Annotated in this window: 49 protein-coding genes, 1 pseudogene and 1 riboswitch (2 of these 51 running past the window's edge); of the genes and pseudogenes, 26 read left to right on the forward strand and 24 right to left on the reverse strand. The window is 67.7% G+C overall.

Translation table 11 applies throughout. The features are described 5' to 3' along the window. Positions 1-263, reverse strand: partial view of a glycolate oxidase subunit GlcE gene (gene glcE, locus T336_RS0110175; protein ID WP_026432454.1) — the beginning only. Its footprint begins 850 nt before the window's first position; the window shows 263 of its 1,113 coding nt (coding positions 1-263); the start codon lies at positions 261-263; the stop codon falls past the left edge of the window. Between the two features lie 259 nt (positions 264-522). On the opposite strand from glcE, the gene T336_RS24980 reads away from it, so the two are divergent. From T336_RS24980 to T336_RS0110200, 7 genes are all read left to right on the forward strand, one after another. Further along, positions 523-3,270: a type VI secretion system Vgr family protein gene (locus T336_RS24980; protein WP_035225643.1), complete on the forward strand. Its 2,748-nt coding sequence runs from the start codon at positions 523-525 to the stop codon at positions 3,268-3,270. Between the two features lie 44 nt (positions 3,271-3,314). Beyond that, positions 3,315-3,656: a PAAR domain-containing protein gene (locus T336_RS0110185; RefSeq protein ID WP_020424978.1), complete on the forward strand. Its 342-nt coding sequence runs from the start codon at positions 3,315-3,317 to the stop codon at positions 3,654-3,656. 74 nt (positions 3,657-3,730) lie between these two features. Further along, positions 3,731-4,708, forward strand: coding sequence for a pesticin C-terminus-like muramidase (locus tag T336_RS26035; protein WP_084151399.1), 978 nt, complete (start codon positions 3,731-3,733; stop codon positions 4,706-4,708). A 14-nt stretch (positions 4,709-4,722) separates the two neighbouring features. Next, entirely contained in the window at positions 4,723-5,445 is a 723-nt protein-coding gene (locus tag T336_RS26600) for a hypothetical protein (protein ID WP_156957831.1), read from the forward strand. Between the two features lie 31 nt (positions 5,446-5,476). After that, complete coding sequence (locus tag T336_RS24985) at positions 5,477-6,205, forward strand: hypothetical protein (RefSeq protein WP_035225646.1); 729 nt, start codon at positions 5,477-5,479, stop codon at positions 6,203-6,205. 17 nt (positions 6,206-6,222) lie between these two features. Further along, positions 6,223-6,825 carry a DUF4123 domain-containing protein gene (locus tag T336_RS0110195; protein ID WP_026432455.1) on the forward strand — a complete coding sequence of 201 codons (603 nt, stop codon included), beginning with the start codon at positions 6,223-6,225 and terminating at the stop codon, positions 6,823-6,825. Beyond that, a complete protein-coding gene (locus tag T336_RS0110200) occupies positions 6,822-7,199 on the forward strand; it encodes a hypothetical protein (RefSeq protein ID WP_026432456.1) in 378 nt (125 codons plus the stop codon). The genes T336_RS0110195 and T336_RS0110200 overlap by 4 nt, the downstream gene beginning before the upstream one ends. 22 nt (positions 7,200-7,221) lie before the next feature. Here T336_RS0110200 and T336_RS0110205 read toward each other — a convergent pair whose 3' ends face one another. The 4 genes from T336_RS0110205 to T336_RS0110220 form a co-directional block, all read right to left on the reverse strand. Continuing rightward, positions 7,222-8,205, reverse strand: a complete 984-nt coding sequence (locus T336_RS0110205) for an SMP-30/gluconolactonase/LRE family protein (protein ID WP_026432457.1) — start codon at positions 8,203-8,205, stop codon at positions 7,222-7,224. Positions 8,206-8,634: 429 nt separating this feature from the next. Further along, positions 8,635-10,071 carry an ammonium transporter gene (locus T336_RS0110210; protein ID WP_013592797.1) on the reverse strand — a complete coding sequence of 479 codons (1,437 nt, stop codon included), beginning with the start codon at positions 10,069-10,071 and terminating at the stop codon, positions 8,635-8,637. A 52-nt stretch (positions 10,072-10,123) separates the two neighbouring features. Then, a complete protein-coding gene (glnK, locus tag T336_RS0110215) occupies positions 10,124-10,462 on the reverse strand; it encodes a P-II family nitrogen regulator (RefSeq protein ID WP_011793419.1) in 339 nt (112 codons plus the stop codon). A 52-nt stretch (positions 10,463-10,514) separates the two neighbouring features. After that, complete coding sequence (locus T336_RS0110220; protein WP_026432458.1) at positions 10,515-11,240, reverse strand: TorF family putative porin; 726 nt, start codon at positions 11,238-11,240, stop codon at positions 10,515-10,517. A gap of 243 nt (positions 11,241-11,483) precedes the next feature. Between T336_RS0110220 and T336_RS0110225 the strand changes: the two genes are divergently transcribed. Further along, complete coding sequence (locus T336_RS0110225; protein ID WP_026432459.1) at positions 11,484-13,037, forward strand: YifB family Mg chelatase-like AAA ATPase; 1,554 nt, start codon at positions 11,484-11,486, stop codon at positions 13,035-13,037. Between the two features lie 29 nt (positions 13,038-13,066). Here T336_RS0110225 and T336_RS0110230 read toward each other — a convergent pair whose 3' ends face one another. Then, positions 13,067-14,446, reverse strand: a complete 1,380-nt coding sequence (locus T336_RS0110230) for a sigma-54-dependent transcriptional regulator (RefSeq protein ID WP_026432460.1) — start codon at positions 14,444-14,446, stop codon at positions 13,067-13,069. A 30-nt stretch (positions 14,447-14,476) separates the two neighbouring features. Next, entirely contained in the window at positions 14,477-16,297 is a 1,821-nt protein-coding gene (locus tag T336_RS0110235; protein WP_026432461.1) for a sensor histidine kinase, read from the reverse strand. 302 nt (positions 16,298-16,599) lie between these two features. Between T336_RS0110235 and T336_RS0110240 the strand changes: the two genes are divergently transcribed. Then, on the forward strand, positions 16,600-17,586 hold the full coding sequence (locus tag T336_RS0110240) for a tripartite tricarboxylate transporter substrate binding protein BugE (protein ID WP_026432462.1): 987 nt from the start codon (positions 16,600-16,602) through the stop codon (positions 17,584-17,586). A gap of 181 nt (positions 17,587-17,767) precedes the next feature. Here the strand turns inward: T336_RS0110240 and T336_RS0110245 are convergent, their stop codons facing one another. After that, a complete protein-coding gene (locus T336_RS0110245; RefSeq protein ID WP_026432463.1) occupies positions 17,768-18,565 on the reverse strand; it encodes an SDR family NAD(P)-dependent oxidoreductase in 798 nt (265 codons plus the stop codon). 116 nt (positions 18,566-18,681) lie between these two features. On the opposite strand from T336_RS0110245, the gene T336_RS24990 reads away from it, so the two are divergent. Together T336_RS24990 and T336_RS0110255 are read left to right on the forward strand one after the other, a co-directional pair. Next, positions 18,682-19,686 (forward strand): LysR family transcriptional regulator, encoded by a 1,005-nt coding sequence (locus tag T336_RS24990; RefSeq protein ID WP_035225649.1) that lies wholly within the window; start codon positions 18,682-18,684, stop codon positions 19,684-19,686. Between the two features lie 153 nt (positions 19,687-19,839). After that, positions 19,840-20,613, forward strand: coding sequence for a ferredoxin--NADP reductase (locus T336_RS0110255; RefSeq protein WP_026432464.1), 774 nt, complete (start codon positions 19,840-19,842; stop codon positions 20,611-20,613). Between the two features lie 86 nt (positions 20,614-20,699). On the opposite strand, the gene T336_RS0110260 is transcribed toward T336_RS0110255, so the two are convergent. Then, positions 20,700-21,506 carry an outer membrane lipoprotein gene (locus T336_RS0110260; RefSeq protein WP_019700135.1) on the reverse strand — a complete coding sequence of 269 codons (807 nt, stop codon included), beginning with the start codon at positions 21,504-21,506 and terminating at the stop codon, positions 20,700-20,702. 172 nt (positions 21,507-21,678) lie between these two features. On the opposite strand from T336_RS0110260, the gene T336_RS24995 reads away from it, so the two are divergent. Continuing rightward, positions 21,679-22,611 (forward strand): DUF72 domain-containing protein, encoded by a 933-nt coding sequence (locus T336_RS24995; protein ID WP_051647115.1) that lies wholly within the window; start codon positions 21,679-21,681, stop codon positions 22,609-22,611. A gap of 20 nt (positions 22,612-22,631) precedes the next feature. Here T336_RS24995 and T336_RS0110270 read toward each other — a convergent pair whose 3' ends face one another. Beyond that, positions 22,632-23,606, reverse strand: coding sequence for a YihY/virulence factor BrkB family protein (locus T336_RS0110270; RefSeq protein ID WP_035225652.1), 975 nt, complete (start codon positions 23,604-23,606; stop codon positions 22,632-22,634). 224 nt (positions 23,607-23,830) lie between these two features. Between T336_RS0110270 and T336_RS0110275 the strand changes: the two genes are divergently transcribed. After that, positions 23,831-25,318, forward strand: a complete 1,488-nt coding sequence (locus tag T336_RS0110275) for a diguanylate cyclase (RefSeq protein WP_026432466.1) — start codon at positions 23,831-23,833, stop codon at positions 25,316-25,318. An 18-nt stretch (positions 25,319-25,336) separates the two neighbouring features. Here T336_RS0110275 and T336_RS0110280 read toward each other — a convergent pair whose 3' ends face one another. The 4 genes from T336_RS0110280 to T336_RS0110295 all read right to left on the reverse strand — a co-directional run bounded on the left by T336_RS0110280 (position 25,337) and on the right by T336_RS0110295 (position 31,757). Then, complete coding sequence (locus tag T336_RS0110280; RefSeq protein ID WP_026432467.1) at positions 25,337-27,610, reverse strand: phosphocholine-specific phospholipase C; 2,274 nt, start codon at positions 27,608-27,610, stop codon at positions 25,337-25,339. Positions 27,611-27,711: 101 nt separating this feature from the next. Continuing rightward, positions 27,712-27,888, reverse strand: coding sequence for a hypothetical protein (locus T336_RS27120; RefSeq protein ID WP_019700131.1), 177 nt, complete (start codon positions 27,886-27,888; stop codon positions 27,712-27,714). Between the two features lie 166 nt (positions 27,889-28,054). Next, complete coding sequence (metH, locus tag T336_RS25000) at positions 28,055-30,766, reverse strand: methionine synthase (protein WP_244883913.1); 2,712 nt, start codon at positions 30,764-30,766, stop codon at positions 28,055-28,057. 56 nt (positions 30,767-30,822) lie between these two features. Beyond that, positions 30,823-30,937, reverse strand: a riboswitch (S-adenosyl-L-homocysteine riboswitch). A 52-nt stretch (positions 30,938-30,989) separates the two neighbouring features. Next, on the reverse strand, positions 30,990-31,757 hold the full coding sequence (locus tag T336_RS0110295; RefSeq protein ID WP_026432468.1) for a hypothetical protein: 768 nt from the start codon (positions 31,755-31,757) through the stop codon (positions 30,990-30,992). A gap of 246 nt (positions 31,758-32,003) precedes the next feature. On the opposite strand from T336_RS0110295, the gene T336_RS0110300 reads away from it, so the two are divergent. From T336_RS0110300 to T336_RS0110335, 8 genes are all read left to right on the forward strand, one after another. Beyond that, positions 32,004-32,771 carry a FadR/GntR family transcriptional regulator gene (locus T336_RS0110300; RefSeq protein WP_026432469.1) on the forward strand — a complete coding sequence of 256 codons (768 nt, stop codon included), beginning with the start codon at positions 32,004-32,006 and terminating at the stop codon, positions 32,769-32,771. Further along, entirely contained in the window at positions 32,768-33,592 is an 825-nt protein-coding gene (locus T336_RS0110305; RefSeq protein ID WP_026432470.1) for a transporter substrate-binding domain-containing protein, read from the forward strand. Before T336_RS0110300 ends, T336_RS0110305 begins: the two co-directional genes overlap by 4 nt. Before the next feature lie 61 nt (positions 33,593-33,653). Then, positions 33,654-34,373, forward strand: coding sequence for an amino acid ABC transporter permease (locus T336_RS0110310; RefSeq protein WP_026432471.1), 720 nt, complete (start codon positions 33,654-33,656; stop codon positions 34,371-34,373). Next, on the forward strand, positions 34,370-35,023 hold the full coding sequence (locus tag T336_RS0110315; RefSeq protein WP_026432472.1) for an amino acid ABC transporter permease: 654 nt from the start codon (positions 34,370-34,372) through the stop codon (positions 35,021-35,023). Before T336_RS0110310 ends, T336_RS0110315 begins: the two co-directional genes overlap by 4 nt. After that, positions 35,010-35,747 (forward strand): amino acid ABC transporter ATP-binding protein, encoded by a 738-nt coding sequence (locus T336_RS0110320; protein WP_026432473.1) that lies wholly within the window; start codon positions 35,010-35,012, stop codon positions 35,745-35,747. Before T336_RS0110315 ends, T336_RS0110320 begins: the two co-directional genes overlap by 14 nt. Continuing rightward, positions 35,744-36,259, forward strand: coding sequence for an ureidoglycolate lyase (locus tag T336_RS0110325; protein WP_026432474.1), 516 nt, complete (start codon positions 35,744-35,746; stop codon positions 36,257-36,259). Before T336_RS0110320 ends, T336_RS0110325 begins: the two co-directional genes overlap by 4 nt. 96 nt (positions 36,260-36,355) lie before the next feature. Further along, the gene (locus T336_RS0110330) at positions 36,356-37,675 is read left to right on the forward strand and encodes an OmpP1/FadL family transporter (RefSeq protein ID WP_084151401.1); all 1,320 of its coding nucleotides are present in this window, start codon (positions 36,356-36,358) and stop codon (positions 37,673-37,675) included. Positions 37,676-37,941: 266 nt separating this feature from the next. After that, entirely contained in the window at positions 37,942-39,471 is a 1,530-nt protein-coding gene (locus tag T336_RS0110335; RefSeq protein WP_026432476.1) for a class I adenylate-forming enzyme family protein, read from the forward strand. A 26-nt stretch (positions 39,472-39,497) separates the two neighbouring features. On the opposite strand, the gene T336_RS0110340 is transcribed toward T336_RS0110335, so the two are convergent. Next, positions 39,498-40,907 carry an aminotransferase class V-fold PLP-dependent enzyme gene (locus tag T336_RS0110340; protein WP_026432477.1) on the reverse strand — a complete coding sequence of 470 codons (1,410 nt, stop codon included), beginning with the start codon at positions 40,905-40,907 and terminating at the stop codon, positions 39,498-39,500. Then, complete coding sequence (locus T336_RS0110345) at positions 40,907-41,824, reverse strand: amino acid ABC transporter substrate-binding protein (protein WP_026432478.1); 918 nt, start codon at positions 41,822-41,824, stop codon at positions 40,907-40,909. The genes T336_RS0110340 and T336_RS0110345 overlap by 1 nt, the downstream gene beginning before the upstream one ends. A 164-nt stretch (positions 41,825-41,988) precedes the next feature. Here T336_RS0110345 and T336_RS0110350 point away from each other — a divergent pair, with 164 nt between their 5' ends. Further along, a complete protein-coding gene (locus tag T336_RS0110350; protein ID WP_026432479.1) occupies positions 41,989-42,915 on the forward strand; it encodes a LysR family transcriptional regulator in 927 nt (308 codons plus the stop codon). A gap of 154 nt (positions 42,916-43,069) precedes the next feature. Here the strand turns inward: T336_RS0110350 and T336_RS26605 are convergent, their stop codons facing one another. From T336_RS26605 to T336_RS25010, 3 genes and pseudogenes are all read right to left on the reverse strand, one after another. Beyond that, complete coding sequence (locus T336_RS26605) at positions 43,070-43,720, reverse strand: UCP028583 family protein (protein ID WP_156957832.1); 651 nt, start codon at positions 43,718-43,720, stop codon at positions 43,070-43,072. Positions 43,721-44,089: 369 nt separating this feature from the next. Then, positions 44,090-45,481 carry an ATP-binding protein gene (locus tag T336_RS25005; protein ID WP_035225658.1) on the reverse strand — a complete coding sequence of 464 codons (1,392 nt, stop codon included), beginning with the start codon at positions 45,479-45,481 and terminating at the stop codon, positions 44,090-44,092. A gap of 720 nt (positions 45,482-46,201) precedes the next feature. Then, a pseudogene (locus tag T336_RS25010) lies at positions 46,202-47,572 on the reverse strand (aminotransferase-like domain-containing protein). 215 nt (positions 47,573-47,787) lie between these two features. Between T336_RS25010 and T336_RS0110375 the strand changes: the two are divergent. Further along, a complete protein-coding gene (locus T336_RS0110375) occupies positions 47,788-48,579 on the forward strand; it encodes a class I SAM-dependent methyltransferase (protein WP_026432483.1) in 792 nt (263 codons plus the stop codon). Positions 48,580-48,674: 95 nt separating this feature from the next. Here T336_RS0110375 and T336_RS0110380 read toward each other — a convergent pair whose 3' ends face one another. Then, the gene (locus T336_RS0110380) at positions 48,675-50,060 is read right to left on the reverse strand and encodes an MFS transporter (RefSeq protein ID WP_026432484.1); all 1,386 of its coding nucleotides are present in this window, start codon (positions 50,058-50,060) and stop codon (positions 48,675-48,677) included. Between the two features lie 113 nt (positions 50,061-50,173). On the opposite strand from T336_RS0110380, the gene T336_RS25015 reads away from it, so the two are divergent. Beyond that, entirely contained in the window at positions 50,174-51,145 is a 972-nt protein-coding gene (locus tag T336_RS25015; protein ID WP_035225661.1) for a LysR family transcriptional regulator, read from the forward strand. Here T336_RS25015 and T336_RS0110390 read toward each other — a convergent pair. After that, positions 51,075-52,442, reverse strand: coding sequence for an aminotransferase-like domain-containing protein (locus T336_RS0110390; protein ID WP_026432485.1), 1,368 nt, complete (start codon positions 52,440-52,442; stop codon positions 51,075-51,077). The genes T336_RS25015 and T336_RS0110390 overlap by 71 nt on opposite strands. Positions 52,443-52,593: 151 nt before the next feature. Here T336_RS0110390 and T336_RS0110395 point away from each other — a divergent pair, with 151 nt between their 5' ends. After that, a complete protein-coding gene (locus T336_RS0110395; RefSeq protein ID WP_026432486.1) occupies positions 52,594-52,827 on the forward strand; it encodes a hypothetical protein in 234 nt (77 codons plus the stop codon). A 118-nt stretch (positions 52,828-52,945) separates the two neighbouring features. On the opposite strand, the gene T336_RS0110400 is transcribed toward T336_RS0110395, so the two are convergent. The 3 genes from T336_RS0110400 to T336_RS0110410 all read right to left on the reverse strand — a co-directional run bounded on the left by T336_RS0110400 (position 52,946) and on the right by T336_RS0110410 (position 56,125). Next, complete coding sequence (locus T336_RS0110400) at positions 52,946-53,677, reverse strand: papain-like cysteine protease family protein (protein WP_026432487.1); 732 nt, start codon at positions 53,675-53,677, stop codon at positions 52,946-52,948. A 128-nt stretch (positions 53,678-53,805) separates the two neighbouring features. Next, on the reverse strand, positions 53,806-54,849 hold the full coding sequence (locus T336_RS0110405) for a tripartite tricarboxylate transporter substrate binding protein (protein WP_051647116.1): 1,044 nt from the start codon (positions 54,847-54,849) through the stop codon (positions 53,806-53,808). 64 nt (positions 54,850-54,913) lie between these two features. Continuing rightward, a complete protein-coding gene (locus tag T336_RS0110410) occupies positions 54,914-56,125 on the reverse strand; it encodes a muconate/chloromuconate family cycloisomerase (RefSeq protein WP_026432489.1) in 1,212 nt (403 codons plus the stop codon). A gap of 124 nt (positions 56,126-56,249) precedes the next feature. On the opposite strand from T336_RS0110410, the gene cynR reads away from it, so the two are divergent. Next, positions 56,250-56,697, forward strand: the beginning of a protein-coding gene (gene cynR, locus T336_RS0110415; RefSeq protein WP_026432490.1) for a transcriptional regulator CynR. Its footprint extends 491 nt past the window's final position; only the first 448 of its 939 coding nucleotides appear in the window; its start codon is at positions 56,250-56,252; the stop codon falls past the right edge of the window.

Below are 56,697 nucleotides of genomic sequence, written 5' to 3' on the forward strand. Positions count from 1 at the left end.
GGCGGCTCGAACGGCAGGCACTGCCCGCGGCCGGCCAGCAGTGCCTCCAGCTCGGCGAGCGGCGTGCCGGCGCGCACCGTCACCACCAGTTCGCTCGGCTCATAGTCCACCACGCCCGTGCAGGCACGCGTGTCGAGCACTTCGCCGTCCAGCGGCATGCCGCCATGGAAATCCTTGGTGCCCCCCCCGCGGATGCGCAAGGGGCGGCCTTCGCGCGCACTGTCGCGCACGCGTTCGATGATCTGGCGGAGGGCGGAATCCATGGCTGCATCGTAGCGGCAGCCCCGGGGCGGAGCGCCCGGTGCCCGCGTGAATTTTTTGAACGCGGCGCGTGAAGCCTGGAGGGGCACGAAAACGCCCCCGCCGGCACCCTCGCATAACGGTTCATTTGCACCGCCATAGCGCCCGACATTCGGACACAAAACAAATTTTGGGAAGCCCTTCCCTGCCTTGCAAGCGCTTCCTATCATCGCGCCCGTTTTGAACTCTACCGTTCGGCCGCAAGGGCTGAAACCGACCACAATGACACGCCGCGTCACCATCCGGACGCCCCTGGGAGAGCAGTTGCATTTCCGGCAGCTGCGGGGCAGCGAGGAGTTGAGCCAGCTTTTCTCCTTCGACATCGACCTGCGCTCGGAGAGCCGGGACATCGATCCCAAGGCATTGCTCGGTAAAACGGCGACGGTGGAGATCGAGACGCAGGGCGGCGGGCGCCGCTACCTCGATGGCCTGGTCACCCGATTCGGCATGCAGGGGCAGGACCACCGCTTCTGTTCGTACCACCTGCGCCTGCAACCCTGGCTGTGGGTGGCCACGCGGCGCCAGGATTTCAGAATCTTCCAGTTCAAGACCGTCCCGCAGATCGTGCAGGACGTGCTGGGCCGCTACGGCTACCCGATGCAACTGAAGCTCACGCGCGCCTATCGTGCCTGGGACTACTGCGTGCAATACGGCGAGAGCGACTTCGACTTCGTCTCGCGATTGCTGGAGCATGAGGGCGCGTATTACTACTTCCAGCACGCGAGCGGCCAGCATACGCTGGTGATCGCCGACGACATCGTGGGTTGCCACGAACCCTTGCCGGGCGCGGCAACCATTCCGTTCTACCCGCCGGAGAAGTCGGCCACGGCCGACCGTGAGAATATCCATGCCTGGGTGCTCAGCGAGGAAATCAAGTCGGGCAGGTACTACAACGACGACTACGACTTCAAGAAGCCCCGGTCGGACCTCTCCAACATGCGCCAGCAGCCCCCGGGCCATGCGCATGATGCGTACGAGATCTACGAATGGCCGGGCGGCTACGTGCAGCATGGCGACGGCGAGCAATACGCCCGTGTTCGCCTGCAGGAAGGGCTGACGGGCCACAGCACCGTCAGGGGCGAGTCCCGCCACCGCAGCATCGCACCCGGCTACACCTTCACGCTGGAGAACTACCCGCGCGGTGACCAAAACCGGCAGTACCTCATCACCGGGGTGACGTACCACCTGCACGAGAACCCGGGCACGTCCTCGGTCAACAGCGCCAAGCCGGGAGAAGCGCTCAAGAACAGCGAAGAGCAGGGGTCGTTCCAGAAGTTCAGCCTCACGGCCCAGCCCACGAGCCTGCCGTACACCCCCGCCAGAAAAACTCCAAAACCCCGCACGACAGGCCCGCAGACCGCCGTGGTCGTGGGCCCGGCGGGCGAGGAAATCTGGACGGACGAATACGGCCGCATCAAGGTGCAGTTCCACTGGGACCGGCTGGGGGCGATGGACGAGCATTCCAGTTGCTGGGTGCGCGTGGCGACCAGTTGGGCAGGCTCGGGCTTCGGGGCCGTATCCATCCCCCGCATAGGCCACGAAGTGGTGATCGATTTCGTGAACGGCGATCCTGACCATCCGATCGCCATAGGCAGCGTCTACAACGCGGCGAACATGCCGCCCTGGGCGCTACCGGGCAACGCCACGCAGTCGGGCATCAAGACACGATCGAGCAAGGGCGGCGCGACCGGCGACGGCATGAAGAGCGGAGCCGGCGACGCCAACGCGATCCGCTTCGAGGACAGGAAGGGCGCGGAGCAGCTATGGCTGCATGCGCAGAAGGACCAGCTCATCGAGGTCGAGAACGATGAAGCGCACTGGGTCGGCAATGACCGGGCCAAGACGATCGACCGGGACGAGACCACCATCGTTCATCGCGACCGGACAGAAACCGTAGACCGCAACGAAAAGATCACGGTGCATGGCTGGCGGACGGAAGAAGTCGATGGCGACGAGACCATCACCATCCACTCCAACCGCACTGAAACGGTGGACCTGGACGAATCCATCACCATCCACCGCAACCGCCGCGAACGGGTCGATCTGGACGAAACGGTATCGATCGGCGTGGACCGCTCGGAAGACGTGGGCCGCAACGAACTGGTCTCGATCGGCGCCAACCGGGCCAAGACCATCGGCAACAACGAGAAGGACCGGATCGGCAGGAACTGGTCCCTGCGCGTGGGCAAGACCAAGACCGAGACCATCGGCCGGATGTCGCTGCAGAACGTGGGCATGGCGCGCATGGACAACGTCGGCCTGGGCTACAGCCTCAACGTGGGCGTGGCGATGAACACCCTGGTCGGCCTGCAGCAGAGCACCCAGGTGGGCAGAACCAAGCGCCTCAACGTGGGCGACACCTACACCCAGGACATCGGCAAGGCCTGGAACCTGCAGGTCGGCCGCACCCAGACGGTGAACGTGGGCGAGCGCCAGGAAACCCGCGCCGGCAAGGTGCTCGTCGCCCAGGCCGGCGAGCACCTGGAACTGGCCTGCGGCGCGGCGAAGATCGTCCTGCGCAGCGACGGCGGCATCTACCTGCAGGGCACGCACATCGAAATGCAGGCCAGCGCCGCGATCAACGCGGACGCGGGGCTCATCGACCTCAACTGCGGCAGCAGCCAGCCCGCGCCAGAAACGCCTCCGCCCGCCAGCGACGCGCCCGGCGACGCGGCGCAGCAGGCCGCCGACGCCGCGGAAGGCCAGGCGGAGTCCGCCGCGAGCGCCGCCATGGGCGGCGGCGCATCGGGCCTGCAAAGCGCCCTCGGTGCGCTCCAGCAGGCCAAGGGGTTGCTCGACACCGCCAAGGCCCTGAAGAACGGCGACCTCGGCGCGATCGCCGGGTTGGCCGGAGGCATCGCCGGCCTGGGCGGGCCCGGTGGCATCGGCAGCAGCGTGGGCAGCGCCCCTGCCGGTTCTGCCGGCCCTGCGGCCATGGGCAAGACGCCGGGCTGGAGCGCCAAGCCCTGACCGCCCCCGCACCAGATAACGAGAGAAAAAGCGATCGACCTGCCATGGCCCAACCCGCTGCCCGCATGCACGACGACGTCGCCCACCAGCGCGGCGCCGGCCCCATCCTGGAAGGCGCCCCCACGGTCCGCATCGGGGGCCAACCCGCTGCCCGCATGGGCGACCGGGTGCGCCACAACAAGGGCATCGAACCCATCACCCAAGGCGAGCCCTCCGTGCGGCTGGCCGGGCGCCCCGCCGCCCGCGTCGGCGATGAAGTCGCCTGCCACGGCCTGATCGCCCAGGGCTGCCCTACGGTGCGCATCGGCCGCGACAAGGACGAAGCCTGCATGCAGGCCGCCGCCGACGAGGGCGCGGCCTTCGTCGTGCCGGCGCATGGCTCGTGACGTGAAGCCGTCGCGCCACCCAGGCCGCCCGCCCCCCATTCCATCGATACCGACACCGAAAGACCCCGAAACCCATGGCCCTCAAGGAAGAAGACCTTCCCGACTACGACAAGGACGCCCTCTCGCGCGAACGCGCGCTGCGCAAGACTGCCGAGGAATGCCGGCAGGAACAGGAGAAAGCCAAGGCGGAATTGCCCGGGTTGAAAAAGGAACGGCAGAAACTGGACCGCAAGGCGGAGGGGTATGCGGAAGAGGCGCGGAGGCTGGATCAGGAGATCAAGGAGAAGGAGGGGAAACTGAAGCGGAAATGCCTCACGGGAAATATTCCCTGCCTGCCAGCAGATAAAACAAAACCAGGGGCCCTGAACCTGGAGATTGGAAAAATCATCAATGCGTCTCTGGGAACGAAAATAGATCTGGCGCAAATTGCCAAATGGGAAGACGTTTACCTTAAAGCCTACGTACCGTGGTGGCCGGTCAACGAACCTGATGGCGGACCCTCGATGACAAAAAGAGACGGGAACACCAGACTGCAAGGGAAAATGAAAAACGGAGAAGCAAACAACTCCGGCGTGACTATTGCCAAAGGGATAGATTTAGGAGGCCAGAATTACGATGCGTACAAAAAGGAATTAAGGAAATTTAACAAGAGAAATGAAATTATAACAGAAGAAGAGTTTGAAAAATTGTCCGAAAAAATAAAACCATATTTTGGCAAGATAGGTGGAGAAGCATGCGCATTTGCTCGAAAAAATCCTTTGGAAATCACACAAAAAGAGGCCGATCTACTGAATCTACGCGCCGGCGAAGAAGCCACCAAAAAAGCAATATTCCTCTTCCAGCAAGACAACCCCAAAGACTCTCCAAAATTTATAGAATTAACAACCGAGCAACAGACCGCTTTACTTTCCAACGTATACCAAAGCTGGAGTATCCATCCAAAAATGAAACAGGCAATTTTGGAAGGTGATCGGGAAAAAATACCTAGTAGCAGGCGAGAGCGTGACTACTTACATGCATCCATGCCTGCAAAAAATTCCGGCGATCAATAAATTAGACATATCTCATGGAACAAAACCCCTACCCAAAAAGACTATTCATGATTTCCCTCTTGTCGCTTATCGGCTTGAAAAACGCATTTCCCAGTGAGTCCAACATCGCCCAACCCTCACGCAAGCGATTTAAGAGGCCAGTCATGGAAATCTCTGGCTGGTGGCAAGTTGTCAGGCACGAGGCTGAAATGAACCGGACTCTACCCGCCGATTGGCCCGGAATATACAAACACAACAAAGCTTATCTTCCAATTGGAAAAATAATACACATACAGCCCACTGGAGTATCTACCATGATCCTCAAGGGACCAGACGGCATGCCCAACGGCCCATCGGGCGAAGGCTTTATCTATACGATATTTCCACCATTCGGCGATGACTACTGCGCCATAAGAGAAGACGGCGAAGGGTGGAAACAGTTTTGCGACATATACAGGGAAAGGGGCGTGCCTGCCCAACAAAGAATGATAATTCTTGATATAGATTTCAGCTATCAACTGGCAAGAAGATGGCCCAAAGTGGAACCTTATATATTTGATGTCTCGCCCGAAGCCATCATGCCAACCGCGCTGGATTCCATATCGATTTCTCGCGACAAAAAAGAAATATATCTAATGCTATTCAGCCAGGAAAACAGGCCAGAAAAGGGAGAGAAACGATATGAAAGCCTCGAATACGCCACGGTGCTCAGAAAAATCCCTGCGCCATCCGGACTGACCCTACCAAAGTCCGATTGATTATTGCAATATCACTAACAAGGGGAAGCCAATGCACTTCAGCTCCAACGACAACCTTGCAATTTCCTGTGGGAAAGCCATTTCGCTCATTGGATTCCTCGCAATGCAAACCGCTCACGCCGAGCCCAGCCTGCCAAAAACAACCAAAGAACCAAGACAAGTCACCTCCTGCGGCATCAGTTTCAACCTTCCCCGCCATCTGAAAATCACATCACCCAGAAGAACCGTCAACACGGATGGCATAGAAGAATGTGAATTCCAAGTGGAATATGCCAAACGCCCTACCTACGAGGGATTCTGCAGAAAGGGAGACATCCGCTACCCGGACTCGGAGAAAAATGAATGCGAGTGGCGTCCCATGGACGGGCCAGCCAGTAAGATTCTGGTGGCCAAGACAAACTTCAACAAAGACAGGAAGGCGGTCGGGGCCTTCACCTATAAAGAAAACAAGTGGGAAATCGCTGAAGGCGATTACTACTACTCAGATGAAGTGCAACTCGGAAACCATTATGGCCATATGTCTCTTGCTGCCGCCGCGAATTCCAGGGGTTTTTGGCAGAGATGGGGTGAATCCGTGGGGTATCAGCTCATCGAATACTGCTGCACCATTGGCACGGAACTGGTCTTGCTCCAACTCGCCAGCGACATCGCCGTGTACATGGCACCTCCCCCCAGCGACACGGAAAACGGCGATGAATGCGAAATCTTCTGCCGCAGCGTGCGTCCGGCAGAGCCCCGGCAGCGCACTGCTGCCCGCTGACCGAAACACCCCCAGCCATGGCCCCTCCCAGTCTCCCCCGCTTCATCGCCCACCTGCGCAGCGATGCCGCCAACCTTTACGCCCTGATCGACTCCGCCCGCGACCATTCCCTGGTGCCACAGATGCGGCAGGCGAACATCGAACACCACTGCCTGTTTTCCGGCGTGAAGGCGCTCACGCTGGCGCGCGTGGCACCTTACCTGGTGCCGATGGCCGCGCTGGCGCCGCACCTGGAGCGGCTCGTGCCCCATGCCTGGGGCGGGGCCTGGAGCATGGTCGTGCGCGGCACGGGCGGCGTGGAGGCCACGCGCCTCCAGCTCAAGAAAAGCAGCCTGGTGCGGCTGCCGGACGGTCGGTCGGCGTATTTCCGCTTCTATGACGCGCGGGTGTTCGACCGCTTCATGCGCATCGGCACCGAGGGGCAGCTGCGCTGGATGCTGGGCGACCGGCTGGACGGGCTGACCTGGGTGAGCGGCGGGGACGCGGCACGCACACGCACCGTCCGCCATGGCCCCGCGCGCAAGGGGCTGTGGGGCCTGGTGCCGGCCACGGTCCCTTTGCGGGTGACGGAGCACCATTGGGCCGACAGGGCCGGCACGCGGGAAGGAGCCCGCCCATGACGGTGATGGCGTTCACCCCGGAGCAGATGGAGCATGCCAGCCTGGAAGAGGCGCAGCGCTGGATCGTGCAGGTGGCGCGGCGCTGGTTCCGGCTGGAGGCGCAGGAGTTTCCGGACGAGGAAGCCCTCACGCCCGAACAGGTCACCGCCTGTCTCTACATGGTGCACCGGGCCGGGCGCCTGGCCGGACTGGAGGACGGCGCGGCCCTGATCCTCACCGGGTTCGACGCGCTGCGCGCCATGCACTGCGGCATCGACGGCAACCTGGGCGAGATGATCGACTTCTGCGTGCGCATGGCCCGCGGAGGCAACATGGCCCTGGCGCATGCCAGCGTCGAGCGCGCACTGGCCCTGGCCCGGCCGGGGCCTCCGTAAGGCCAAGTTCCCCGGAGCGCCGTCAATCCATTCCCGCCGGCAGCGCCGCTTCCTCGTACCATGCCACCGGCTGGCCCGGCGCCGGCGCCGGCCGGCCCGCACGCAGCAGGAAGCCGGTCCACGGCAGCCGGGTGACTTCCTCCTCGGGGCGCCCTTTGCGGGCCGAGGTGGCGAACAGTTCGCGCCCACCCACCCCGCCCAGGCAGGGCATGGTGGGGCACGCCACGGGCACCGGCACCTCGGCCACGATCTCGCCGGACGGGGCCAGCCGCAGCAGCCGGCCGCCTTCGTACATGGCCGTCCAGTAGTGGCCCTCGGCATCCACCACGGCCCCGTCGGGCCGGCCGGCGTAGCCGGGATCACCGGGGCGCCACTGCGCGGGCTTGGGTGGGAAGGAATGGAACACGCGCGGGCTGCCCTGGGGTTCGCCGTGCGCGTCGCACTCCCAGGCGCTCACCGTGTGGGCCGGGGTATCGGCCCAGTAGAGCCAGCGGCCGTCCGGCGACCAGGCCAGGCCGTTGGCGGTCATCACCCCATCCAGCATGCGGCGCACCACGGGCGCGCTGGCGCTGCCGCGGCCGTCGATGCAGTAGAGCGCGCCCACCGCCTGCCGCGGCTGCCCGGCCGGCGGCTCGTGCAGGGTCCCCACCCAGAAACGGCCGAGGGCGTCGCACTTTCCGTCGTTGGCACGCTGCGTGGCCGTGTCGTAGGGCAGCGTGGCCACCGGCACCAGGACGCCACCCCATTCGCGCGCCCGGTAGATGCCGTCGCGCAGTGCGATCACCAGGCCGCTGGCCACGCCCGCGGTGCGCGCGGGGGCGATGCAGCCCGGCTCGCTGGGCATGGCCCACCGGTCGATGCGGCCGGTGTCGGGCTCCCAGCGGGCCAGCGCGCAGCCGGCGATATCGACCCAGTAGAGGCGGGTTTCCAGCGGATGCCAGAACGGCGACTCGCCTAGCGCGTCGGGCTCCAGGCTGCCCGTGCGCCAGTCCATGTCCAGGTGCATGCGGTGTCCTCTTTCGTCAGGGGAGCCCTTCGGCGGCGCGACCGCCGCAGCCGCCTTCCCGGGCCCCGGCACCGATTATTCGGCCATGGCGCCGCACGGCCAAAAAAAAGCCCGCCTTGCGGGCGGGCCGAATGTCCAAAAGGAGCAACTCGATCGTTCGTTGTCGTCCGGCCCGGGTGACGCCACCAGTCGCCGCCCCGGTCCAGATACCTGGCACCGTACCCTTTTTCAGCATCCAAAGGAACGGCGCACAAACCCTGATTCACTCTCCTCGCGGCCTGGTCGGTCAGATGGCCGCGGAGCAGGCCACGCCAGCAGACGCCGTGGAACCGGCTTTGCCGGGCCACCGGCGGCGTCCCCCTGCCCGCCGCGCTCGCGCGGCGAGAGCGGGGGGAGGCGGCGCAGCCGCCCAGGGGGGTGTCGCCGGCTCTAGCGGTTGTAGGCAGTTTCACCATGCGAGGTGATGTCCAGGCCCTCGCGCTCGGCTTCCTCGCTGACGCGCAGGCCCACCAGCAGATCGGCGATCTTGTAGGAGATGAAGGCCACCACGCCGGACCAGACCAGCGTGATCACCACGCTCTTGACCTGGATCCACACCTGTCCGCCCATCGAGAACGTGTCGGGCGTCAGGCCGCCCGTGCCGCCCAGGCCCTGGGAGGCGAACACGCCCGTCAGGATGGCGCCGAGGATACCGCCCACGCCATGCACGCCGAACACGTCGAACGCGTCGTCGGCGCCCAGCATCTTCTTGAGGCCACCCACGCCCCAGAGGCAGACCACGCCGGCGATCAGGCCGAGCACGATGGCGCCCATCGGGCCCACGAAGCCGGCGGCCGGCGTGACGGCCACGAGGCCGGCCACGGCTCCCGAAGCGGCGCCCAGCATGGAGGCCTTGCCCTTGTGCAGGGATTCGCCGGCCAGCCAGCTCAGGGTCGCAGCGCCCGTGGCGAGCACGGTGTTCACGAAGGCCAGGCCCGCGGCGCCGTTGGCGGCACCAGCGGAGCCGGCGTTGAAGCCGAACCAGCCCACCCACAGCAGCGAGGCGCCCACCATGGTCAGCGTCAGGCTGTGGGGCGTGAGTGCCTCCTTGCCGAAGCCGATGCGCTTGCCCACCATGTAGGCGCCCACCAGGCCTGCGATACCGGCGTTGATGTGCACCACGGTGCCGCCGGCGAAGTCCAGCGCGCCGTCCTTGCCCAGCAGGCCGCCGCCCCACACCATGTGGGCCATCGGGATGTAGCTGAACGTGAACCACAGCACCGAGAAGATCAGCACGGCGGAGAACTTGATGCGCTCGGCAAACGAGCCCACGATCAGCGCGACGGTGATCGCGGCGAAGGTGGCCTGGAACGACACGAACACGTACTCGGGAATCGTCGGCAGCATGGCCGAGAGGGTGTCCGGCGCGATGCCCTTGAGGAAGATCTTGTCGAACGTGCCGAAGAACGTGCCTTCGCCGCCGAACGCCAGGCTGTAGCCGTAGATGGCCCAGAGCACGGAGATCAGCGAGAAGATCACGAACACCTGCACCAGGACCGACAGCATGTTCTTGGAGCGGGCGAGGCCGCCGTAGAACAGTGCCAGGCCCGGGATGGTCATGAGGATCACCAGCAGGGTGGAGGTCAGCATCCAGGCGGTGTCGCCGGAGTCGAGCTTCGGGGCGGGGGCCGCGGGAGCGGCTTCGGAGGCCGCGGCGGCAGCCGGCGCGGCAGCGGGTGCTGCAGCAGCGGCCGGTGCGGGGGCGGCGTCGGGAGCCGATGCGGTGACGGCGGCCGGCTCGGAGGCGGCGGGGGCCTGTGCCAGCGCGGCGGAGCCGGCAGCCAGCAGGCCCATTCCCAGCAGGAAGGAAGCAAGCAGTTTTTTCATGGTTGTGTCTCTCGGAATGCGTTGATCCGTTGGCTGTGCGCTCGGGCCGCCGTCAGAGGGCTTCCTTGCCGGTCTCGCCGGTGCGGATGCGGACGACCTGCTCCAGGTGTCCCACGAAGATCTTCCCGTCACCGATCTTGCCGGTGCGGGCGGCGCCCTCGATCGCCTCGATGACCCGCTCCACGAGATCGTCCGCGACGGCGGCCTCGATCTTCACCTTGGGCAGGAAGTCCACCACGTACTCGGCGCCACGGTAGAGCTCGGTATGGCCCTTCTGGCGCCCGAAGCCCTTGACCTCGGTCACCGTGATGCCCTGCACGCCGATGTCCGAGAGGGCCTCGCGCACCTCGTCGAGCTTGAAGGGTTTGATGATGGCTGTCACCATTTTCATGTTCGGATCTCCGTAGTGGGGGCCTCGAGACCCCCGTTGTGGGTATGGTCGGTCAAAGGGTTTTCGTGAGCGTGACGATGAGCCGATTCTTGTTCACCGGCCCGAAGAAGTTCTTCTTGTTGGCGCCGGCCACCGCGGCCGACAGCGAGAGGCCGGAACCGAAATCGTAGGCACCGCCCACGCTGTAGTCCACATAGTTGGGCACGCCCAGGTCCTTGATGTCGCTGGCGAAGCGCGTGTAGCCCACGGCCGCCTTGAAGGTGGTGTTCGGGGCGACTTCCTGCGCGAAGGCGACGTTCAGGTAGCCGGTATTGCGGCCGCGGTTGCCGGAGGTCTTGGCGCCGGCCCAGCCGAAATAGTCCTTGGAGACCGTGTGCGAGTACTTGGCCGTCACCGGGCCATAGGTGGCGGCACCATAGAGCTCGGTCGTGTTGCCGTTGGTGTTGCCGGGATACACGTAGGTCAGGGCCCCCACATCCAGGTCCATGCCCCCGGCTTTGAATTTATAGCCGCCATAAAAATCCATTTCGATGGAATTGCCGGGCAGCCAGTCCACGCTGGAGTTCCAGTTGCCCAGGTAGAAGCCGCTCTCGCCGAACGTGTAGTCGAAGCCGCCCTGGATGGCGGGCTTGACGGCCTTGACCTTGCTCGTGTCCTGGTCCTGTCCACGGAACTTGTAGTTGGTGGTCAGGCTCACATTGCCGGTCAGCTGGGCGCTGGCCCAGACGGGGGCGGCGGCCAGGAGGGCGATGCTCAGTGACTTCAGGACGCGGGTCATGGGGGCTCCTTCGGAATAAGCCAATGGTGGATCGGGGTTCGACAGACGCAAAGCATGGACCGTGCCATGCCACGCCGCTGCGTCGCTCCAGGCGCTCCGAATGGGTGCGCCCCGGCGTCCCCTGCGTCGTGGATGGTTACAACCCTGACGGTTTTGCATCACGACGCACCCGAATGGTGCGTACCATGCGCCCCCGACGCGCCGGCACCCGGCAGCGCACCCAAGTGGGGAGGGGGAAAGTTCATGAGTCTTGCCTTGGTGCAGAGCCGCGCGCTGCTGGGCCTGCAGGCCGCGGCCGTCACGGTGGAAGTGCATCTGGCCAATGGCCTGCCCAGCTTCACGCTCGTGGGCCTCGCGGACGTGGAAGTGAAGGAGGCGCGCGAGCGCGTGCGCTCGGCGCTGCAGAACGCGGGGCTGGAATTCCCCCACAACAAGAAGATCACCGTCAACCTGGCTCCCGCCGACCTGCCCAAGGACTCCGGCCGCTTCGACCTGCCGATCGCCCTGGGCATCCTGGCCGCCAGCGGCCAGATCGACGGCACGCTGCTGGCCGGCCATGAGTTCGCGGGCGAACTGTCGCTGTCCGGCGAACTCCGCCCGGTGCGGGGCGCGCTCGCCACCAGTCTCGCCCTGCGGTCCGCCGGCGGCCGCGCCCGCATGGTGCTGCCGCCCGGCAGCGCCGAAGAGGCGGCCCTGGTGCCCGGCACCGAGGTGTACCGGGCCCGGCACCTGCTGGACGTGGTGGCGCGGTTCCTTCCGCCCCAGGCCGCAGCCAATGCAGGGACCGGGCCCGAAAGCGCCACCGAAGACGGCTGGTGCCGGGTGGAGGGCATGCCGCCGATGGCCGCAGCGCCCGCCGACGACCTCGCCGACGTGAAGGGCCAGGCCGCCGCCCGGCGTGCGCTGGAGATCGCCGCCGCAGGCGGCCATGGCCTGCTCATGGTGGGCCCGCCGGGCTCGGGCAAGTCGATGCTGGCGCACCGGTTCGCGGGCCTGCTGCCGGCGATGTCGGTGGACGAGGCGCTGGAAAGCGCCGCGGTGGCCAGCCTGGCCGGGCGCTTCACGCCGACCGCATGGGGAGCCCGGCCGACGGCTGCGCCCCACCACTCCTGCAGTGCGGTGGCCCTGGTGGGAGGCGGTTCGCCCCCGCGCCCCGGAGAAATCTCGATCGCCCACCACGGCGTGCTCTTCCTGGACGAATTCCCCGAATACGCCCGCAGCGCCCTGGAAGCGCTGCGCGAGCCGCTGGAGACGGGCCGCATCACGATCGCCCGGGCCGCACGCCGCGCGGATTTCCCGGCGCGCTTCCAGCTCGTCGCTGCAATGAACCCCTGCCCCTGCGGCTACCTGGGCTCCGGCCAGCGCGCCTGCCGCTGCACGCCCGACCAGGTCGACCGCTACCAGGCCAAGCTGAGCGGCCCGCTGCTGGACCGCATCGACCTGCATGTGGAGGTGCCCGCCCTCCCCGCGGACCAGTTGCTGGCCGCCGCGCCCGGCGAACCGTCGGCCAGCGTGCGCGAGCGCGTCGCCGCCGCGCGCGAGCGCGCCCTGGCCCGCCAGGGCAAGCCCAACCAGGCCCTGCAGGGGCGCGAGATCGATGTGCAGGCCGGCCTGCAGGACGATGCCGCCCGGTTCCTGCAGTCCGCCGCCGCCCGGCTGGGATGGTCGGCGCGCAGCACCCACCGCACGCTCAAGGTGGCCCGCACCATCGCCGACCTGGCGGGCGAGGCTTCCGTCGGGCCCGCGCACGTGGCCGAAGCGGTGCAGTACCGGCGCGTGCTGCGCCAGGCCGCGTGACCGGCAGCCCCGGCCCTCGCGGCTGCGGCCTACCGTTCGCCGTCGCGCGGCGCGATGCCCGCGCTGCCGGGCGCCAGCCCGTGGCGCTGCAGCTTGTCGTACACCGTCTTGCGGGGCATCTGGAGCAGTTCGGCGGCACGGGCCACATTGCCCTGCGTCAAGGCCAGGGTGTCGCGCAGCAGCTTGCGCTCGAAGGCCTCCACCCGGGCCGCGAGCGATGGCGCGGATTCGCCCCCCGCGTCGAGCGGCTGCACGGGCAGGCCCAGGCACAGGCGCTCGGCGGCGTTGCGCAGCTCGCGCACGTTGCCGGGCCAGTCGTGGGCCAGCCAGCCCGCGAGGTCGCGGTCGCTCCAGGCGGGCACCGGGCGGCCGTGCCTCAGTGCCGCCTGCGCGAGGAAGTGGGCCATGAGCAGCGGGATGTCCTGCGGCCGGTCGCGCAGCGGCGGAATGTCGATGGCGACCACGTGCAGGCGGTAATACAGGTCGGCGCGGAACTGCCCGCGCTCGGCGAGCTGCTTCAGGTCCGCCTTGGCGGCGGCCACGAAGCGCGCGGTGACAGGCACCGGCTGGTTGCTGCCCAGGCGTTCGATCTCGCGCTCCTGCAGCACGCGCAGCAGGCGCAGTTGCAGCGAGGGCGGCATGGACTCGATCTCGTCGAGCAGCAGCGTGCCCCCGTTGGCATATTCGATCTTGCCGATGCGCCTTCGCGTGGCGCCCGTGAACGCGCCCGGCTCGTGGCCGAAGAGTTCGCTCTCGATGATGGCTTCGGGCAGCGCTCCGCAGTTGATGGCAACGAACGGGCCGGTGCGGCCGCTGGCCGCGTGCAGGGCGCGGGCCACCACTTCCTTGCCCGCCCCGGTCTCGCCGTGGAGCAGCACGTCCACGTCCAGCGGGGCGAGCGCCGACACCAGCCGGCGCACCTCCGCCATGCCGGCGGACTGGCCCACCAGCCCGGCGAGCGCGTCGGCCCCGCCACGCGCGCGCAGCCGCTGCAGTTCGCCGGACAGGGCGCGCCGCTCCAGCGCCCGGCGCACGGTGAGCAGCAGGCGCTCGGACGAGAACGGCTTTTCGATGAAGTCATAGGCGCCGTCGCGCATGGCTTCCACCGCCATCGCCACGTCGCCGTGGCCGGTGACCAGCACCACGGGCAGGTCGGCATCCCGGTGGCGCAGCAGGCGCAGCAGTTCCATGCCGTCCAGGCCCGGCATGCGGATGTCGGTCACCACGACGGCAGGCGGGTCCTGCCCGAAGGCGTCGAGCGCGGCCTGCCCCTGGGGAAACACGCGCACCGGGATATGGGCCAGTTCGAGGGCCTGGCCGTAGGCGCGGCGCACCATGGCGTCGTCCTCGATCAGATAGACGGGGCGGATGGCCCCGGCTGGTGCGGCCGGAAGGGGCGCGTCGGTCATCGGCTAAAAAGTCCTTGGAACGGAAGGGATTCAGGCGTCGGGCCGGGCGAGCGCAAGGGTGACGGTGAACCCGGCGCCGCCGCCCTCGGGAACGTCTTCCACGGTGAGGGCGCCGCCCATGCCTTCCACGATGATGCGCGAAACCGCGAGCCCCAGCCCGAGGCCCTCGCCCGCCTTGGTCGTGAAGAATGGCTCGAAGAGCCTGCCGCGGGCCTCGGGCGCGATGCCGCCCCCCGTATCGGACACGCGCAGGCGCACCCATCCGTCTCCGGCGGCCGGTGCGAAGCGCACTTCGCGCACCGGACGGTCCTGCACCGCGTCGAGGCCGTTGCGCAGCAGGTTCACCAGCACCTGCTCCAGCCGCGTGGGGTCCGCCATCACGCACAGCCCGGGATCGAACGGCTGCACGTCGATGCGCGCCTGCACCGCCGTGCAGCGCTGCGCCAGCAGCAGCAGCGCATGGTCCAGCGCATCGCGCACGCGGCAGGGCTGCAGCACGGGCGCTTCCTTGCGCACGAAACTCTTGAGCTGGCGAACGATCCGGCCCATGCGGGCGGCGAGCTGGCCGATGAGCTGCAGGTTCTCGGCCACGTCTTCGCGGCGGCCCTGGCGGTCGAGCGCGAGGGCGTTGTCCGAGAGCGTCTGGAGCGCGGCCAGGGGCTGGTTGAGTTCATGGCCCATGCCGGCCGCCATCTGGCCGAGCACCGCCAGCTTGCCCGCCTGCACGGCCGCATCGCGCGTGCCGCGCAGGATCTGCTCCGCCTGCTGCAGATCGCTCACCCGTTCCTGCAGCGCCGTGTTGGCGGCGGTCAGGTCGGCAGTACGCTGCGCGATCTGCGATGCGAGCATGTCGTGTGCGGCCTGCAGCCGGGCGGCGCTGGCGCGGCGCTCCGCCTGGCCTTGCTGGTCCAGCCGCTGGTAGAAGAGCATGCCCAGCAGCAGCGCCGCGCACAACCCGCCGGCCAGCCCCGCCACCAGGGCTTCCTGCCGCACCGGATACTGGTCCGCCAGCAGCAGCATCTGCCAGCCCCGCGGCCCGACGCCGCGTGCCGCCACGCTGAAGTCGCGCTCCAGTCCTCCGCGCCGCAGGTGCACCGGTGCACTGCCGGCCGGCCAGGCACGCAGGCCATGGTCGATGGGCCCCAGGGCATGGCCGCCATATTGCTGGGCATCCTGCAGCCGGGCCAGCGCCTGGGGCCCGAGCGGTGCAAGCGTGCGGTAGCGCCACTGCGCCTCGGTGCTGACGAACACGACGCCATCGCGATCGGCCAGCAGGACGGTGTCGCCGCCTGCGGCCAGCGAGGCCTCGAAGGCATCGAGCGAAACCTTCACGGCCACGACGCCCCGGGCGGGCGCGGTGGCCGGCAGGGGCGCGGCGATGAAATAGCCGGGCTTGCCGGTGGTCGCGCCCACACCGTAGAAGCGCCCGGTCTGCCCCTGCATCGCCGCCTCGAAGTACGGGCGGAACCGGTAGTTCTGCCCCACGAAGCTGCTCGGCAGGCGCCAGTTGCTGGACGCCACCGTGTGGCCGCCTGCGTCCATCAGGTAGGCCGCTTCCACGTCGGCCAGGCCGGCCGCCTGCATCAGGAAGGCATTGGCGGCTGCCTGGGCCTGGCTGGAATGGTCCAGCGCGCGCCCCAGGCCACTGTCCAGGGCCAGCAGGGCAGGCAGCGCCTCGTTGCGATGCAGCAGGGATTCCAGGCTCTGGGCCGCGAAATCGAGCCGCTGCGCCGCCGCTTGCCGCTGCCGCGAAAGCTGTGCATCGAGCGTGGCGCGGTACACCAGCGCGCCGACGCACACGCAGGCCAGCACCGCGAGGCCAGGGATCAGGAGGGAACGGTCGGGTTTCAAGCGGAAGACGGCGGTTGGGCACGCATTGTGGTGGGTGGCAGCAGACGGCTTCCCAGGGCTACCCCCGTTGACAAGGCACCGCGTGCGGAAACCCGCACAACCCGGCGAGCCACGTGCGGAAAACCGCCGCGCAGTCCCTGCGCAGGCGGCCTCCGGCGAGGCCGCCACCAACGCGCATCCCCAGCACGGGCGTGCCCTGGCGACCCATCCGCACCGGCCGGCCACGGCATGGCACGCAAGCTGCAAAAGACATTCCGCAACCGGCAGACCCACAACATCCAACCTCCCAGGAGACATCCGAAATGAAGCATTCCACATCCCCCCTGCGCCGCGCCCTGCTCGCCGCCACGGCGCTGGCCGCCTGCGCCACGGCCCCCGCGATGGCCCAGGACTATCCCTCCAAGCCCGTGCGCCTCATCGTTCCGTTCGCCCCCGGCGGCACGACCGACATCGTGGCGCGCGTGGTATCGCAATCGCTGGGCACGACGCTGGGCCAGCCGGTGGTGGTGGACAACAAGGCCGGTGCGGGCGGCGTCGTCGGCGCGACGGAAATCGCCCGCGCTGCGCCGGACGGCTACACGCTCGGCGTGGCGACGGTGTCGTCGGTCGCCTCCGCGCCCGCCATCAACCCCGCGGTGAAATACAACCCGCTGACCGACTTCACGTCGATCGTCAACATGGCCGCCACGCCCAACGTGCTGGCCGTGCACCCGAGCTTTCCGGCCAAGGATTTCAAGGCGTTCATGGCCGAGGTGAAGGCCCATCCGGGCAAGTACTCCTTCGCCACCTCGGGCACGGGCGGCATCGGCCACCTGCAGATGGAGCTGTTCAAGTCGCTGTCCGGCCTGGGCCTGGAGCACATCGGCTACAAGGGCGCGGGCCCCGCCCTCAACGACGCGGTGGCCGGCCAGGTGCCGATGATCTTCGACAACCTGCCCTCCGCCCTGCCGTTCATCAAGGAGAAGCGCCTCATCGCGATCGCGGTGGCGGCGCCCCAGCGCCTGCCTTCGATGCCCGACGTGCCCACCTTCAAGGAAGTCGGCTTCGAGCCCGTGAACCGGATGGCGTTCTACGGCATCCATGGCCCGAAAAACTTGCCGCGCGAAGTGGTGGACAAGATCTCCCAGGCCGTCAAGAAGACCCTGGAAGACCCGGCCGTGCGCCAGCGCATCGAGGACACGGGCTCGCTCGTGGTCGGCAACACGCCGGAGGAATTCACGGCCCAGACCAAGGCCGAGTACGAGCTCTACAAGGGCGTGGTGGCCAAGCAGCAGCTGAAGCTGAACTGAGTACCGCAACGGCCCGTCGGCGGGACGGCGGGCTTCACCGGCCGGTCCTGGCCGAGGCGCACGCAGCGACCCACAGGCAGCGCGCCACAGTGGGGCGGCGAATTCGTCCATGCGTTGCTGTGCTCGGAATGGACGGCCCGGACCGGTGAGCGGTGCGCCAGCGCCGTGGCAAAGGCTCGTTTCAGACGAACATGCCGCCCGACGCCTCGATGCGCTGGGCGTTCACCCAGCCCGTGCCCGGCTGCAGCAGCGCCGCGATCACACCACCGATGTCGTCCGGCAGGCCTACGCGGCCCAGCGCCGTCTGCCCGGCGATGAAGGCATTGAGCTGCGCGTTGTCGCGCACCGCACCGCCCCCGAAATCCGTCTCGATCGCGCCGGGCGCCACCACGTTCACGGCGATGCCGCGCGCGCCCAGCTCCCTGGCCAGGTAGCGGGTCAGCACCTCTACCCCGCCCTTCATCGCCGCATAGGCGGCATAGCCCGGCAGCGCGAACCGCGCGAGGCCCGAGGACACGTTCAGGATGCGCCCGCCGTCGTTCATCAGCGGCAGCAGCTTCTGCGTGAGGAAGAACGTGCCCTTGAGGTGGATGGCGACCATCTGGTCGAACTGCGCCTCGGTCGTCTCCATGAAGCCGGCATGCGCGCCGGAGCCCGCGTTGTTCACCAGGAAATCGAAGCGCTCGCGCTGCCAGTGCCGGGCCAGCACATCGCGCACCTGGCCGGCGAACGCCTCGAACGTGGAACTGTCCGCCACATCCAGCGGCAGCGCCACCGCGCGGCGGCCCAGCGCCTCGATCTCGGCCACCACGGCCTGGGCCTCGGCCGCCTGGCTGCGGTAGGTGAGGATCACGTCGGTACCGGAGCGCGCCACGTGCAGCGCGGCATTGCGGCCCAGGCCCCGGCTGCCGCCGGTGATGAGGGCGATGGTGGGGTGGGCGGAGGAGGACGAAGGAGAAGTGGATGCGATGGAGGTCATGGCAAAGTCCTTTCAGTGCATGAGGCAAGGAAGAAAGCGATGGGATGGAGTCTATTGATCGACTCCATCGCCATAAATCGCGCAAAATCGATCACATCGTTCATCAAAAAATAACAATGAACCCCTTCGACCGCATGCACACCTTCGTCCGCGTGGCCGAATTCGCCAGCTTCACCCAGGCGGCCGAGGCGCTGGGCATCCCCAAGGCCAGCGCCTCCACCGCCGTGCAGCAGCTGGAAACCCAGCTCGGCACGCGCCTGCTGCACCGCACCACGCGGCGCGTGCAACTCACGCAGGACGGCCAGGCCTACTACGAGCGCTGCAAAGACCTGCTGGCCGACGTGGACGAGCTGCAGTCCATGTTCCAGCACGCCGACGGCGAAGGCGCAGGGGGCGGCGGCCTGCGCGGGCGCGTGCGCATCGACATGTCCACCGGCATGGCGCGCAACGTGGTCGTGCCGCGCCTGCCCGAACTGCTGGCCCGCCATCCCGGCCTGGAGGTGGAGCTGAGCAGCACCGAACGCCGCGTGGACGTGGTGCGCGAAGGCTTCGACTGCGTGCTGCGCACCGGCGCGGTGGTGGATGCGAGCCTCGTCGCGCGCCCGCTGGGCCCTGCACGGCTGGTCAACTGCGCCAGCCCCGCCTACCTGCGTGCGCACGGCACGCCCCGGACGCTGGACGACCTGGGCAACCACCGGCTGGTGCACTTCGTGAACACCCTCGGCGCCCGCTCCGGCGGCTTCGAGGCCGACGTGGACGGCACCCTGGTGGCCATTCCCATGCAGGGCGCCCTCACCGTGAACAACGCCGAGGCCTATATCGCCGGCTGCCTGGCGGGCCTGGGAATCATCCAGGTGCCGCGCCTGGGCGTGGTGGACCTGCTGGCGCAGGGCGACCTGGTGGAGGTGCTGCCGCAGCACGCCGCCCCGCCGATGCCGCTCACGCTGATGTACGCCAACCGCCGGAACCTGCCACGGCGGGTGCGGGCGGTGATGGACTGGCTGGCGGAAGTGGTGGCGGAACATCTCGGCCAGGATGCGGCCGCAGCCCCCCAGGCGGCGCGGCTGGCAGGTTTTCCGAGTGACGATAGACGGGATTCGCGCACATGTCCTGGGGCCTGAACCCACCCGCCGGCCGCGTTTGTCCGACAATGCAGGGGTTTGCCCGCTTGGCAGGGGGCAGCCAGGGGGCCCAGCGGCAGCCCGCACGAGCCACCGGCCCTGCCTTCGAAGGCCACGCGCCCCCTTGTCGTTTTCACTTTCCGCCATCCATCCATGAGCGCATTCAACGAAGAGCGAGTCCTCTCCGTCCACCACTGGACCGACCGCCTGTTCTCCTTCACGACCACCCGCGACACGTCGCTGCGGTTCTCCAACGGCCACTTCACCATGATCGGCCTCAAGGTGGACGGCAAGCCGCTGCTGCGGGCCTACAGCATCGCGAGCGCCAACTACGAGGAGCACCTGGAGTTCCTCTCCATCAAGGTGCCGGACGGCCCGCTCACCTCGCGCCTGCAGAACATCCAGGTGGGCGACAGCATCGTCGTCGGCCGCAAGCCCACGGGCACACTGCTGATCGACTACCTGCTGCCGGCCAAGCGCCTGTACCTCATCTCCACCGGCACCGGCCTCGCGCCCTTCCTGTCGGTGATCCGCGACCCGGACACCTACGAGAAGTTCGAGGAAGTGGTGCTGGTGCACGGCGTGCGCCAGGTGAACGAGCTGGCCTACCACGACTTCATCACGCAGGAGCTGCCCAAGCACGAGTTCCTGGGCGAGATGGTGGCCAAGCAGCTCAAGTACTACCCCACCGTCACGCGCGAGCCGTTCCGCAACCAAGGCCGCATCAACGACCTGATCGAGAACGGCAAGCTCTTCACCGACCTGGGCGTGCCCCCGCTGGATCCGCTGGTGGACCGCGTCATGCTCTGCGGTAGCCCGGAAATGCTGGCCTCGCTCAAGGCCATCCTGGAAAAGTGCGATTTCGAGGAGGGCAACACCACCAAGCCCGGCGACTTCGTGATCGAGCGCGCCTTCGTCGAGAAGTGAGGCTGGCGCAGAAAGACAAACGGGCGGCCTGAAAGCCGCCCGCCTGCAAGGCCGATGGAAAGTGGCCGGAACGCCGGCCCCGTGTGTCAGTAGCCGTTGTCGGCCACCCGCATCGATTGCGGTGCCTGGGCGGAATAGCCGCCACCATAGCCGCTGCCGTACTGGCCGTTGTCCACGCGGAAGCTGCGGCCTTCCACCCGCACTGCCGTGCCCTCGGCCACCGGCTGCGAGCGCGTGAAGGTGCGCACCGAGCCGTCGTCCATGCGGACGCGGATCTGGTAGGCCGTGGTGGTACGGGTGCGCTGCTCCACCGTGTGGCCCAGGTAGCCGCCGCCGACGGCGCCGAGCACCGTGGCCGCCGTGCGGCCCGAGCCCTTGCCCACCTGGTTGCCCAGCACGCCACCGATCACGCCGCCGGCCACGGCACCGATGCCGGTGGCGGGTGCGGCCTGCTGGAAGGCCTGGACGGATTCGACACGGCCGCAGGTCATGCAGGACGGCGCCGCGGCACGCTGCATGGCCACTGGCTGCTGGCCCTGCGGGGTGCCGCTGTAGGCGGGCTGCGGTGCATAGCCCGGGGAAGGCGCACGCTGCGCGAACTGCTGGGCCGGAGCCTGGGCCACGGCGGCGGGGCGTCCTTGAGCCCCTTGGGCTGCGGCGGGGTTGATGGATGGATTGGCGGCCGCCGCGGACTGGGCGTCCGGAGCGAGGGCTGCGGCAGGCTGCACTGCGGAGGCGACATCCGGAGCGCGGTCGCGGTTCTGGACCACCAGCGTGGCGCCCAGGGCCAGCACGCTGACTCCCAGCGCGCCGATCGCAGCCCAGAGCCACTTCGCCGAGCCGCCGGCCACCGGGCCCGCAGCGGAAGAATTGGAACGGACAACGAGACTCATACGATTTCCCTTTCTATGGGTGTTGTGCTGGCAGATTACCCGCGCCGCTGCTTCACATACCGCCGGGCTCTGTAAACACCGTAAGCAGCTGTAGAGCCACCGGGCGGCGTCCGACACGGCTTGGCGAAGCCTGCCCGCAAACCCCGCGCCCGGCACTGCGCACAGTGGCGCCATGGCACCCCGGGCGGCACTGGCCGCACAGATCCGCATCGGCGTTTCCGGTTGGCGCTACGCCCCATGGCGCGGCACCTTCTACCCGGACGACCAGGCCCAGGCCCGGGAACTGGCATTCGCCTCCCGCCAGTTCCCCGCGATCGAGCTGAACGGCTCCTTCTATGCCCTGCAGCGCCCGTCCAGCTACGCAGCGTGGTCGCGGGATACGCCGGAAGGCTTCGTCTTCACCGTGAAGGCGCCGCGGTTCATCACCCACATCCTGCGGCTGCGCTCGCCGCGCGCGGCCATCGCGAACTTCCTGGCATCGGGCCTGCTCTCGCTCGGCCCCCGGCTCGGCCCCATCCTGTGGCAGTTGCCGCCCAGCCTGCCCTTCGATGCCGGCCTGCTGGAGGATTTCCTGGCCCTGCTGCCCCGCGACACCCGGCAGGGCCTGGAACTGGCCCGCGAGCGCGAACCGCGCATGCGGGGCCGGGAGTGGCTGGAGGCGGAAGGGCCCCGTTGGCGCATGCGCCATGCGCTGGAAGTGCGCCATTCCAGCTTCGCCACGCCCGAATGCATCGCCCTGCTGCGCCGCCATGGCGTGGCGCTGGTGGTGGCCGACACCGGCGGCCGCTGGCCGGAACTGGGCGACATCACCGCCGATTTCATGTACCTGCGCCTGCACGGCGCCGAGGCACTGTACGCCAGCGGCTACAGCGATGACCGGATCGCCGCATGGGCCCGCCGCATCCGGGCGTGGCACCGGGGCGCGGCGCCGCGCGATGTCGCCCTGGCCGGCCCTGCCGCGGGCACGCCCGCGGCGCCTCCAGGCGGCCGGGACGTGTTCTGCTTCTTCGACAACACGGCGAAGCTCCATGCGCCACGCAATGCGCTGGAACTGGCGCGGGTCCTGCGCCTTTCCCCGGACACGCTGCGGCCGGCGGGGCGCTGAGCGCCGGCGCCCGGCCCCTGCTAGCGCGCCGCGGCGGGCGCCGGCGGCTTCGGTGAGGCGGGCACTTCCTGGGCATGGGCGGCGTCCACACGCTGCCCCACGTGCTCGGCCCGGGCTTCCTGCAGGGCACGGGCGCAACTGGCGGAGAAGAGCAGCACCGCCGACGAGAAATAGATCCACATGAGCAGCACGACGAGCGAGCCCGCGGCCCCGTAGGCCGACACCACGGCGGCCGTGGCCAGGTAGAGCGCCAGCAACTGCTTGCCCACGGTGAACAGGATCGCCCCCACCACGGCGCCGAACACCAGGCAGGCCATCGGCGGCTTGGGCCCGGACCCGATGCGCATCAGCCCCACGAACAGCAGCACCGCGATGCCGAAGGCGACGAGTTCGTTGACCAGTTGCAGGAGGGGGCCGGAGGCGAAGGGCAGGCGCGCGCTCGCCCAGTTGGCCACCACGTGTATTACCGTGGAGACGACCAGCGAGATCAGCAGCAGGAAGCCGATGGCCAGCACGTACGCCAGGCCGCGCAGCCGCAGCGAGGCCATGCGCCACCAGGCCTTGTTGTTGTCGGGCGCGGGGGGATGGCCGGACGTCCAGAGCCGCTCCAGCGCGGACTGCAGCTCCACGAACACCCCGGTCGCGCCCGACAGCAGCAGCACGAAGCCCGCGATGGAGGCCAACCGGCCTTCCGACGGCTCCCGGGCGCTGGAGAGCGCGAGCTTCACGACCTCCGCGCCGCGCTCGCCCATCACGGACTGCACCTGGGCGATGAGGTTGGTTTCGAGGTAGGACTTGTCGATCCACCAGCCCAGCACCCCCACCAGGAGCAGCAGCAAGGGCGCCAGGCTCAGCATGCCGTAGAACGACATGGCGGCGCTCATCCGCAGGCCGTCGGCGTCGAGCCAGAGATTGACGGCCCGCACGAGCGGCATGACGGGCTGGATGAGGCGCTTGGCGCCCTCCAGGCAGCGGGTGAGGAATGGGGACGGCATGCGGCCATTGCAACGCATCGTCGAGCCGCCGGGTGTCGGAGCACTTCGCCATTGCATACCTGTATGGGGGCGCGGGATACCCGCAGGCCATTGCACGGATGGGCCAAAGACGGGCATCATGGGGCGCAGGGGATTGGAGAAAAGAGATCAGGCAGGGCACCATCGGCGGGCGCCGCCCTGCCCATGGAGCACGATTGCCCGCGCCTTGCAGAAAAAGAGCACGCATGAAGAGGGATTTCCTGCCATCCGCATCGTCGGGCCGTTTCCTGGCCCTGCTCGCGCTGACGCTGATCGCCGCGCAGGTGGTGGCCTTCGTCTTCCTGCATTTTTCCAACCGGCGGATCGCCATGAACAGCGTGGATGCCGCACTGGAGGCGGGCGCGCAGACCTTCGAGTACACGGCCGCGATGCGGCGCGAATCCCGGCGGGTGGCCTCCGAACTGATCTCCAGGGACTACGGCCTGCAGAACATCATCTTCAACGAGACCAACCGGGACACGGTGGAGTCGGCGCTCTACAACCAGCTGGCGCGGACCGGCGCCGAACTGATCGTGCTCACGGACCTGGACGGCACGCTGCGGGCACGCTCGTCCGTGTCCGGATTCCTGCGCGAGCGGGACGCGGCGCTGGACCACCGGCTGGAGATGCTGGTGGGAAGCGTCCGCGAAGCGAGCCGCAACATGCGCACCATGAACGGCGAAGACGGCAAGCCCGTGCTGCACAACTGGGTCAAGGTGACCGTGCGGGCTCCCGTGCCGGTGGCGCACATCTACCTGGCCTTCCGGATCACGCCCGCGGGCGCACAGCAATTCGCACGCATGACGCAGCTGCAAATGGCCTTCGTCTCCCATGACGAAAAGGGCCACTACACCGTCTATGCGAGCACCCTGCCGGAGTCGATCTCCATGGATCCCATCGGCCGGAACGCCAGGGACCCGGCGCCCTTCTCCGCCAGTGATGCCGACGGTGCCGGCTACCGCGTCAAGGTCATCACGCTGGACGATTCCGGCCCGCAGCCTGTCAGCGCCATGGTGGCCAAGCCGTTCGCACCGGTCATGTCGCCGTTCCTCAAGCTGGAGGCGCTGTACGCCGTGAGCGTGCTGATGAGCGCGCTGGTGTCCATCATCGCGGTCAAGGTGGTCGCCAGCCGCGTGGTGACGCCATTGGAGGACGTGGCACAGAAGGATGCGCTCACCGGGCTCGCCAACCGCCGCACCTTCGAGGCCCGGCTGCGGCGCGCCGAGCAGGACCTGCAGAGGTCGGGCGCGGGCTTCTCCGTCATGCTGATGGACCTCGACAAGTTCAAGTTCGTCAACGACACGTACGGGCATGACGCGGGCGACGTGGTGCTGAAGGAGGCTGCGTCCCGCATCCAGAAGATCATCCGCGCGTCCGACACGCTGGCCCGGCTGGGCGGCGACGAGTTCGCGATCCTCGTGCGCACCGACGACCCGCAGACGCTGTCCCACATCGCCACCGCCATCGTGGAGGTGGTGCGCCAGCCCATTCCCCTGAAACCCGGCCTGGCCGCCGAGGTGGGCACCAGCATCGGTATCGCCTTCGCGCCGGGGCACTCCCGCCACGGGGCCGAGGTGGTGCATTGCGCCGACCAGGCGATGTACATCGCCAAGCGGCGCGGGGGCGGGTTCGCCATGGCGGAGAACGTGCAGGCGGCGGAACAGGCACCGCCCGACATGGCGTCGCAGCGGTGACCGCCCCGCGCGCCGTCCTCAGGCCCCTTGCCCCATCGCCGGATCGGAAACGGAATCCCGGCCCGTTTCGACGCGGCCAGCGAAGCGCCGCACGAAGGCCGGGGCCGCGCTGCAGCGCACGGTGAAGTCGTACCAGTTGCCGCTGTCGCCCAGGGCCCAGGCCAGTTCCTCCACCGCGCCCGGCTGCACGGTGCGCGTCCAGGGGCCGTCGGCGCGGTAGGCGCGTGCCTCGGCGGTGAAGCCGATGGCCGCGGTGCCGCGGTTGTAGAGCTTCACGCGCACCTGCGGCGGGTCGCACAGTTCATAACAGACCTGCACCTCGGGCATGCCGGCGGCAGCCTGCTGCGCGAGGTCGCCCGCGAAGGCGCGGTGGAAGCCGTTGGGGCCCAGCACCCACAGGTCGTAGGCGCCGCCGTCGGCCGCCGCGTTCCAGACACCGTTCAGCGTCTTGCCGGCCTCGACCACGTAGCGGCGCGGGATCGCGTCCAGGTGCTTCCTGTCATAGACATGGAACACCGCGGCGGGGCTGCCGGCTTTGGCCGTGTTGGCGAAGAGCAGCGTCACCGTGCCCGCGCCGGCATTCGCCTGGGCCGTGGCGTGCAGTTCGTAGGGCAGTGCGCGCGAAGGCCGCACGCCCGTCGCCTGCACCGGCAGGGCCGTGTCCGTGGCCGCGGCGGGCTGGGGCAACTTGGGGGCCTGCACCTGCGCGGCGATGCGTGCGTCCACGGCCGTCTTGCTGGTGCGGCCGGCCAGCGTGGGCAGGGTCTCGGTGTTCGGGTTGACGAAGTTGAAGCAGCTGGTCAGGTCGCCGCACACCGCGCGACGGTAGGCGCTGATCTGCGGCTCGGCCACGCCGAAGCGCTTCTCCAGGAACATGAGCGTGGAGGTGTGGTCGAACACCTGCGAGTTCACCCAGCCGCCGCGGCTCCAGGGCGAGACGATCCACATCGGCACGCGCGGGCCGGGGCCGTAGGGCTTGCCGTCGGCCGGTGGCTGGCTGGGGGTGGCGGGCTGGAAGTCGTGGTATTCCACGGCCACGTCGGCGGCAGACAGCGTGCAGGCGCCGGCCAGGCTGCCATCCGCGTTGCGCGAAGGCACGGCGGGCGATGGCAGATGGTCGAAGAAGCCGTCGTTCTCGTCGTAGTTGATGAGCAGCACCGTCTTGCTCCACACGTCCGGGTTGGCGGTGAGCGCGTCCAGCACCTCCTGCACGTACCAGCCGCCCTGCGCGGGGCTCGACGGGCCGGGGTGCTCGCTATAGACCGAGGGCGCGATGATCCACGACACGGCTGGCAGGCGGCCGTTGCCGATGTCGTCGCGGAATGTTTCCAGGAAGCCCAGCGGCATGGTGTTGCCGAAGCCCTTGGCCAGCGGGCTCAAGGCATCGTCGATGGCCGGGTCGTAGGTCGGGCCGGCCAGGCCCTGCGGCTGCGTGATGTCGGTCTTGGCCACGTAGAGGGGCTTGCGGTCCGCGGGCATCTTCTCGATCTCGGCGCGCCAGTGGCGGAAGCCCATCATCTCGTTGCAGCCGAAGTTGTCGATCAGGCTCTGGTAGACCTTCCAGGACACGCCCGCCTTCTGCAGCCGGTCGGCGTAGGTGGTCCAGGTCCAGCCGTCGGTGGATGCGCCGATGTCGTTGCCCGCGTTGAACTGGTTGTTCAGGCCCGCCACGTTCACGCGCGTGCCGTCGATGGGGCTGACGCCGTTCGGCCCGTTGGTGCCCGTCCAGTAGAAGAGCCGGTTGGCGATGGTGCCCGTGTGCATGCCGCAGTGGTAGTGGTCGCACAGCGTGAAGGCATCGGCCAGCGCGCGCTGGAACGACACCTCGGCCGTCTCGTAGTAGCCCATCGAGAGGGGCAGCTTCGCATCGGGCCAGCGCGACATGCGCCCGTGGTCCCAGGCCGCCTGCGAATCCACCCAGGTGTGCGGCGTGCTGCCGGCGCGCTGGGCGTTGCCCTGGGCCTCGTCCAGCCGGAAGGGCACATAGGTGCTGGCGGGCGTGGTCTTGGTGTAGGCCTGGTAGAAGACGTTGCGGCCGTACTGCGAGGGCACGGCGAAGCGGTCGCCGAAACCGCGCACGCCCTTGAAGGTGCCGAAATAGCTGTCGAAGGAGCGGTTTTCCATCATCAGCAGCACCACGTGCTGCACGTCCTGGATGGTGCCGGTGGCGTTGTTCGCCTCGATGGCGAGGGCGCGCCGGATGGCGGGCGGAAACGCGGACAGCGTGGCAGCGGCCGCTCCGGTGCCGAGCACGCCGGAGAGGAACTTGCGTTTGGAGGAATCGACGGTCATGTTGGAGGAGTGTTTGTTGTCCGAAGAAAGGCGCGGCATGCGCGCGCGGCGGTGCGGCGAGCGCGGGGCAGGATGGGTGCCGTAGCGCCCGCGGGCCCGGCTCAGGGCTTGGGCGCGCAGTGCGTGTCGGGGTTGCCGCAGTGGGCGACGAAGCTGTTCGCGGAATCGGAACCGGAGCCGCCACAGCCGGCCAGCAGCAAGCCGAACGCGAGCGTGCAGGCGGCCAGCAGGGAGCGGCCGAGGAGGGACGGCACGGTGGGCCGTGGATGCGAGGTCATGTCGTGGGGAGAGGAATGGAGAGGCTTGGCATTCTTCTCGCCGACTATTGCGTGGGAGTGACGTTTGGGTAACACGGCGGTTACGGGCGGTTCGCCGTACCCAAGCGCCACAAAGCAAAAAGGCCCCGCATGCGGGGCCTTCGTCTTTTCCGGGGCAGTACGCAAATCAGAGATTCGGCGCCAGCAACCGCTCCAGCACCTTCTCGTCCATCCCCCGCCGCTCGGCCATGTCGTGCAGCTGGTCCTCGCCGATCTTGCCGACGTTGAAGTACGTGCTCTCGGGGTGGCCGATGTAGAAGCCGCTCACGCTAGCGGCAGGGGTCATGGCCAGGCTTTCCGTGAGGCCCATGCCGATCTCCTCGCACTGCAGCACGCGGAAGAGGTCGGTCTTGGCGCTGTGGTCCGGGCAGGCCGGGTAGCCGGGCGCGGGGCGGATGCCCTGGTACTTCTCGGCGATCATGTCGTCGTTGCTCAGGGCTTCGCCGGCGGCGTAGCCCCAGAGGTCGGTGCGCACGCGCTGGTGCAGGCATTCGGCGAAGGCTTCGGCCAGGCGGTCGGCCAGGCTCTTGAGCATGATGGCGGAGTAGTCGTCCAGCGCGTCGATGAAGGCCTGTTCCTTCTTCTCCACACCCAGGCCGGCCGTGACGGCGAAGAGGCCGGCGTAGTCGGCGATGCCGCTCTCCTTCGGTGCCACGAAGTCGGCCAGGCACCGGCTGGGGCGGGTCACGCCGTCGATCACCTGCTTCTCGGTCTGCTGGCGCAGGCCGTACCAGGTCATGGCGACTTCGGTGCGCGATTCGTCGGTGTAGAACTCGATGTCGTCGCCCACGCTGTTGGCGGGGTAGAGCGCGAGCACACCGCTCGCGCTGAGCCAGCGGCCCTCGATCAGCTTTTTCAGCATGGCCTGGCCGTCGGCGAACACGCGCTGCGCCTGCTCGCCCACGATCTCGTCGGTGAGGATGGCGGGGTACGGGCCTGCGAGGTCCCAAGTCTGGAAGAACGGGCCCCAGTCGATGTACTTCGCCAGCTCGGTGAGGTCGAAGTTCTTGAACACGCGCCGGCCCAGCAGGCGGGGCTTCGGGGGCTGGTAGGTGCTGAAATCGACCGGCGTGCGGTTGGCGCGGGCCTTGGCCAGCGGCCACATGGGCGTCTGCTTCTTGTTGGCGTGCTGGGTGCGGACCTTGTCGTAGTCGGCGTTCAGCTCATCGACGTAGCTCTGCGCGCCGTCGCCCAGCAGGCTCTGCGCCACGCTCACGCTGCGGGACGCATCGGGCACATAGACGACGGGGCCTTCGTAGTGCGGCGCGATCTTGACGGCTGTGTGCACGCGCGAGCAGGTGGCGCCGCCGATCAGCAGCGGGATCTTTTTGACGCGGAAGTGCTCGTCCTTCTGCATCTCGCCGGCCACGTACTGCATCTCTTCCAGGCTGGGCGTGATGAGGCCCGACAGGCCCACGATGTCCGCGCCCTCGACCTTGGCGCGGGCCAGGATCTCGTGGCACGGGACCATCACGCCCATGTTCACCACCTCGAAGTTGTTGCACTGCAGGACCACGGTGACGATGTTCTTGCCGATGTCGTGCACGTCGCCCTTCACGGTGGCGATGACGATCTTGCCCTTGCTGCGCACATCGCGGCCGGCGAGCTCGTCCTGGCGCTTTTCTTCCTCGATGTAGGGGATCAGGTGGGCCACGGCGGACTTCATCACGCGCGCGCTCTTGACCACCTGGGGCAGGAACATCTTGCCCGCGCCGAACAAATCGCCCACCACGTTCATGCCGTCCATGAGCGGGCCTTCGATCACGTGCAGCGGGCGGCCGCCCTTGGCCAGGATCTCCTGGTAGGCCTCTTCCGTGTCTTCCACGATGAAGTCGGTGATGCCGTGCACCAGCGCATGTGAGAGGCGCTCGCCCACGGTCTTGGGGTGCTCGGGCGTGCCGCGCCATTCGAGCTTCTTGCTCTCGTCCTTGGCGCCGCTCTTGGCGGTCTCTGCGATCTCGACCAGGCGCTCGCCCGCGTCGGGGCGGCGGTTGAGCACCACGTCCTCCACGCGCTCGCGCAGGGTGGGCTCCAGGTCATCGTAGACGCCCACCATGCCGGCGTTGACGATGCCCATGTCCATGCCCGCTGCGATGGCGTGGTAGAGGAACACGGTGTGGATGGCCTCGCGCACCGGGTCGTTGCCGCGGAAGCTGAAGGAGACGTTGGAGACGCCGCCCGACACCTTGGCGCCCGGCAGGTTCTGCTTGATCCAGCGCGTGGCCTCGATGAAATCCACCGCGTAGTTGTTGTGCTCCTCGATGCCGGTGGCCACCGCGAAGATGTTGGGATCGAAGATGATGTCCTCGGGCGGAAAGCCCACTTCATCGACCAGCACGCGGTAGGCGCGCTCGCAGATCTCGATCTTGCGCGCGTAGGTGTCGGCCTGGCCGACCTCGTCGAAGGCCATGACCACGGCGGCGGCGCCGTAGCGCTTGACCAGGCGCGCCTCGTGCTTGAATTTTTCCACCCCCTCCTTCATGGAGATGGAGTTGACGATGCCCTTGCCCTGGATGCAGCGCAGGCCGGCCTCGATCACGTCCCATTTGGAGGAGTCCACCATGATGGGCACGCGGGCGATGTCGGGCTCGGAGGCGATGAGCTGCAGGAAGCGCACCATGGCCGCCTTGCTGTCGAGCATGGCCTCGTCCATGTTGATGTCGATGACCTGGGCGCCGTTCTCCACCTGCTGGCGCGCCACGGCCAGGGCCTCTTCGTACTGGCCGTTGAGGATCATGCGCGCGAAGGCCTTGGAGCCCGTCACGTTGGTGCGCTCGCCGATGTTGACGAACAGCGTGCCCTCGCCGATGGAGACCGGCTCCAGGCCGGACAGCTTCATGGGAGGAAGGGAATGGGGGGCGGACATGGGGCTCACCTGCGCGGACGGTGGGAAAGGACAGGTGAGCGTCGTTGGCATCGAATCTTCGGCACGGGCTCCGAGCCTGACGGCGCGCCCGCGGCGGTCGTGACCGACGCCGGCGGACGGGCCGCTGCAACGCTCCTCGGAGGGCGGGCAGATTTTAAACGGGGACGGCGGTGCGCCGCCGGGGAGGCCTCTTCGCCTAGCGCACGGGCAGGAACTGCAGGAAGGTGCCGCCCACCAGGTTCTGCACGTAGCTGATGGCGGCGCGGCGGTACTTCTCGGCGACCACGGCGGCCAGCAGGTCGAGCCGCGCGATGATCTTGCCGAACTCGCGCTCGAAGCTCACGTTGCGCACGCCGGGCGCCATCTCGTCGGCCAGCAGCAGAGGCCGGCCGTCGGGGCCCTGCCGCTGGGCGATGAGCCAGACGGCGATCTCCACGTTGCGCGCGGCGTTGTAGAGGTGTTGCGCGTCCAGCCCGTCGATCAGGAAGAAGCGGGTCTTGCCGCCGTGGGCGGTGACGATCATGTCGGCCGTGGCGTGGATGACCGCGGCCACCCGGTCGCCCGTGAACTCGGGGCTGAGCGAGAAGGCCAGCGCGGCGATGTCGCGGCGCCCCTGCAGCGGCGCCCAGGGCTGGCGCTGCTCGATGGCGTCGCGCACGCGCTGGCCGGCCAGAATGCGGCCCGGCAGTTGGTCCGGTGCCTGGCCCTTGCGCCACTCGGCCGGGTTGCGGCGGTAGAGCTTGTCCATCAGCAGGTAGAGGCTGTCCAGGTTGGCGCGCATGCCCAGCGTGGCCATGCGGTTCACGTCGGACTGCGCCAGCTCGGTGGGCTCGATGTCGGCGGCCTGCACCTCGCCGCGCTCGGTGTGGGCCGGCGTCCCGCATCCGGCCAGCAGCGCGCCGGCCAGCGCACAGCCCTGCCCCAGCAGGCAGCGGCGGGAAAAAGGGGAGTCGGCCTTCGTCATCACGTCCGGATTATGGGCAGGCGCCGGGCGCCTTCTGCCCGGCGCCGTGCTGCAGCGCACCAAATGCAGGCACCCCCGGACGGGGCACGGCGCGGCGGGCACCGCCCTGCTGCGGAAGCTGGTCGGTTCAACCGGGAACTCTCCTGGCCAGGCAATGCTTTCATGCTCCTGTTTTTGAGTCTGGCATGCAAATCGCTTTGACCCGGGCACTGGTCTGACCTGTCAGGCCACCGGACCACCGAACCCATGCACCGCATCCCCTCCTCCGTCGCGCAGACGCTGCAGCAGCAGATCCTGAGCGGCCACTACGCCAGCGGCAGCCCGCTGCCCGCGCAGCGCGAACTGGCGCAGCGCCTGGGCATCAGCCGGGCCTCGCTGCGCGAGGCGCTGTCGGTGCTGGAGACGCTGGGGCTGGTGGACATCCTGCCCGGCCGCGGCGTGATGGTGCGGGGCCCGCATGCCAGCGGCGAGCGCACGCACCGCGCCTTCGCCACGCCCGAGATGGGCACCCTCTCGCCGCGCCAGCTGATCGAGCTGCGGCTGGTGCTGGAGCCCGGATGGACGGCCCTGGCGGCCGGCCGCGCCGACGCGGGCGCGCACCACCAGCTGCAGTGGCTGCAACAGCAGCAGTCCGACGCGCTGCGCCGCAACGACCTGCTGAGCGCCGCCGAGGCGGACCTGCACTTCCACCTGCTGCTGGCACAGCTGTCGGGCAACCCCGGCCTGGTCGCCATGGCCCGGCAGCTGGAACCGGCCATCGCGCACAGCCTGCGCCTGCCGTTCGCCCGCACGGGCGCCGACGACGAGCCCGCGCGCGAGCACGACGCCATCGTGCAGGCGCTGCGCGCGGGCGATGCCGCCGCCAGCGCCCAGGCCATGCACGCCCACCTGCTGTCGGCGGCGCGCCGCGGCGGCATCGACATGGATGCGCCGGAGCCGCCTGCGGCCGGCACGCCGGTTTCCTTTCGCCTCGTTCCCCCCTCTCCCCCGTTCCCCGAAGGAGTTTTCCAATGATCCGCACCGCCACTTCCCCCTCGACCGCCCGCCGGGGCGCCCTCCGCGCCCTGCTGGCCGCCACTGCCTTCGCGGCCGCAGCCCTGGGCGGCGCGGCGTCCGCCCGGGCCGACGTGCTGGCCAACATCCAGAAGGCCGGCGTGGTCCGCGTCGCCATTCCGCAGGACTTCCCGCCCTTCGGCTCGCTGGGCACCGACCTGAAGCTGCAGGGCTACGACATCGACATGGCGAACCTGGTGGCCAGGGAGCTGGGCGTGAAGCTGGAACTGGTGCCCGTCACCAGCACCAACCGCATTCCCTACCTGACCACCGGCAAGGCCGACCTGGTGATCTCCAGCCTGGGCAAGAACGCCGAGCGCGCCAAGGTGATCGACTTCACCCAGGCCTACGCGCCCTTCCCCAAGAGCGTCTACGGCCCCAAGGAAGCCGCCATCAAGGGCCCGGCCGACCTGGCGGGCAAGACCATCGGCGTGACGCGCGGCTCCACCGAAGACCTGTCGCTGACCAAGCTGGCTCCCGCATCGGCCACCATCAAGCGCTACGAAGACAACAACGCCACGGCGCAGAGCTACCTGACCGGCCAGGTGCAGCTGGTGACGCTGGGCAACATCGTCGCCAATGCCGTGAACGAGCGCACCAAGCTGCGCCAGCTGGACGCCAAGTTCGCAGTGGAAGACACGCCCTGCTACGTGGGCGTCGCCAAGGGCGAGGACGCGCTGCTGCAGAAGGTGGACGCGATCATCACCAAGGCCAAGGCCGACGGCCAGTTGAACAAGATGTCCGAGCAGTGGATGAAGATGCCCCTGCCGGCCAAGATGTAATCCACCGGACCGCTGCATCCGCAAGGCTTGTTGAACGGACCAAGAGCACAAGAAGGCCTCCATGGCATATGCATTCGACTTCGGCGCCGTCTTCGACTACAGCGGCCAGCTGGCGCAGGGCGCCGCGTTCACGCTGGGGCTGACCACAGCCGGCGCCGTGCTGGGCGGCATCATCGGCGTGGCCGGCGGCGTCTGCCGCGCGTGGCGCATCGCGCCGCTGAACTGGCTGTTCAAGCTGTACGTGGAGGCCATCCGCAACACGCCCTTCCTGGTGCAGCTGATGTTCGTGTTCTTCGGCCTGCCCTCGCTGGGCCTGCAGCTCAATGAATGGCAGGCCTGCCTGCTGACCACGGTGGTCAACCTGGGCGCCTACCTCACGGAGATCGTGCGCGCCGGCATCCAGGAAACGCCGCGCGGCCAGCTGGAGGCCGCCAGCGCCCTCGGCATGAGCCGCTGGGCGTGCTTCCGGCACGTTGTGCTGCGGCCCGCGCTGCAGAAGGTGTGGCCCGCGCTCAGCAGCCAGATCGTCATCGTGATGCTGGGCACCTCGGTGGTGTCGCAGATCGCGGCGCAGGACCTGACCTTCGCCGCCAATTTCATCCAGTCGCGCAATTTCCGCGCGTTCGAGACCTATATCGTGGTGACGGCGCTCTACTTCGCGCTGGCCCTGCTGCTGCGCCAGGCGCTGGCCTGGATCGGGCAGCACGTCATCGTGGCGCGCCGCGCGCCGGCCACGTCCACGCCCCGCCCCGCCGCCGCGCCGGCCGGAGACGCCGCATGATCGCCGACATTCCCCTGCTGCCCATCCTGCTCAAGCTGGCCGAAGGCCTCTGGGCCACCCTGCTGCTGTCGCTCATGGCCTTCGCGCTGGGCGGCGCGGCCGGCTTGGCCGTGCTGTTCGCCCGCGTGGGCCGCCACCCCGGCCTGCAGCGCGTGAGCCGCACCTATATCCAGGTCTTCCAGAACACGCCGCTGCTCATGCAGATGTTCCTGGTGTTCTTCGGCGCCTCCATGGCGGGCCTGGACGTATCGCCCTGGACGGCCGCCGCCATCGGCCTCACGCTCTACACCAGCGCCTACCTGGCCGAAGTCTGGCGCGGCTGCGTGCAGGCCATCCCGCGCGGGCAGTGGGAGGCATCGTCCAGCCTCGCCATGGGCTACTTCCAGCAGATGCGCCACGTGGTGCTGCCGCAGGCCGTGCGCCTGGCCATCGCGCCCACCGTGGGCTTCTCGGTGCAGATCGTCAAGGGCACGGCCGTGGCCTCGATCATCGGCTTCGAGGACCTCACCAAGCTCGGCTCCATGCTGGCCAACGCCACCTTCCAGCCCTTCCTCATCTACGGGCTCGTCGCCGCCGGCTACTTCCTGCTGTGCTGGCCGCTGTCCGCCTGTGCATCCCATCTGGAGAAGAAACTCTATGCCGCTCGTTGACGTCTGCGCCGTACACAAATACTACGGTGACAACCATGTGCTCAAGGGCGTGGACCTGCGCGTCGAAAGCGGCCAGGTCGTCGCCATCATCGGCCGCAGCGGCTCGGGCAAGAGCACGCTGCTGCGCTCCATCAACGGGCTGGAATCGATCAACGACGGCCAGATCGTCGTCGATGACGCCGTGCTCAAGGGGTCGCAGGCCACGCCCGCGCAGCTGCGCGCGCTGCGCCTGAACGTGGGCATGGTGTTCCAGCAGTTCAACCTGTTCCCGCACCTCACGGCGGGCGAGAACGTGGCGCTCTCGCCCGTGGTGGTCAAGGGCGTGAAGAAGGCCGAGGCACGGCAACTGGCCCGCGAGATGCTCGCCAAGGTGGGCCTGGCCGAGAAGTACGACGCCTACCCCGACCAGCTCAGCGGCGGCCAGCAGCAGCGCGTGGCCATCGCCCGCGCCCTGGCCATGCAGCCCAAGGTGCTGCTGTGCGACGAGATCACCTCGGCGCTGGACCCGGAGCTGGTCAACGAAGTGCTGGCCGTGGTCAAGCAGCTGGCCACCGAGGGCATGACGCTCATCATGGTCACCCACGAAATGCGCTTCGCGCGCGACGTGGGCGACCAGCTGGTATTCATGCACCAGGGCCGCGTGCACGAATGCGGGCCTGCCAAGGAATTGTTCGCCAACCCGAGCACGCCGGAACTGGCCGGCTTCATCGGCGCGGTGCAATGAGCGGGGGCGTGGTGCTGCCGGTGCAGCCCCTCACCGCCGAAGCCTTCGCGCCCTACGGCCAGGTGATCGCGCTGGGCGGCAGCGGCACCCGGCAGATCTCCATCAACGAGGGCCGCTGCATGCGCCACCACGACCTGGCCCGGCCCGTCGCTGCCGAACCCGGCGCCGTGGCCTTCAGCCTGTTCGATGCCGCCGCCACCGCGCTGCCCGCGCGGCTCACGCTGATGGAGCGGCACCGGCTGGGCAGCCAGTCCTTCGCGCCCTTCGGCGCCGCGCTGCAACTGGTGGCCGTGGTGGCCGATGCGGGCATCGCACCCGAGGCGCTGGGCCCGGAGCACCTGCGCGCCTTCGTCACCGATGGCCGGCAGGGGCTGCAGCTGGCGCCCGGGGTGTGGCACCACCCGCTGCTGTCGCTGCAGGCCGGCCCCTGGCTGGTGGCCGACCGCATCGCGGCAGAAGCGGATTGCGACGTGGTGCGCATCGACGGCTGGGGAGTGCACTGCGGCCGGTAATGCGGCACGCGACTATCGATATGCGGCTTCTTTCGTAGCCGATACGCGGCAGCGTCTTCAGTATGCAGGCTTCGACCTTCAGCCGTCCCGCCTGCCATGCCCACCGCATCGAAGCACCGCACTTCCTCCCATCGCCTTGCCCGCCGCAGCCTGCACACCGCGGCACTGCTGCTCTCCGCCGCTGGCCCCACCTTGCTGTGGCCCGTTGCCGCCCATGCCACCAATGGCTACTTCTCCCACGGCTACGGCGCCAAGGGGCTGGGCCAGGCGGGCGTGGGCATCGCCTGGGGGCAGGACGCGCTGGCGGCGGCCACCAACCCCGCCAACACCGCCCTGGTGGGAGACCGCGTGGATGCCGGCGCCAGCGTGTTCCTGCCGCGCCGCAGCGCCCGCATCACGGGCAACGCCTTCGGCCCGGACGACACCTACGACGGCAACGGCCGCAAGACCTTCCTCGTGCCCGAATTCGGCATCACCCGCCAGCTCTCGGACCAGTGGGGCGTAGGCATCGCGGCCTACGGCAACGGCGGCATGAACACCGACTACGAACGCAACCCCTACGGCCGCTTCGGCGCCCAGGGCCGGGCCGGCGTGAACCTGGAACAGCTCTTCATCACGCCCTCGGTCGCGTGGAAGCCCAACCCGCAGCACAGCTTCGGCCTGGGGCTGAACCTGGCCTACCAGCGCTTCTCGGCCAAGGGCGTGGGCATCTTCTCGGGCTTCTCGTCCGCGCCGCAGCAGGTGAGCGACCAGGGCACCGACAGCAGCCTGGGCGCCGGCCTGCGCCTGGGCTGGACGGGCACCGTGGCCTCGGGCGTGACGCTGGGCGCCACCTGGGCCTCGAAGATCCGCGGAAAGTTCGACGACTACCGCGGCCTCTTCGCCGACGGCGGCCGCTTCGACGTGCCCGAGAACTACGGCATCGGCATCGCCTGGCGCCCGAACGGTGCCTGGACGCTGGGTGCCGACCTGCAGCGCATCCGCTACAGCCGGGTCGCCGCCGTGGGCAACCCGCTCGCGCCGCTGCTGCGCGGCGTGCCGCTGGGCGCGGCCGGCGGGCCGGGCTTCGGCTGGCGCGACGTCAACGTGGTCAAGCTGGCCGTGGCCTACCAGGTGTCGCCCACGCTCACGCTGCGCGGCGGCATCAGCCATGCCACGCAGCCGGTGCCGTCCAGCGAGACCTTCCTGAACGTGCTGGCACCCGGCGTGGTGCAGGACCACCTGACCCTGGGCGCCACCTGGAAGACCGACAGCGGGCTGGAAGTGACCGGCTACGCCGCCCATGCGTTCGGCAAGACGGTGCGCGGCAACGGCTCCATCCCGCCCGGCAATCCGCCGGCCGGCTTCGGCGGCGGCAATGCCGACGTGCGCTTGAAGGAAACGCTGTTCGGCGTGGCGCTGGGCTGGACTTTCTGAGAGCGCCGACACCGCCCTTGCGGCCTCGATGGGCGCGCCGCCAAAGCCCAGCACGGCTTCGCTGGTTTTGTCAGCCGCGCTGAACACTCCCTGAGTACCATGGCGCGCTCCGGGCTCGTGCGGCGAGCGGGGCGCGTCGGTGTCGGCTGCCGCCACTCCGTCTTTCTTTCTCCTCTTCCTTTCGCCGGCGAGCTGCACTGCGCAGCGCGGCCTGCCCCTGGCGTCCTGCGCGCTGGCTTGAAGAAAAGAGAAAGGTGCGACCTGAGATGAGCTTGCTGACCGAATTCCTCGAAGTGGCCGCGCAACGCCCGGACGCGTTGGCGGTGGTGGAAGACGAACGCCGCGTGCCGTACCGGGAACTGGCGCAACTGGTCGGCCAAGTCGCCGCCGGCCTGCGCCGGTCGGGCGTGGAGCCCGGCGACCGCATCGCCATCCATCTGGGCAACCGCCTGGAACTGGTGGCCCTGTACTACGCCTGCCTCGGGGCCGGCGCGGTGATCGTGCCGCTGCACCAGCGGCTCGTTTCCGGCGAGATCGACCATCTGCTGGCCCACAGCGGCGCGCGCTACTACGTGGGCGACCACGAGAACCATGCCCGCCATGCCGCGATGATCGGGCGCCACGCCGCCATCGAGCGCGCCTGGATCGTCGATGGCGGCCCGCTGCTGTCGGGCATCTTCCAGCCCTGGTCCGCGTTGCCCGCGTCGGCCGGGCCGGCCACGCCGGGCGTTGCGCCCGATGCGCTCGCTTCCATCTTCTACACGTCCGGCACCACCGGCACGCCCAAGGGCGTGGTGCATTCGCAGGCCACGCTGGCCGCGGCGGTCGAGCTGATGCTCGCGACCATGCCGCCGCCTGCGGCGCAGGGCGTGGCGGGTACGGGCGCGGTGCATTCCATGCTGGACGCCATCGTGCCCTGGAGCATCCTGATGATCCTCGCCGCGCACCGCCTGGGGCGCGCGGTCGCCCTGCTGCCCACGCTGTCGGCGGACACCACCCTCGCCCTGCTGCAGCGGCAGCCACTGAGCTTTCTCAAAGGCACGCCCTCGCACTTCAAGAACCTGCTGGCCTGCGCGCAGCAGGCCGGCGGGCCGGATCACGCCGCCCTGGCGCACACCTTCTGCGTGGCCGGCGGCGACCTGTGCCCGCCCGAACTCGGCCAGGCCTGGCGGGCGCAGTGGGGCTGCGCGCTGCGCACCACCTACGGCATGACCGAGTCCGGCGGCCCCATCTTCTGCCAGCCCGATGTCGGCGCGACCGTGCAGCCCTCGATCGGCTGGCCGCTGCCCGGGGTGGACGTGCAGCAGGCCGGCACCGGCGAGCTGCTGGCGCGCTCGCCGGCCAACACCCTGGGGCTGTGGAACGGCCGGGCGCCCGACCGGCTGCCGGCGGACCGCTGGCTCGGCACGGGCGACCTGGTGCGGCGGCAGGAGGGCGGCTGCTATCTCATCGACGGCCGCGAGAAGGACCAGCTGAAGTCCGACGGCTACCCGATCTCGCCGCTGGAAGTCGAGCAGGCGCTGCTGAAGCTGCCCGCCGTGGCCGAGGCCGTGGTCTTCGGCATTCCCGACCCGGTGACCGGCGAACGCGCCGTGGCGATGCTGCGCACCGCGACCGGCGGCCCCATTCCCGAGCAGGCCTTGAAGGACCACCTCACCGACCTGATCGCCGAATACAAGCACCCGCGCCAGTACCTGTTCGTCGATCGCATTCCCATGAGCTCGGCCGGCAAGCTCAGCCGCAAGCAGCTGGCGGGCGACTACCTGCGTGCCCTGGGCGCGGACGCGCCGCGCTGACCCGCCCGCTGGTGGCGCGGGCCCGCTCAGGCCGCTGCAGCTATGGCCGCCGCCGGGGCCGCATGCGCCCGCACGATGTCCTCCGTCACCCGCAGGAACGCATCCACGTCCTGCGCCGTATTGCAGTGCAGCGGCGACACGCGCACCGCGCCCGTGAGGCCGAAGGATTCGAGCATGCGCCGCGAATACAGGCTCGCCACGCTGCGCTCATAGACCGTCACGCCGCGCAGTCCGTATTCGTGCACGGCCTGGGTGCAGTCCACGCCGTCGATGCCGATGGCGATGATGAGGTCGCGCAGGGTGAGGTCCGGGTGGTCCAGGAACACCTGCACGCCGGGCATGCCGCGCAGGCCGCGGCGGGCGCCGCCATCTCCATCGCCATATCCATCGCCATCACCGTCCAGCAGGCGCGCCAGCAGGGCGCGCTCATGCAGCATGATGCGCTCGATGCCGGCCGCGAACAGGGCCCGGCGCGGCGGCTCGCCGGCATCCGCGCCCGCGTCCAGCGCGGCGGCCAGTTCCGGCAGTTCCTTCAGGGCCTGGCAGCCCAGCCAGCAGACGTAGTCGGCGATCTCGGTCACCACGGCGAACTGCCAGGGCGAGGAGCTGCCCAGGTCCCAGAAGCCCTCCGGCTTGGCCGAGAGCTTGTGGTGCGGCAGCGCGGCAGCGCGATCCGACAGCCAGGCCAGGCCGGAGCCCCGGCAGCCGAAGAACTTGTAGGGCGCGAGGTTGATGCCGTCCACCGGCGTCTTCTGCAGGTCGATCAGGCCATGCGGCGCGTGCTGCACGGCATCCACCACGATGTAGAGGTCGGGCTTCACGGCGCGGGCCGCGGCCACGATGCGCTCCAGGTCCAGCTTGGCGCCAGAGATGTTGGAGGCGTAGATCACGTTGAGCAGCGTCGTGCCCTCGTCCACCAGCCGCACGATGGCGTCCACGTCCACCCCGCCCGTGGCCGGGTTGCTGGGTGCCACGCGCAGTTCGCGCCCGGTCTCGCGCGCATAGCGCTCCATGGCGTCGTAGGACGAGGGGTGCTCCAGCACGGTCGTGACCATGTTGGTGCCCGGCACGTTCAGCGCGATGGCGCGTACCATCTCGAACATGGCGCCCGATGCGGTGAGCGCGGCATGCACGCTGCCGCCCTCGGCGTTCAGCATCATGCGCAGGTCGTCGGTGCCGGTGGCCTGGATGGCCTGCAGCTCGCGCGCCACGGGGTGGATGCGCTCGGTGTTGTCGGGCACGGCGTCGATCTGCGCGAAGCGCTCCACCGCCGCCTTCAGGCGGAAGGAGCCGCCCGCGTTGTCGAAATACAGCCGCGGTCGCCCCGCATGGTCGTGGTCCACCTGCAGGAAGCGGCCCCGCACCTCGCGCATCACCGCCTCGGGGAACAGCAGGCCCTGCGGGTAGCGGGCCGAAATCGCGTCGTGGCCGGCCATCACACGCCCTTCTTGCTGGGGTTGCGGTAGGCCTCGCGCACGGCGTCCGTCATCGGGAAGTTCAGGTTCACGTTGTTGGGCGGGATCGGCTGGGTGAACCAGCGGGCGTAGAGGCGCTCCATCTCGCCGCTCTTCATGAGCTGGGTGACGGTCTCGTCCACCACCGCCTCGAACTGCGGGTCGTTCTTGCGGAACATGATGCCGTAGGGCTCCTGGCGCAGCACCACGTCGCGCAGCATGCGGTATTCGCCCGGGTTGGGCGAGGAGGCGATGAGGCCTGCCAGTTGCACGTCGTCCAGCACATAGGCGTCGGCCCGGCCGTTGGCCAGCAGCAGGAAGGCGTCGGCCGTGTCCTTGCCGCTCAGCTCGCGCACCTCCAGCGCCTCGGCGCGCTTGTAGGTGCGCAGCAGCTGCACCGAGGTGCTGCCCGCCACGGTGGCCACCGTCTTGCCCGCGAGATCCGACAGGGAGTTGATGCCCGAGTTCTTCTTCACCGCCACGGTGATGCCCGCCACGAAATGGCTGGGCGCGAACGCCACCATCTGCTGGCGCACCACGGAATTGGTCGTGGTGGCGCAGTCCAGGTCCACCGTGCCGTTCTGCATCAGCGGAATGCGGTTGAGCGAATTGAGCAGGGTGTATTGCACGCGCAGCGCCGGCAGGCCCAGCTTGGCCTTCACCGCATCGACGATCTTCAGGCAGATGTCGTTGGAAAAGCCCACCGGGTCGCCGCTGCCCTTGGGGCTGTACGAGAACGGGATCGAGCTGTCGCGGCTGCCGATGTGGATCACCCCGGTCTGCTTGATGCGTGCCAGCGTGTCGATCTCCTGCGCGCTGGCGGCGGCGCCGTGGGCCAGCAGGCAGGCGCCCAGCACGGCGGCCAGGGACGAGGACGAGAAAAGGCGGCGGGAAGTCATGGCGGGCACTCCTGGAGGAAGGCGGCGGCGGATGGAGGAAAAGCCGCGGGCGGTCAGCGCCACGGCCGGGATGCAGCCCATTGTGAGAGTCGTGTCATTTCTCGAAAAGCGATTTTTTGTGCTCGAATCGCATGAATAAAAGCGATGAATCGACACCCGCCATGATGACCTTCAAGCAACTGGAAGCCCTGTACTGGATCGGCCAGCTCGGCGGCTTCGCGCCGGCCGCCCGCAAGCTGCACACCACGCAGTCCGCCATCTCCAAGCGGGTACACGAGCTGGAGCAGATCTTCGACACCGCCCTGTTCGACCGCAGCCAGCGCAGCGCGCGCCTGACCGAGAAGGGCGAGGAGATGTTCATGCTGGCGCGCAAGCTGCTGCGCGAGCGCGATGCGGCGGTGGAGCAGTTCGGCAAGCCCGGCGTGATCGAGCGCCGCCTGCGCATCGGCGTGACGGAACTCACGGCCATGACCTGGCTGCCCCGCCTGGTGGGCCTGGTGCGCGCGCACTACCCCAAGGTCACGCTGGAGCCCGACGTGGACGGCAGTCTGCCCCTGCGCGACAAGCTGCTGGCCGACGCGCTGGACCTCGTCATCGTGCCCGACGCCTTCGCCGACAGCCGCCTGCCCGCCAAGCCCGTGGGCCAGGTCGAGAGCGCCTGGATGTGCCGCCCCGGCCTCGTGCAGCCTCCCGCCCCCGGCCGCCCCGTGCGCCTGCACGACCTGGCCGCCCACCGCCTGCTGGTGCAGGGCAGCGCCTCCGGCACCGGCCGCATCTATGACGGCTGGATGCGCGAACGCGGCGTGGAGCCCGCGGACACCCTGGTGGTCAGCAATTTGATCGCCCTGGCCGGCCTCACCATCTCCGGCCTGGGCGTGAGCTACCTGCCCCGCCACTGCCTCGCCCCCCTGGTCGCCGCAGGCATGCTGGCCGAGATCGAGGTGCAGCCACCGCTGCCGCCCGTGCCCTATGTGGCGATGGTGCGGGGGGAGCAGCGCAGCGCGCTGGTGGCGTCGGTGATCATGCTGGCGCAGTCGTGCTGTGACTTCACGCGGGTGTTTCAGGTGGGGGTGGATGTGGGGGCGATGTGAGTAGGGGCTGTTGACGGCCATGAGCCGTCGCTGATGCGATCAAGAAGCAGGCAGTCAACGTTTGAATTCACCGAACAGCGCAGATTTTGCGCAGGTCCGGCGTAATGATGGATTAGGCAATATTGGGAAAACCAACTACACACACTGCGTGCACTCACGGCAGGTCTATCCAGTTCTTGCTGGCAATGGTATTAAGAGTAGGAAATGTGTAGCTCTTCATATTTGGGTAGGTATTTTTCGCTTCGCTCAACATTTGTTTGAGAGTCTTTCTGTATGAAGCCAATACCTTTAAGAAATCAAAAACATCCTTTTCCTGAAGCGCAACACTTGGAGCAGCTTGAATGCTGTTCAATATACGCTGAAGCGCAAACTTAGGCGCTTGATTTTTCAGGATGCACCACAAGTTTATTGCAACGTACATTTCTGAATTTATTTTCGGAATCGCTGCACTTGACGACCCTACCGGATTGGATTGGGAGCCGGCACCCGATGCGCCCTGCCCGCCCCCCGTAGATAATCCTGGTATCTGCATGTGCTGCAATGGATCCACCAGTGGCGGCAACTGCTGCCCAAGAATGCCTAGGAATGCCTTCGCGCAGTCTTTGCCAACAGAGAATGTATCCTCGTATTTAGTCTTTTTGTGCTTGTAATAAAAAATCGTATGCTCATTTTCCAGGTCGCCGCAACACCCTTCAATTTTGCGTTCGGGCAGCAGCACCATTCTTGATATGACTCTTACCTCATAATCTCTGCAAATTTGCTTTTTCTTCTCGTCGCCTCTGCAATTATCGATCTTATCAGCCACAGTTGTTTCCTTATTGTTGAACATGGTGAGTGGACCAACACCCAGGGTAAGCAGCGCCGGAGCACCAAAGGTGCGGAGGCTACTAAAAAGGGCCGTAAAAATACCAAAGGCATGGCCCTTGTTGGCGCCCGCTTGACCGAGTAGTTAGAAGCCGATACCTCAGACTCAACAAATCAAAAAATCACCATAAAATTACCATTTTCATAGTCATCATGAACTAACAGCAATGCAGGCATTCAGCCTACCGCGGCTCAATGAGGAGGAACTGGATACAGTTACCCAGCCGGCCGACGACCAAAATCCACCCCTCACATGCCAAGCGCCTGCTTTCACATATAACTTTGACACAATCGGAGATCGGTGGGAGATTTAGACTTTGCGGTACTGGAAGTTAAAGGCTGGAGCCTTCAAATCGACGACTTCGATCTTTCCTTCGGCGCGAAGCTTCTGCAGTGCTTTCTTGACCTTGTTGATATCGTCTTCGCCGCTCAACTGACGCGCAAGCTTGTTGGTCATGTAAGTTCCCGGATTCTCATCAAGGTGCTGTAATACTACATCCTCGATCGAAGCCATGCGTTGATGGCGGATTGTTACCACGAATGCATTGCCGCGCTGCTCAAAAGCAGGGGCGACTAGACCTGCCTTTTTGAGTTCGTTGCGCACAGTATCAAGTCCCTCACCAATGTCGTGATTCAAGGGGTTGGGAAGATTGTGGAGCATGCGAACGAGATTTGGATTCCGGGAAAATCGCTCGTCGTAGAGGTTGTCTAACGTCACGTATCCTGGCAACTTGCCTGGGCTTGATATTTCGATCCGGTTGTCAAATATACGGATGTGCACATCGTCGTTTAGGCTGTAGTCCCTGTGGATCACTGCATTAACGAGCACCTCCTTGATTGCTTCAGCTGGATATTTGAGCGCAACAAGCTTACTCCCTTCGTAGTAAGACGCTCCTTCCACTAACTCCGCCACCTTAGCGATAGCATCGAAGATTTGCATCTCGATAGGTCCGTTGATTGTTGCAGGCATCTCGGCCAGGTGCTCACGCTTGTACTCGGCCTCGGTTGTTCGCAATCGGTAGACTTTTATCGCGCAGCGGGTTTCAACAGAGGCCTGCGGCTCCTCATCGAATAGGAGGACACAGCCCACATTCGGAATTTGCTTTGTCTTTCGCTCTGTGAGCAGTCTCTGCTTTCGAAGGAACCGCTCAGGCTCCAGCGATGTTTCTACTCGTCGCATATAATCAACGAGCACTTTTGAATTGATAATCTCTACTAGATCAACTGAATCAACTGCGACTCTTTCATAGGGAGTCGAACCTTTTGAATAGGCGAGAGTAGTTACCCGCTCGCCTTTGAGCTTGACTTTGCCTGCGTTCAATCGCATGTAGCAGTCACCGCTACTTGTATAGTGAACCTTGGGGCTCTTGGGAATAGACAGATGGAGTATTTGCCCCATCTTTGAGACTTGAAGAAACTCTACAGAAACATTCTCTACTGCGGGTGTTGTTTGCTCCAAAAGAACGGCCAAGACAGCATTAGCTTCCTCCTTGTTGCCGAATGGTCGAACGCGATCACCCTTGTACTTTTTGTCCTCCAGTCCAATGTAGAGTTCGCCCCCATCAGCGTTCGCAAAGGCTACAAATGTCTCTTGCAGCTTAGAAGGCTGTATTTCCTTACCTTTGACATCGAAAAAGTGGTCCTCGTCAGCGGCGAGCAGCGACTGCAGTTCGGCGGATGATAGGTTGCGTTCTTCTATCATGGTGGTTTTGAGAATAGAAATACCTATACTGACTGCTCAATCTTCAATATGGTGCGGAGTAGAGGAATCGAACCTCCTACGTCCCCCTTGGTCGCGATCACTTGATTAGACACATTAATAACTCGTTTGGGCTGGAATTTTTCTCACCAGAGCTCCGCAGGAACGCAAAACCGCACCAAACCATAGCCATGCTGTTTTTCAGAATAGCGATTGAGTTTTCCATAGACACCTCCATGCATACTGCAATTAAGCCAAACAAGAAAGCGAAGATTTCCAACCCAAACGAAATCGTTATGTGAATTTCAATGTGAACGTGGATCTCCAAGAAGTATGGGCAAGACCGCCCGATATCAATGCAAAACTCAATAACTGTGCATCAAAATTTCCTGAAAACTCTGCATCCTTGCCTACAAACAAAATAATCCACAATATGCCACTCCGCAAGACTTCAGTGTAATTGCCAGCAAAATCTCTACACGAGCCTCGCAGCCTTAATTCGGCTATATGATGTAGCAAAATGTAGCAGCGAATCAGTCATGACGCTCGCCCCTCCTGTGTTGCGTACTGCACGGTTGCTAGAGTCTCAGAGCAAATTCATTACAAACACTATAACCTGTTATACAACAGGCCTGTGCGCGACAGGTGCGCATGTTGTGACCTGCACAGGTTGCGGTGTTCGAGAGACATGGATAGATAGACAGAGCGATCTTTCCTGGGTAGCTAAACAGGATCGGATGACCCGGACCGCCGCGCCAACAAATCAGACAGCTTCCGAATTCCCGCCTGCAAGCGCGCACGGTTCTGGATGCCGCCAGCGAGATCCGGATGGCATTGGCATGCACAGCTCCGCCACCCGTCGCAAACGCCTCCCCCGGCATGACGGCAATGCCCTCACTGTGGGTCGCACGTGCGAGTTCCGAAGAACTCCAATATCCCGGCAACTTCAGCCATACATGCAGGCCGTCTCCGAGCCGCTGTAACGCCCCGCCAGAAGATCCGCAGCCATCCAGCGACGCAGGCGCGCTTCCTTACGCACACCCTCCATCAACTCGGCCGCTGGACCGCCGAGGATCCACTGCGTGGCTAATGCGGCCACCAGGGGCGCGGCCATCAGCGCAAGGCCTTCAGCGCAGCCAGAAAACATACGCGTTCGTGCGGGTCACGCATCAGGACGAAGGCGACGCGCAGGCCGGGCGTCAGGCACTTCAACAGGGTCGCGCTATAGCTCACCCTTTCCGGAGCGAACGCGGCGATGGGCGGCGGCGGGGCAGCGGCCAAGAGCCAGTAGGGGTCGTCCTCGATAATGTGCACCTTGCAACGCAGCGCGATGGCGGCCAGTGCCTTGCGCCGGTGCGCCGGCGCACCGGCATGGTGATGGCGGTCGGGTTCTGCAGCGTCGGGTTGAGATGCACCAGCCCGGGCCGGTGCGGGCGGCACGCCTGCTCCAGCACCTTGGGCACCCCCTTGCCCGTCCGCTTCCACCGCCACGATGCGCCGGCCGAATTGAGCGGCTGCGGCCAGCGCGCCGGGATGGGTTGCGGGCTCCGCGAGGATCGCATCGCCCGGCTCGGCTCCATCAGCGCCAGAATCAGTGCCGTGATCGCCGCCTGCGCACCGGAGCAGACGACGACCTGCCCGGCCTCCACATCGCCCAGCATTGGCCTGAGCCATCGGGCCCCGGCCTCCCGGTCGGCTCGCTGCTGCCGCCCCGGTGGTAGGTCAGCATCCGCCCGCATCAGCACTTGGGACGCGCCTTGCTTCAACAGGTCGCCAAAGTCCACGCCTTCCGGTGGCGGAGGGATGTTCATACCCAGGTCGAGGTTCGAGGTGCATTCGACTTTCGGCGCCGCGGCATAGGCGCCCCGGGCGCCGCGCCCCTCCAGCAGGTGGTGGCGCCGGGCCTCGTCGTAGGCGCGCGTGACAGTCGTGAGACCGACGCCCAGCCGAGCCGCCAGCAGGCGCTGCGGCGGATGACAGTCGCCCGGGGCCAGGGCCCCCCGCCTGCAAGGCATCCGCGATTTGCAAGAAGCGTGAGCCGCCCTGCCCGGCTAATTGGGGCAGCCAGAGGGTCGCGTCGTCGTCGTCTTGCATGGATGATATGAAGGGGGGAATTGGCCCTGCATGTATGGATATTGCTCCCGCGTACCATGCCCGGAACGGGCGGCGGCTTCATCCTTGCATCCTTGCAGGGGCGTGGCTGGCGCCCTGGCGTCTCTCATCGAGGAGGCCGTGCCGCTTGCACGCACCGTGTCGGACGACGTCGGGCGCGGGCCAGGCCGGGGATGCGGCTTCCCCCCACAAAAACCATGAACCATCCCATCGATATCCTCGCCCACAACCAGGCCGCCTGGGACCGCCAGGCCGCTCAGGGCTGCGAATGGTCCGCCCCGGTCGGCCCTGAAGCCATCGCCGAAGCGCGCGCCGGGCGCTGGCAGGTCCACCTCACGCCGGGCCCGCTGCCCGCGGGATGGATGGAGCAGGTTGCCGGCCTGCGCATCCTCTGCCTGGCCGCCGGAGGGGGCCAGCAGGCCCCCATCCTCGCGGCGGCGGGCGCCGAGGTGACGGTGTACGACGCCTCTGCCGGCCAGCTCGCGCAGGACCGGGCCGTGGCCGAGCGGGAGCAGCTGGACCTGCGCTGCGTGCAGGGCGACATGCGGGACCTGGGCATGTTCGCCGATGCCAGCTTCGACCTCATCTTCCACCCCATCTCCAACCTCTACGTGCCGGACGTGCGGCCCGTGTGGCGGGAGTGCGCGCGCGTGCTCGTGTCCGGCGGCACGCTGCTGTCGAGCTTCTGGAACCCGGTGGTGTTCATCGGCGATCGGGACCCGGAACTGCGCGCCCAGGGCCTGGTGAAGCCGCTGTGGCGACTGCCCTATTCCGATGTGGAGCACCTGCCGCCCGAAGCCCTGGCGGACAAGCAGGGCCGGGGCGAGGCCCTGGTCTTCGGCCACACGCTCGCCGACCAGATCGGCGGGCAGCTGGATGCGGGCTTCATCCTGACGGGTTTCCATGAAGACTGGCAGCCGCATCCGCGCTTCGTGGTGGAGAACGCCATGCCGACGTTCATGGCGACGCGGGCGGTGAAGAGGGCTTGAGGGCAGCGTCGAAAATACCGGTCCGCGAGCCGTCGGCACCGCCCCGTCGCAAGGGCCGTTCCGCTGCACGATGGCTCACGCATCGCACCGCTCTGTCACGCCTTCGCCAGAGGAGCGCCCCTGCGCAGCCACGCTCCGGCCAGCGCGATGGCGAGCGCGACGCCCATCAGCCCGGCGTCCACCGCGAAGGTGATGTGCATGCCCCGCGCGACGGCAGCCGCGCTCGCGCTCGCGACATCGGCCGACGACGATGCTGCTGCGAACACCGCGCCCAGGGCCGCCACGCCGGTGACGAGGCCGAGGTTGCGCGCGAGGCTCAGCAGTCCGGAGACAAGACCGCGCTGCGCTGCGGCGGCGCCATGCATCAGCGCGGTGTTGTTGGCGGCCTGGAAGCTCGCGTAGCCCACCGTCGTCACCACGATGCCGGCGAGCCAACCCGCCACGCCCAGGCCCGATGGCAGCAACGCCAGCAGCAGGGTGCCCGCAAACATCGCGGCGAGGCCGGCAACCACCACTCGAGAGGCGCCGATGCGATCCACGACCCGCCCAGCCGGCGCCCCCGCCAGCGCAGACACCATCGGGCCGCACGACAGTACGACGCCCACGATGCCCGCTGGCAAGGCCAGCGCGCGGGCGAGGTAGAACGGGCCGACCACGAGCGTGGTGGCGATCACGGTCGCCACCAGCGCCGTCGTCGCGAGGCCCGCGCACAGCGCCGCGTCGCGGAACATCGAGAGCCGCACCAGCGGCGCGGCGGCACACGCCTCCACCGCCACGAACGCGAGCCCGCCGGCCAGTGCGGCGGCCATCCACGCGAGCGCATGGCCGCGGCCGACCGTCGTCGCGATCGCGTAGGCGGCGAGCGTGCCGGCCAGCAACACGGTGCCGGGAATGTCGAAGCGCGGCCCGGTGCCTGCGGCGGCAGGGCGCGCCATCGGCAGGTGCCGGCGCGCCAGCCACAGGTTGAGGAGGCCGACCGGCACGTTGACGAGGAAGATCGCGCGCCAGCCCAGGGCCGTGGTGAGCAGGCCGCCCAGCGACGGCCCGAGCGTCGTGCCGATGGCCGACATCGTGCCGAGCAGGCCCATCGCCGCGCCGGTGCGTTCGCGCGGCATCGTCTCGCCGACGAGCGCGACGGTCAGCGCCAGCATCGCCGCGGCGCCCAGGCCCTGCAGCACGCGCGCCGCCGCCAGCGTGGCGAGCGTCGGCGCGAGCCCGCACAGCAGCGAGGCGACAGTGAACAGTGCGACACCGGCGACGAGCAGCCGCCCGCGCCCGAGCAGGTCGCCGAGCCGGCCGGCGCCGACGATCAGCGCGGTGATGGTCAGCAGGTAGGCCAGCACCACCCACTGCACCTGCGCGAACGATGCACCGAGGGCGTGGGCGAGCACGGGCAGGCTGGCATTGGCAATGCTGGTGTCCAGCGAGGGCATCAGCATCGCCAGGCACAAGGCGGCGAGTGCGGGTCGGTTGTCGTTCATGGCGTCTTTCCGGAATCGTTCCCGGCAGCGTAGGGACGAACGAGCCCTGGCGGAAGACGCATGGATTGCATTGAATAGCTGCACGAGACGCCATGTCATGCCAAGATCGCGGCATGGCGCGACCCGACCTCAACCTGCTCGTGACGCTCGACGTGCTGCTTGCCGAGGGCAATGTGGCGCGCGCTGCGCGCCGCCTGGGCCTGAGCGCGTCGGCCATGAGCCGCTCGCTCGCGCGCCTGCGCGAGTCCACCGGCGACCCGCTGCTGGTGCGCGCCGGCCGCGGCCTGGTGCCCACGCCGCGCGCGATCGAACTGCGCGAACGGACGGGCCCGGCGCTGCGCGAGGCCGAGGCGCTGCTGCGGCCCGCAGAAGGCCTGGATCTCGCGCGGCTGGAGCGGACGTTCACGCTGCGCACGCGCGACGGCTTTGTCGAGAACTTCGGCGCCGCGCTGATCGCCCGCGTGGCGGCCGAGGCGCCCGGCGTCAGCCTGCGCTTCGCGCCCAAGCCCGACAAGGACAACGCACCGCTGCGCGACGGCAGCGTCGATCTCGAGACCGGCGTCGTCGGCCAGTCCACCGGCCCCGAGATGCGCGTGCAGGCGCTGCTGCGCGACCGCTTCGTGGGCGTGGTGCATGCGGGCCATGCGCTCGCGCGCGGACGCGTGACACCCGCGCGCTATGCGCAGGCCGGCCACGTCGTGGTGGAGCGGCGGCCCGGGCACCGCGGCGTCGTGGACGGCGCGCTGGAGCTGCTGGGCCTCGCGCGCCGCGTGGTGACGACGGTGGACAGCTTTGCCGGCGCGCTGGCGCTCGCGCGCGACACCGACCTGGTGGCGACGGTGCCCGAGGCGCACACGGCCCGGCTGCGCGCGGGGCTGAAGACATTCGCGCTGCCATTCGATCTACCGGACTTCACCGTGTCGCTGATCTGGCATCCGCGGATGCACGCGGACGCGGGGCACCGATGGATTCGCGAATGCGTGCGGGAGGTGTGCGCGGGCGGAAAGCAGCGCTCTACCCGGGCCGCCGCGCCAACAGATCGGACAGCTTCCGGAGCCCCGCCTGCAGGCGCCCACGGTCCCTGATGCCGCCCAGGGAGATCCGGATGGCATGGGCATGCACGGTTGCACCATCCGGCGCAAACGCTTCCGCCGGCATGACGGCAATGCCCTCGCTCCGGGTGGCCTGCGCCAGCTCTGCAGAACTCCAATACCCCGGCAACTCCAGCCACACATGCAGGCCGTCTCCCGAGCCGCTGTACCGCCCTGCCAGAAGGTCTCCCGCCATCCGGTGGCGCAGGCGCGCTTCCTTGCGCACGCCTTCCATCAACTCTGTCGCTGAACCGTCGAGGATCCACTGCGTGGCCACTGCGGCCGTCAGGGGCGCGGCCATCAGCGCGAAGGCCCTCATCGCGGCCAGGAAGCGTTCACGCTCGTGCGGGTCCCGCAGGAGCACGAAGGCGACGCGCAGGCCGGGCGTCAGGCATTTCGACAGGGTCGCGATGTAGGCCACCCGTTCCGGGGCGAACGTGGCGATGGGGGGCGGCGGGTTGTCGGCCAGCAGCCAGTAGGGATCGTCCTCGACGATGCGCAGCCTGCGACGCTGCGCGATGCTGGCCAGTGCCTTGCGCCGGTGTTCCGGCATGGTGACGGCGGTCGGGTTCTGCAGTGTCGGGTTGAGATACACCAGCCCGGGCCGGTGTTGGCGGCACGCCTGCTCCAGCGCCTCGGGCACCATGCCCTGCCCGTCCGCATCCACCGCCACGAGGCGCCGGCCGAATCGAGCGGCTGCGGCCAGCGCGCCGGGATAGGTCGCGGGCTCCACGAAGATCGCATCGCCCGGTTCCGTGAGCGCCAGGACCAGTGCCGCGATCGCCGCCTGCGCACCGGGGCAGACGACGACCTGTCCGGCCTCCACATCGCCCAGCATCGGCCTGATCCATCGGGCCCCGGCCTCGCGGTCGGCCTCGCTGCCTCCGCCCGGGTGGTAGGTCATCAGCAACCCGGCATCCGCCCGCATCAGGACCTGGGACACGCCCTGCTTCAGCAGCTCATCGAAGTCCACGCCCGCCGGTGGCGGGGGGATGTTCATGCCCAGGTCGAGGATCGGGGTCCATTCGATCTTCGGCGCCGCGACATAGGTGCCCCGGGCGCCACGCCCTTCCAGCAGGTGGCGGCGCCGGGCTTCGCCGTAGGCACGCGTGATGGTCGTGAGATCGACGCCCAGCCGTGCCGCCAGCAGGCGCTGCGGCGGCAGGCGATCGCCCGGGGCCAGGGATCCGTCCGCCACCGCGGCCTGCAGGGCATCCGCGATCTGGAGGAAGCGGGGCCCGCCCTGCGAGGCCAGTCGCGGCAGCCAGAGGGGCGCGTCGTCGTCTTGCATGGCGGGGATGGATGGCGGCGTGGGCCGTGGATGTATGGATATTGCTTCTGCGTACCATCTCCCGGAGCGGGTGGCGGCGGCATCCCTGCATTCTCGCCCTGCCGCCTTCCCCCATGCACCGTATCAGGCCACCCGCCCGGAAGCTCCCCAGATGATCGATTGGATCCCCGTAGTCTTCATTGTGTTCAAGGTGCTCGTGTTCGGCACGTGCATGTTCTTCGCCATCAAGTGGCATTACGACCAGGGTGGCAAGAAGATGGACAGGCGCGCGCTGCTGCTGGCCACCTGCAAGCTCAGTGCCGCCTTCCTGCTGGCGCTGGCGGTCGTGGTGTGGTTGACATTCGCGCTGGCCAGGCATCTGGGCATGGATTTGAGCCTGCCGTGATGGCAAAGACCGGGCGGGGATTGCAGGTCCGCGTCCGGTCTTGATCTGGCCGTTGAAGCCTGGTTCGCCGCCGGCAGCCATCACCGGACTGCGCCGCACGACGAATAAGCGCTTGGTCTTACCCGTTGTATGCCGTCAAGGCCATCCGGTGGTTCGACCAGTCAAAGGCTGCATTGAATGTTTCGATGGCCACCCGCTGGTCCGGGCCGAATTGCGGATCATGGCAGATGACGTTTCCGTCTCCGTCAACGCCTGTGAGCACGATCGCATGGGAGCCCCCGTCATCGCTGGGGTCCTCGATATGCGCCTCCAGCGGGCCATGCTCGTCCAGCAGGGACGCGATCTTTTCGGCACTCCACGTTTTGTCTGCAGGAGCGGCGACATTTTTGAGGTTGCCCTTGCGGTTCCTCGTGACGTAATCCAACTGCCCACTTATCTCCTTGGGCATGCCATTGGCATCGTATTTGTAGGCGAGCTTCTGCTTATCCAGCGGAGGCTGTCCGAAATAGGCACGCAACATATTCATCGTGGCCTCCCAGCAGCCACACGGTCCGTTCTGCCGGATATAAGGAACCGCCAATTTGCGGCCTCCCGACGAAGAACTGGATCCGGCACTCTGGAGATGCCCTCCGCCCACCTTTCTCGGGCTGCCCGCCGCGATGTCCAAGATGCCTTTTCTCGGGCGGATGCCAGGCGCCTGTGCATCGGGCAAGCTCCTGCCTGCGGCTAACGGCACAGCATTGCCGTGGGACGCGCTTTTGGCACGGGTGGCGGGTGCCTGTACGGCAGCTCCGCCATCGCGTGCCACATTCATGTTCCTGTGGGAAGTCACAGCATGGGTGATATGCATTTCATGGTCCAGATACAAAACTGCAGCGACTCTATGAAGTGCATCACGAACTGTGAAGTGCAGCGATTCGGCTGACAAGCGAATGCTTCGCCCAGGTGGCGAGCACCGCCTTCCCCGGACCTGCCGCGTCAATCCATCCGGATGTTGCGGTCCTTGATCAGCGCGCCCCAGCGCGCCATTTCCTTGTCCAGGTGCGTGGCCAGTTGCGCGGGCGTGCTGCCGATGGGCTCGGCGCCGATGGCGTCGAAGCGGGCCTTGGTGTCCGGCTGCTTCATCGCGTCCAGCAGGGCGGCGTTGATCTTCTGCACGATGGGCGCGGGCGTGCCGGCCGGGGCGAACACGGCGAACCAGGGCGAGACCTCGTAGCCGGGCACGCCGGCTTCGGCGATGGTCGGCACGCCCGGCAACGCGGCCGATCGCTTGGCGCTGGTGACGCCCAGGGCGCGCAGCTTGCCGGACTGAATGTGCGGGGCGGCGGAGGTGATGCTGTCGAACATCAGGTCCACCTGCCCGCCCAGCATGTCGGTCATGGCCGGGCCGCTGCCCTTGTAGGGCACGTGCAGCAGGTTGAGCCTGGCCATGGAGGCGAACACCTCGCCGGCCAGGTGGATGGAGGTGCCGTTGCCGGCCGATGCGTAGGTGAGCTTGCCGGGCTCGCGCTTGGCGTGCGCGATGACGTCGGCCACCGTCTTGTCGGGGCTGTTGGCGTTGACGACGAGCACGTTGGGCACGATGGCCAGCAGGCTGACGGGGGCGAAGTCCTTCACCGGGTCGTAGCTCAGCTTGGCGTAGAGCGCCTTGTTGGTGGCCATGCCGATGGAGGTGATCATGATCGTGTAGCCGTCGGCCGGCGACTTGGCGACGGCGTCCGCGCCGATGTTGCCGCCCGCGCCGGGGCGGTTCTCGATCACGAAGGGCTGGCCCAGGGTGCGGCCGGCACGTTCGCCCAGGGTGCGGGCGATGACGTCCATGGCGCCGCCGGGCGGGAACGGAACGACCCAGCGGACGGGCTTGGAGGGCCATGCGGCGGCGTCGGCCTGCTGTGCATGGGCCGGCGCGGGCAGCACGCCCGCCAGGGCGGCTGCAGCAATGGCGCCCGCTGCGAGGGCCAGGGCGCTGCGGCGCGTGGTGGTGTGGGCGAACGGCAGGGCCTGGGCGCGGGTGGATGGCATGGGACTTGTCTCCGGATTTATGGGGTGTGATGAAGGATGGATGGATGAAAGGACGGCGTGGGCGTCAGGCAGAGGGTGCGGCGGAGGTGGCCGCCGGGCGGCCCATGTCCACGTGCACGGGAGCGAGGCCTTCGCGGGCGCGGTCGAAGCGGTGCAGGGCCTCGGGCAGCACCTCCACCCCGAAGCCGGGGCCGTCGGGCAGCTGCAGCGCGAAGTCGCGCACGGCCATGGGCGTGGCGACGATGTCGTTGACCAGCAGTTGCGGGCCGAACAGCTCGCAGTTGTGGTGCGTGCCGGGCAGGGTGGCGAAGACGTGGGCCGATGCGGCGCTGCCCAGCGACGTTTCCAGCATGGTGCCGCCGTACCAGCCGATGTCCGCGGCCTCGGCCACGGCGGCCACGGCGCGGGTGCGCAGCAGGCCACCGTGCTTGGCCACCTTGAGCGAGAAGACATGGCAGGCGCCCTGCCGCGCCAGCAGCATGGCGTCCTGCGGCGTGCAGACGGTTTCGTCGGCCATCACCAGCGCGCCGGCGGGCAGACCGGCGGTGAGCTGGCGCAGGGCCTCCACGTTCCATTGCGCGACAGGCTGCTCGATCAGGCTCACGCCCGCATCGATGAGCTGGGGCACGTAGCGGCGCGCGGTGTTGCCGTCCCAGGCCTGGTTGATGTCCACCGTCATGTCGGCGCGCCCGTCCAGGCCGCGCGCGATGCGGGTGACATGGGCCACATCGTCCTGCGGGGCGCGCGCGCCGATCTTGAGCTTGAAGATGCGGTGGCGGCGCGCGGCCAGCATGCGCTCGGCCTCTTCCACGTCGCGCGCGGAATCGCCGCTGGCGAGCGTCCAGGCCAGCGGCAGGCTCTCGTGCCGCTTGCCGCCCAGCAGTTGCCAGGCGGGCAGGCCCAGGGAACGGGCCACGGCGTCGATGGCGGCCATTTCCACGGCGCTCTTGGCGAAGCGGTTGCCCTTGCAGACGGCGTCCATGCGCGACAGCAGTTGCTCGAAGCGGCCCGCGTCCTGCCCGGTCACGGCCGGGCCCAGGTACTGCGTGATGGCGTGCAGGATGGTCTCGGGCGACTCCTCGTTCCACGACGGGCCGCCGATGGTGGCGGCCTCGCCGAAGCCGCAGGCCCCGTCCGCCAGCCACAGCTGCACCACCACCGGGCTCTGGCGGTGGATGGCGCCGAAGGAGAACTTGTGCGGCCGGATGGTGGGGATGTCGAGGATGCGCGCCTCGATGCGCTCGATGCGCAGGCCGGCGGAAGAAATGGCGGTCATGGGCGCCACCTTATCCCGGAGAAAGCCTGCGATCCAATGGTATATATGACACGATTCATTCGACAGCATCGAACGATAATCCGGATCTTTCCGCGACCCTTTCCCCCCTTCACCAGGAGCCGCCATGGAACTGCGCCAGCTGCGCTATTTCCTGAGCGTGGCCGAGACCGAGCACCTCACGCAGTCGGCCGACGCGCTCTTCGTCACCCAGTCCACCCTGTCGCACGGCCTGCGGCAGCTGGAGGCCGAGCTGGGCCTGCCGCTGTTCGACCGGCTGGGGCGGGGGCTGAAGCTCTCGCAGGCCGGCATGGCGTTCCGCAGCCACGCGGCACGCGCGCTGCAGGAGCTGGAGGCCGGCCGCATGGCGCTGGCCGACATGGCGGGGCTGCAGGCGGGCACGCTCACCGTGGGCGTGATTCCCACCTTCCTCACGCACCTGGTGCCGGACGCGGTGGCCGCCTTCAGTGCGGATTACCCGGGCGTGCAGGTAGTGGTGCGCGACCTGCGCGGCGGCCCGATCGAAGAGCAGTTGATCGCCGGCCGGCTGGACGTGGGAATCTCCTTCCACCCCG

It is taken from the genome of Paracidovorax oryzae ATCC 19882, from assembly GCF_000687165.1.
GTDB lineage: Bacteria > Pseudomonadota > Gammaproteobacteria > Burkholderiales > Burkholderiaceae_C > Paracidovorax > Paracidovorax oryzae.

Coding starts and splice junctions, on each gene's coding strand:
- T336_RS0110225 (WP_026432459.1), top strand. CDS start 11,484: ATGAGTCTTGCCTTGGTGCAGAGCCGCGCGCTGCTGGGCCTGCAGGCC.
- T336_RS0110320 (WP_026432473.1), top strand. CDS start 35,010: ATGCCGCTCGTTGACGTCTGCGCCGTACACAAATACTACGGTGACAAC.
- T336_RS0110335 (WP_026432476.1), top strand. CDS start 37,942: ATGAGCTTGCTGACCGAATTCCTCGAAGTGGCCGCGCAACGCCCGGAC.
- T336_RS0110230 (WP_026432460.1), bottom strand. CDS start 14,446: ATGACCGACGCGCCCCTTCCGGCCGCACCAGCCGGGGCCATCCGCCCC.
- T336_RS0110330 (WP_084151401.1), top strand. CDS start 36,356: ATGCCCACCGCATCGAAGCACCGCACTTCCTCCCATCGCCTTGCCCGC.
- glnK (WP_011793419.1), bottom strand. CDS start 10,462: ATGAAAATGGTGACAGCCATCATCAAACCCTTCAAGCTCGACGAGGTG.
- T336_RS0110245 (WP_026432463.1), bottom strand. CDS start 18,565: ATGACCTCCATCGCATCCACTTCTCCTTCGTCCTCCTCCGCCCACCCC.
- T336_RS0110405 (WP_051647116.1), bottom strand. CDS start 54,849: ATGCCATCCACCCGCGCCCAGGCCCTGCCGTTCGCCCACACCACCACG.
- T336_RS0110280 (WP_026432467.1), bottom strand. CDS start 27,610: ATGACCGTCGATTCCTCCAAACGCAAGTTCCTCTCCGGCGTGCTCGGC.
- T336_RS0110345 (WP_026432478.1), bottom strand. CDS start 41,824: ATGACTTCCCGCCGCCTTTTCTCGTCCTCGTCCCTGGCCGCCGTGCTG.
- T336_RS0110210 (WP_013592797.1), bottom strand. CDS start 10,071: ATGAAAAAACTGCTTGCTTCCTTCCTGCTGGGAATGGGCCTGCTGGCT.
- T336_RS27120 (WP_019700131.1), bottom strand. CDS start 27,888: ATGACCTCGCATCCACGGCCCACCGTGCCGTCCCTCCTCGGCCGCTCC.
- T336_RS0110205 (WP_026432457.1), bottom strand. CDS start 8,205: ATGCACCTGGACATGGACTGGCGCACGGGCAGCCTGGAGCCCGACGCG.
- T336_RS0110220 (WP_026432458.1), bottom strand. CDS start 11,240: ATGACCCGCGTCCTGAAGTCACTGAGCATCGCCCTCCTGGCCGCCGCC.
- T336_RS25005 (WP_035225658.1), bottom strand. CDS start 45,481: ATGATAGAAGAACGCAACCTATCATCCGCCGAACTGCAGTCGCTGCTC.
- T336_RS0110270 (WP_035225652.1), bottom strand. CDS start 23,606: ATGCCGTCCCCATTCCTCACCCGCTGCCTGGAGGGCGCCAAGCGCCTC.
- T336_RS0110400 (WP_026432487.1), bottom strand. CDS start 53,677: ATGCATATCACCCATGCTGTGACTTCCCACAGGAACATGAATGTGGCA.
- T336_RS0110305 (WP_026432470.1), top strand. CDS start 32,768: ATGATCCGCACCGCCACTTCCCCCTCGACCGCCCGCCGGGGCGCCCTC.
- T336_RS0110275 (WP_026432466.1), top strand. CDS start 23,831: ATGAAGAGGGATTTCCTGCCATCCGCATCGTCGGGCCGTTTCCTGGCC.
- T336_RS24985 (WP_035225646.1), top strand. CDS start 5,477: ATGCACTTCAGCTCCAACGACAACCTTGCAATTTCCTGTGGGAAAGCC.
- T336_RS25015 (WP_035225661.1), top strand. CDS start 50,174: ATGGCGCGACCCGACCTCAACCTGCTCGTGACGCTCGACGTGCTGCTT.
- T336_RS0110325 (WP_026432474.1), top strand. CDS start 35,744: ATGAGCGGGGGCGTGGTGCTGCCGGTGCAGCCCCTCACCGCCGAAGCC.
- T336_RS0110185 (WP_020424978.1), top strand. CDS start 3,315: ATGGCCCAACCCGCTGCCCGCATGCACGACGACGTCGCCCACCAGCGC.
- T336_RS0110410 (WP_026432489.1), bottom strand. CDS start 56,125: ATGACCGCCATTTCTTCCGCCGGCCTGCGCATCGAGCGCATCGAGGCG.
- T336_RS26035 (WP_084151399.1), top strand. CDS start 3,731: ATGGCCCTCAAGGAAGAAGACCTTCCCGACTACGACAAGGACGCCCTC.
- T336_RS0110315 (WP_026432472.1), top strand. CDS start 34,370: ATGATCGCCGACATTCCCCTGCTGCCCATCCTGCTCAAGCTGGCCGAA.
- T336_RS0110395 (WP_026432486.1), top strand. CDS start 52,594: ATGATCGATTGGATCCCCGTAGTCTTCATTGTGTTCAAGGTGCTCGTG.
- T336_RS0110240 (WP_026432462.1), top strand. CDS start 16,600: ATGAAGCATTCCACATCCCCCCTGCGCCGCGCCCTGCTCGCCGCCACG.
- T336_RS0110195 (WP_026432455.1), top strand. CDS start 6,223: ATGGCCCCTCCCAGTCTCCCCCGCTTCATCGCCCACCTGCGCAGCGAT.
- T336_RS0110340 (WP_026432477.1), bottom strand. CDS start 40,907: ATGGCCGGCCACGACGCGATTTCGGCCCGCTACCCGCAGGGCCTGCTG.
- T336_RS0110260 (WP_019700135.1), bottom strand. CDS start 21,506: ATGAGTCTCGTTGTCCGTTCCAATTCTTCCGCTGCGGGCCCGGTGGCC.
- T336_RS0110200 (WP_026432456.1), top strand. CDS start 6,822: ATGACGGTGATGGCGTTCACCCCGGAGCAGATGGAGCATGCCAGCCTG.
- T336_RS0110300 (WP_026432469.1), top strand. CDS start 32,004: ATGCACCGCATCCCCTCCTCCGTCGCGCAGACGCTGCAGCAGCAGATC.
- T336_RS24990 (WP_035225649.1), top strand. CDS start 18,682: ATGAACCCCTTCGACCGCATGCACACCTTCGTCCGCGTGGCCGAATTC.
- T336_RS0110380 (WP_026432484.1), bottom strand. CDS start 50,060: ATGAACGACAACCGACCCGCACTCGCCGCCTTGTGCCTGGCGATGCTG.
- T336_RS0110375 (WP_026432483.1), top strand. CDS start 47,788: ATGAACCATCCCATCGATATCCTCGCCCACAACCAGGCCGCCTGGGAC.
- T336_RS0110390 (WP_026432485.1), bottom strand. CDS start 52,442: ATGCAAGACGACGACGCGCCCCTCTGGCTGCCGCGACTGGCCTCGCAG.
- T336_RS0110350 (WP_026432479.1), top strand. CDS start 41,989: ATGACCTTCAAGCAACTGGAAGCCCTGTACTGGATCGGCCAGCTCGGC.
- T336_RS24995 (WP_051647115.1), top strand. CDS start 21,679: ATGGCACCCCGGGCGGCACTGGCCGCACAGATCCGCATCGGCGTTTCC.
- T336_RS24980 (WP_035225643.1), top strand. CDS start 523: ATGACACGCCGCGTCACCATCCGGACGCCCCTGGGAGAGCAGTTGCAT.
- T336_RS0110255 (WP_026432464.1), top strand. CDS start 19,840: ATGAGCGCATTCAACGAAGAGCGAGTCCTCTCCGTCCACCACTGGACC.
- T336_RS26600 (WP_156957831.1), top strand. CDS start 4,723: ATGGAACAAAACCCCTACCCAAAAAGACTATTCATGATTTCCCTCTTG.
- T336_RS0110310 (WP_026432471.1), top strand. CDS start 33,654: ATGGCATATGCATTCGACTTCGGCGCCGTCTTCGACTACAGCGGCCAG.
- metH (WP_244883913.1), bottom strand. CDS start 30,766: ATGAAGCTGTCCGGCCTGGAGCCGGTCTCCATCGGCGAGGGCACGCTG.
- T336_RS0110295 (WP_026432468.1), bottom strand. CDS start 31,757: ATGACGAAGGCCGACTCCCCTTTTTCCCGCCGCTGCCTGCTGGGGCAG.